General features: G+C 71.6%; 46 protein-coding genes and 2 pseudogenes (2 of these 48 only partly in view). 25 read left to right on the top strand and 23 right to left on the bottom strand.

Translation table 11 applies throughout. The features are described from left to right. From ACZ7LV_RS17180 to ACZ7LV_RS17170, 3 genes are all read right to left on the bottom strand, one after another. Positions 1–1,767 carry the 5' portion of a pentapeptide repeat-containing protein gene (locus ACZ7LV_RS17180; protein WP_471940138.1) on the bottom strand. Its footprint begins 63 nt before the window's first position, so only the first 1,767 of its 1,830 coding nucleotides appear in the window; it begins with the start codon at positions 1,765–1,767; its stop codon lies beyond the left edge, outside the window. 218 nt (positions 1,768–1,985) lie between these two features. Further along, the gene (locus tag ACZ7LV_RS17175; RefSeq protein WP_471940136.1) at positions 1,986–3,395 is read right to left on the bottom strand and encodes an esterase/lipase family protein; all 1,410 of its coding nucleotides are present in this window, start codon (positions 3,393–3,395) and stop codon (positions 1,986–1,988) included. A gap of 33 nt (positions 3,396–3,428) precedes the next feature. Next, positions 3,429–7,991, bottom strand: a complete 4,563-nt coding sequence (locus ACZ7LV_RS17170) for a peptidase C14 caspase catalytic subunit p20 (protein WP_471940134.1) — start codon at positions 7,989–7,991, stop codon at positions 3,429–3,431. Positions 7,992–8,070: 79 nt separating this feature from the next. On the opposite strand from ACZ7LV_RS17170, the gene ACZ7LV_RS17165 reads away from it, so the two are divergent. Next, complete coding sequence (locus tag ACZ7LV_RS17165) at positions 8,071–9,063, top strand: translation initiation factor 2 (RefSeq protein WP_471940132.1); 993 nt, start codon at positions 8,071–8,073, stop codon at positions 9,061–9,063. A gap of 130 nt (positions 9,064–9,193) precedes the next feature. Here ACZ7LV_RS17165 and ACZ7LV_RS17160 read toward each other — a convergent pair whose 3' ends face one another. From ACZ7LV_RS17160 to ACZ7LV_RS17150, 3 genes are all read right to left on the bottom strand, one after another. After that, the gene (locus ACZ7LV_RS17160; protein WP_471940130.1) at positions 9,194–10,009 is read right to left on the bottom strand and encodes a helix-turn-helix transcriptional regulator; all 816 of its coding nucleotides are present in this window, start codon (positions 10,007–10,009) and stop codon (positions 9,194–9,196) included. Positions 10,010–10,019: 10 nt separating this feature from the next. Further along, positions 10,020–11,006 carry an SDR family oxidoreductase gene (locus tag ACZ7LV_RS17155; protein ID WP_471940128.1) on the bottom strand — a complete coding sequence of 329 codons (987 nt, stop codon included), beginning with the start codon at positions 11,004–11,006 and terminating at the stop codon, positions 10,020–10,022. 96 nt (positions 11,007–11,102) lie between these two features. Further along, a complete protein-coding gene (locus ACZ7LV_RS17150; RefSeq protein WP_471940126.1) occupies positions 11,103–11,240 on the bottom strand; it encodes a hypothetical protein in 138 nt (45 codons plus the stop codon). Between ACZ7LV_RS17150 and ACZ7LV_RS17145 the strand changes: the two genes are divergently transcribed. Together ACZ7LV_RS17145 and ACZ7LV_RS17140 are read left to right on the top strand one after the other, a co-directional pair. Next, a complete protein-coding gene (locus ACZ7LV_RS17145; RefSeq protein ID WP_471940124.1) occupies positions 11,239–11,577 on the top strand; it encodes a hypothetical protein in 339 nt (112 codons plus the stop codon). The genes ACZ7LV_RS17150 and ACZ7LV_RS17145 overlap by 2 nt on opposite strands. A 425-nt stretch (positions 11,578–12,002) precedes the next feature. Beyond that, positions 12,003–12,887, top strand: a complete 885-nt coding sequence (locus ACZ7LV_RS17140; protein ID WP_471940122.1) for an MBL fold metallo-hydrolase — start codon at positions 12,003–12,005, stop codon at positions 12,885–12,887. Between the two features lie 34 nt (positions 12,888–12,921). Here the strand turns inward: ACZ7LV_RS17140 and ACZ7LV_RS17135 are convergent, their stop codons facing one another. Beyond that, positions 12,922–13,623 carry an HD domain-containing protein gene (locus tag ACZ7LV_RS17135; protein ID WP_471940120.1) on the bottom strand — a complete coding sequence of 234 codons (702 nt, stop codon included), beginning with the start codon at positions 13,621–13,623 and terminating at the stop codon, positions 12,922–12,924. 300 nt (positions 13,624–13,923) lie between these two features. Here ACZ7LV_RS17135 and ACZ7LV_RS17130 point away from each other — a divergent pair, with 300 nt between their 5' ends. Beyond that, entirely contained in the window at positions 13,924–14,295 is a 372-nt protein-coding gene (locus tag ACZ7LV_RS17130) for a hypothetical protein (protein WP_471940118.1), read from the top strand. A gap of 81 nt (positions 14,296–14,376) precedes the next feature. Next, a complete protein-coding gene (locus ACZ7LV_RS17125) occupies positions 14,377–15,039 on the top strand; it encodes a class I SAM-dependent methyltransferase (RefSeq protein ID WP_471940116.1) in 663 nt (220 codons plus the stop codon). A gap of 45 nt (positions 15,040–15,084) precedes the next feature. On the opposite strand, the gene ACZ7LV_RS17120 is transcribed toward ACZ7LV_RS17125, so the two are convergent. Then, complete coding sequence (locus ACZ7LV_RS17120) at positions 15,085–15,936, bottom strand: maleylpyruvate isomerase family mycothiol-dependent enzyme (protein WP_471940115.1); 852 nt, start codon at positions 15,934–15,936, stop codon at positions 15,085–15,087. 211 nt (positions 15,937–16,147) lie between these two features. Between ACZ7LV_RS17120 and ACZ7LV_RS17115 the strand changes: the two genes are divergently transcribed. The 3 genes from ACZ7LV_RS17115 to ACZ7LV_RS17105 all read left to right on the top strand — a co-directional run bounded on the left by ACZ7LV_RS17115 (position 16,148) and on the right by ACZ7LV_RS17105 (position 20,554). After that, the gene (locus ACZ7LV_RS17115; protein ID WP_471940113.1) at positions 16,148–16,528 is read left to right on the top strand and encodes a VOC family protein; all 381 of its coding nucleotides are present in this window, start codon (positions 16,148–16,150) and stop codon (positions 16,526–16,528) included. Positions 16,529–17,189: 661 nt separating this feature from the next. After that, positions 17,190–18,623: a M20/M25/M40 family metallo-hydrolase gene (locus ACZ7LV_RS17110; RefSeq protein ID WP_471940111.1), complete on the top strand. Its 1,434-nt coding sequence runs from the start codon at positions 17,190–17,192 to the stop codon at positions 18,621–18,623. A 1,445-nt stretch (positions 18,624–20,068) separates the two neighbouring features. Continuing rightward, positions 20,069–20,554 carry a GNAT family N-acetyltransferase gene (locus ACZ7LV_RS17105; protein ID WP_471940482.1) on the top strand — a complete coding sequence of 162 codons (486 nt, stop codon included), beginning with the start codon at positions 20,069–20,071 and terminating at the stop codon, positions 20,552–20,554. A 50-nt stretch (positions 20,555–20,604) separates the two neighbouring features. Here the strand turns inward: ACZ7LV_RS17105 and ACZ7LV_RS17100 are convergent. After that, positions 20,605–20,868: pseudogene (locus ACZ7LV_RS17100) on the bottom strand (IS630 family transposase); the annotation flags it as partial. A 243-nt stretch (positions 20,869–21,111) separates the two neighbouring features. On the opposite strand from ACZ7LV_RS17100, the gene ACZ7LV_RS17095 reads away from it, so the two are divergent. The 6 genes from ACZ7LV_RS17095 to ACZ7LV_RS17070 all read left to right on the top strand — a co-directional run bounded on the left by ACZ7LV_RS17095 (position 21,112) and on the right by ACZ7LV_RS17070 (position 29,529). Beyond that, positions 21,112–22,119, top strand: a complete 1,008-nt coding sequence (locus tag ACZ7LV_RS17095; RefSeq protein WP_471940109.1) for a LacI family DNA-binding transcriptional regulator — start codon at positions 21,112–21,114, stop codon at positions 22,117–22,119. Positions 22,120–22,319: 200 nt separating this feature from the next. Continuing rightward, positions 22,320–23,414: an ABC transporter substrate-binding protein gene (locus ACZ7LV_RS17090; RefSeq protein WP_471940107.1), complete on the top strand. Its 1,095-nt coding sequence runs from the start codon at positions 22,320–22,322 to the stop codon at positions 23,412–23,414. Between the two features lie 61 nt (positions 23,415–23,475). Further along, positions 23,476–25,050, top strand: a complete 1,575-nt coding sequence (locus ACZ7LV_RS17085; protein ID WP_471940105.1) for a sugar ABC transporter ATP-binding protein — start codon at positions 23,476–23,478, stop codon at positions 25,048–25,050. Then, positions 25,043–26,005 carry an ABC transporter permease gene (locus ACZ7LV_RS17080; protein WP_471940103.1) on the top strand — a complete coding sequence of 321 codons (963 nt, stop codon included), beginning with the start codon at positions 25,043–25,045 and terminating at the stop codon, positions 26,003–26,005. The genes ACZ7LV_RS17085 and ACZ7LV_RS17080 overlap by 8 nt, the downstream gene beginning before the upstream one ends. Then, complete coding sequence (locus ACZ7LV_RS17075) at positions 26,002–27,036, top strand: ABC transporter permease (RefSeq protein WP_471940101.1); 1,035 nt, start codon at positions 26,002–26,004, stop codon at positions 27,034–27,036. The genes ACZ7LV_RS17080 and ACZ7LV_RS17075 overlap by 4 nt, the downstream gene beginning before the upstream one ends. A 135-nt stretch (positions 27,037–27,171) precedes the next feature. Then, positions 27,172–29,529 carry an AbfB domain-containing protein gene (locus tag ACZ7LV_RS17070; protein ID WP_471940099.1) on the top strand — a complete coding sequence of 786 codons (2,358 nt, stop codon included), beginning with the start codon at positions 27,172–27,174 and terminating at the stop codon, positions 29,527–29,529. 81 nt (positions 29,530–29,610) lie between these two features. On the opposite strand, the gene ACZ7LV_RS17065 is transcribed toward ACZ7LV_RS17070, so the two are convergent. Together ACZ7LV_RS17065 and ACZ7LV_RS17060 are read right to left on the bottom strand one after the other, a co-directional pair. Continuing rightward, a complete protein-coding gene (locus ACZ7LV_RS17065; protein WP_471940097.1) occupies positions 29,611–29,901 on the bottom strand; it encodes a CbrC family protein in 291 nt (96 codons plus the stop codon). 232 nt (positions 29,902–30,133) lie between these two features. Next, positions 30,134–33,409 carry a LamG-like jellyroll fold domain-containing protein gene (locus tag ACZ7LV_RS17060; protein ID WP_471940096.1) on the bottom strand — a complete coding sequence of 1,092 codons (3,276 nt, stop codon included), beginning with the start codon at positions 33,407–33,409 and terminating at the stop codon, positions 30,134–30,136. Positions 33,410–33,686: 277 nt separating this feature from the next. Between ACZ7LV_RS17060 and ACZ7LV_RS17055 the strand changes: the two are divergent. The 5 genes and pseudogenes from ACZ7LV_RS17055 to ACZ7LV_RS17035 form a co-directional block, all read left to right on the top strand. After that, positions 33,687–34,132, top strand: a pseudogene (locus ACZ7LV_RS17055) (hydrolase); the annotation flags it as partial. 61 nt (positions 34,133–34,193) lie between these two features. After that, a complete protein-coding gene (locus ACZ7LV_RS17050) occupies positions 34,194–34,739 on the top strand; it encodes an RNA polymerase sigma factor (RefSeq protein ID WP_471940094.1) in 546 nt (181 codons plus the stop codon). Beyond that, positions 34,736–35,233: a transmembrane transport protein gene (locus ACZ7LV_RS17045; protein ID WP_471940092.1), complete on the top strand. Its 498-nt coding sequence runs from the start codon at positions 34,736–34,738 to the stop codon at positions 35,231–35,233. The genes ACZ7LV_RS17050 and ACZ7LV_RS17045 overlap by 4 nt, the downstream gene beginning before the upstream one ends. Positions 35,234–35,282: 49 nt before the next feature. After that, a complete protein-coding gene (locus tag ACZ7LV_RS17040; RefSeq protein WP_471940091.1) occupies positions 35,283–35,420 on the top strand; it encodes a hypothetical protein in 138 nt (45 codons plus the stop codon). Between the two features lie 33 nt (positions 35,421–35,453). Then, positions 35,454–35,882 (top strand): VOC family protein, encoded by a 429-nt coding sequence (locus ACZ7LV_RS17035; RefSeq protein ID WP_471940090.1) that lies wholly within the window; start codon positions 35,454–35,456, stop codon positions 35,880–35,882. Between the two features lie 42 nt (positions 35,883–35,924). Here the strand turns inward: ACZ7LV_RS17035 and ACZ7LV_RS17030 are convergent, their stop codons facing one another. Then, the gene (locus ACZ7LV_RS17030; RefSeq protein ID WP_471940089.1) at positions 35,925–36,548 is read right to left on the bottom strand and encodes a LysE family translocator; all 624 of its coding nucleotides are present in this window, start codon (positions 36,546–36,548) and stop codon (positions 35,925–35,927) included. A gap of 291 nt (positions 36,549–36,839) precedes the next feature. Here ACZ7LV_RS17030 and ACZ7LV_RS17025 point away from each other — a divergent pair, with 291 nt between their 5' ends. Continuing rightward, on the top strand, positions 36,840–38,066 hold the full coding sequence (locus ACZ7LV_RS17025; protein WP_471940087.1) for a cytochrome P450: 1,227 nt from the start codon (positions 36,840–36,842) through the stop codon (positions 38,064–38,066). A gap of 75 nt (positions 38,067–38,141) precedes the next feature. Here the strand turns inward: ACZ7LV_RS17025 and ACZ7LV_RS17020 are convergent, their stop codons facing one another. From ACZ7LV_RS17020 to ACZ7LV_RS16995, 6 genes are all read right to left on the bottom strand, one after another. Further along, positions 38,142–39,404: a cytochrome P450 gene (locus ACZ7LV_RS17020; protein WP_471940085.1), complete on the bottom strand. Its 1,263-nt coding sequence runs from the start codon at positions 39,402–39,404 to the stop codon at positions 38,142–38,144. Further along, positions 39,401–40,018, bottom strand: a complete 618-nt coding sequence (locus ACZ7LV_RS17015; protein WP_471940084.1) for a GTP-binding protein — start codon at positions 40,016–40,018, stop codon at positions 39,401–39,403. The genes ACZ7LV_RS17020 and ACZ7LV_RS17015 overlap by 4 nt, the downstream gene beginning before the upstream one ends. Next, positions 39,999–40,355: a DUF742 domain-containing protein gene (locus ACZ7LV_RS17010; RefSeq protein ID WP_401670116.1), complete on the bottom strand. Its 357-nt coding sequence runs from the start codon at positions 40,353–40,355 to the stop codon at positions 39,999–40,001. Before ACZ7LV_RS17010 ends, ACZ7LV_RS17015 begins: the two co-directional genes overlap by 20 nt. Further along, a complete protein-coding gene (locus ACZ7LV_RS17005) occupies positions 40,352–40,771 on the bottom strand; it encodes a roadblock/LC7 domain-containing protein (protein ID WP_471940082.1) in 420 nt (139 codons plus the stop codon). The genes ACZ7LV_RS17010 and ACZ7LV_RS17005 overlap by 4 nt, the downstream gene beginning before the upstream one ends. Positions 40,772–40,896: 125 nt before the next feature. Beyond that, complete coding sequence (locus ACZ7LV_RS17000; protein WP_471940080.1) at positions 40,897–42,630, bottom strand: sensor histidine kinase; 1,734 nt, start codon at positions 42,628–42,630, stop codon at positions 40,897–40,899. Positions 42,631–42,970: 340 nt separating this feature from the next. Beyond that, entirely contained in the window at positions 42,971–43,942 is a 972-nt protein-coding gene (locus tag ACZ7LV_RS16995) for a helix-turn-helix domain-containing protein (protein ID WP_471940078.1), read from the bottom strand. A 71-nt stretch (positions 43,943–44,013) separates the two neighbouring features. Between ACZ7LV_RS16995 and ACZ7LV_RS16990 the strand changes: the two genes are divergently transcribed. Continuing rightward, the gene (locus ACZ7LV_RS16990) at positions 44,014–44,334 is read left to right on the top strand and encodes a cupin domain-containing protein (RefSeq protein ID WP_471940076.1); all 321 of its coding nucleotides are present in this window, start codon (positions 44,014–44,016) and stop codon (positions 44,332–44,334) included. A gap of 336 nt (positions 44,335–44,670) precedes the next feature. Further along, positions 44,671–45,162 carry a lamin tail domain-containing protein gene (locus ACZ7LV_RS16985; protein WP_471940074.1) on the top strand — a complete coding sequence of 164 codons (492 nt, stop codon included), beginning with the start codon at positions 44,671–44,673 and terminating at the stop codon, positions 45,160–45,162. Positions 45,163–45,303: 141 nt separating this feature from the next. Here ACZ7LV_RS16985 and ACZ7LV_RS16980 read toward each other — a convergent pair whose 3' ends face one another. Further along, entirely contained in the window at positions 45,304–47,409 is a 2,106-nt protein-coding gene (locus tag ACZ7LV_RS16980; protein WP_471940072.1) for a SpoIIE family protein phosphatase, read from the bottom strand. Between the two features lie 473 nt (positions 47,410–47,882). Here ACZ7LV_RS16980 and ACZ7LV_RS16975 point away from each other — a divergent pair, with 473 nt between their 5' ends. After that, a complete protein-coding gene (locus ACZ7LV_RS16975) occupies positions 47,883–49,544 on the top strand; it encodes a hypothetical protein (RefSeq protein ID WP_471940071.1) in 1,662 nt (553 codons plus the stop codon). A 62-nt stretch (positions 49,545–49,606) separates the two neighbouring features. Here the strand turns inward: ACZ7LV_RS16975 and ACZ7LV_RS16970 are convergent, their stop codons facing one another. Further along, positions 49,607–50,233 carry a hypothetical protein gene (locus ACZ7LV_RS16970; RefSeq protein ID WP_471940070.1) on the bottom strand — a complete coding sequence of 209 codons (627 nt, stop codon included), beginning with the start codon at positions 50,231–50,233 and terminating at the stop codon, positions 49,607–49,609. 218 nt (positions 50,234–50,451) lie between these two features. Here ACZ7LV_RS16970 and ACZ7LV_RS16965 point away from each other — a divergent pair, with 218 nt between their 5' ends. Beyond that, positions 50,452–50,856 (top strand): PPOX class F420-dependent oxidoreductase, encoded by a 405-nt coding sequence (locus ACZ7LV_RS16965; RefSeq protein ID WP_471940068.1) that lies wholly within the window; start codon positions 50,452–50,454, stop codon positions 50,854–50,856. 105 nt (positions 50,857–50,961) lie between these two features. On the opposite strand, the gene ACZ7LV_RS16960 is transcribed toward ACZ7LV_RS16965, so the two are convergent. From ACZ7LV_RS16960 to ACZ7LV_RS16950, 3 genes are all read right to left on the bottom strand, one after another. After that, positions 50,962–54,711 (bottom strand): S8 family serine peptidase, encoded by a 3,750-nt coding sequence (locus ACZ7LV_RS16960; RefSeq protein WP_471940066.1) that lies wholly within the window; start codon positions 54,709–54,711, stop codon positions 50,962–50,964. 166 nt (positions 54,712–54,877) lie between these two features. Next, a complete protein-coding gene (locus tag ACZ7LV_RS16955; RefSeq protein WP_471940064.1) occupies positions 54,878–55,555 on the bottom strand; it encodes a type 1 glutamine amidotransferase in 678 nt (225 codons plus the stop codon). 164 nt (positions 55,556–55,719) lie between these two features. After that, the gene (locus ACZ7LV_RS16950; protein ID WP_471940062.1) at positions 55,720–56,262 is read right to left on the bottom strand and encodes a carboxymuconolactone decarboxylase family protein; all 543 of its coding nucleotides are present in this window, start codon (positions 56,260–56,262) and stop codon (positions 55,720–55,722) included. A gap of 103 nt (positions 56,263–56,365) precedes the next feature. On the opposite strand from ACZ7LV_RS16950, the gene ACZ7LV_RS16945 reads away from it, so the two are divergent. Next, positions 56,366–56,881, top strand: partial view of a MarR family winged helix-turn-helix transcriptional regulator gene (locus tag ACZ7LV_RS16945; RefSeq protein ID WP_471940060.1) — the 5' portion only. Its footprint extends 96 nt past the window's final position; the window shows 516 of its 612 coding nt (coding positions 1–516); the start codon lies at positions 56,366–56,368; the stop codon falls past the right edge of the window.

Here is a 56,881-nt window from a genome sequence, read left to right as displayed (position 1 = left end):
GCGGGAGGTCATCTCGATGTAGGTGCCGGCGGCCGTCAGGTCCTGGCCGGAGGACCGGAAGACCACGGAGTTGACGACCACCCGTACGGACTTGTCGAACCGCTCGGCCGACAGGCGGCGGCCGTACGGTCCCCGCGGCGCGACCGGATCCCCCTTCTGCGTGGTCAGGGTGATGCTGGTGCCCGTGACCTGCCCGGTGCTCCTCGGCCGGGGGTCGTGCGCCGGCACGCCCCAGAGCGTCATCGCGAGCACGGTGGCCGTCATGGCCAGCAGCAGCCACCCGAGGGCGCGGGTCGCCCGCAGGCCGTACCCGGAGGCCGCCCAGTACAGGAGGAGGAGCACCCGTTCGCCCCGGGGTGTTTCGGGGTCATGGCGCCGCATCTCCATCTCGCCGTAGTAGAAGTCGGCGGCCCCCGGCTCGTTCTTCTCGTCCTCCAGAGCCTTGCGCAGTTGCCGGTACACCGGCGCCAGCACCGCCGGTGTGCGGACGTCCGTCCCTGGCGGCGCGGGCGTCCAGCCGTGCGCACCGGAGCGGGCGGCGCGCCAGTGCTGCTCCTCGGCCAGGGTCCGCCGGCGCGTCCAGCGCACCGGACGCCACCCGTGGCGCCGTATCCCCGACGGGGCCGTCCGCAGGGGGCAGCGCCCTTCGAGCTTCAGTTGGTCCAGGTGCACGGTCTCCGCGAACAGGCAGTCGGTCAGGTCCACGTCGGCGAGCAGCAGATGTGCGGCGTCGGCGCCCCGGAGCGAGGTCACCCGCACCCGGGGGTCGTCGAGACCGTCCTCGTCGAGCTCCGTACCGTCGTCGGCGACGAACGGGCGCGAGCGGCCGGCGACACTCACCGGGAATTCCAGGACGGCGTCACCGAGGTCCACCTCGGCATGACGGAGGCGAAGCGCCGCCGTCGACCCCCATCTCGTCTGCCGGCAGCGCACGACCCGCGCCGCCGCCTCGATCGTCGTCGCGGACTGGAACGCCGCCTCGGACAGGTCCAGCAGTCCCGGGAAGACCAGGGGCCCCAGCCGTGCCGTGCGCAGGAAGGTGGCCTTGCGGAAAGTGACGTCACCCCGTATGCGGGCACGGTGGAATTCGACGTCGCCTCCGAGCACCGCCCCGGTGAACGCCGCGCCCTTCCCGAAGGACGCGTCACCGAAGGACACGTCCTGCCCCGTCGTCACCCCACCGAAGCAGGCCTCCTGCTCGAAGCGCGCCCCGTCGAACCAGGCCGTGCGCGCGACGCTCGCGTCGTCGAACCGGGCGTCCTGCCGGAACGTCGCCCCGTCGAACCAGGCCGCACCCCCGACGGTCACTCCGACGAACCCCGCCACCTCCTTGAACTCGACCCCAGTGAACTCGGCGTCCTTGCCCGTGGCCAGCCCGTCGAACACGGCGCGCCCGCCGACCTCCCCGACGTGGAAACGCAGCGCGGCACCGATCGTGGCCCCGCGCAGCCAGACCCCGGCGTGCATCTCCACACCGTCGAACCAGACGTCGTCGGCGACCTCGGTCCCGCCGAACCGGGCGTCCGCCCCGAACCCGGTCCCGCGGAAGCAGACGCCGGCCGCGAAGCGCGACTTCCCGAAGGAGGCCACGTCCGTGAAGTCCACCTGGTCGAACAGGACGTCGCCGCTGAAGTGCGCCTCGTCGAACTCGGCCCGCCCCACCCGGTGCCGTCCCGTCGCCGGATCCCGCAGGGCGGTGAGCAACTCGGCCAGGAGCGTCGGCGTGAAAGGGGTGCCACGGTGGTCCAGGTCGGCGCCGGGTGCCACACCGGCGAGGTGCGCGGCCCGCTCGGAGGCGTCGAGGTGCGCCAGGCACGCCGCGTACGGTGCGGTTCGGCGGCCCCGGCAGCGGCCCGCGGTGCCGTGGTGCTCGCATCGCGGCCAGGCCGTGGCCCCGGGTGCCGTGGTGTCCGATGGTGAGGTGATGGCCGTACTCCTTCGGCGGGCGCATCTCGCTGGTCACGTGCCGGTCCGGTCCCGGCGGTTCAGGGGGCGACGAGCGTGACGACCTTGCGGTCCGCCCGGTTCGGCCCTTCGGCCACGGCCTCCACCACCCACCTGCCGGGCCCGGCCTGGAGTTCCGCCCGGAACAGGTCCGGTGTCGTGGCGGTGAGGGCGACCGGCTGCCTGGCCGGCCGCCCGACGCGCCACATGAACGCCCGTACGTTCCGCTCCTGGAGGCCCGCTCCCACGACCGACGCCTCGAACGGCCGCCCCGCGGGGGCCACGTCGGGGGCGTAGAGGGCGATCTGTTCGTCACCGGCGAGCATGCCACCCGCCGGGTCGCCCCTGCGGACGGCCGCCAGTGTCTCGCCGACGGCGGCGGCACTCGCCATGTCGCCGTTGCGGTGGTCGCCCCAGAGCATCGCCGCCGCGTCCTGGCCGGCCCACTCCGCGACGGCCGACTCGCGCGGTACGGTCCCGTCGCCGGGTGCCAGGAGGCTGGCGTCGCCGTCACCGACCAGACGCGATCCGTCGGAGGAGAGCCCGACGGTGCGCAGCGTGGCAAAGGCTGTGCTCCCGGTGCAGTACACCTGGTAGGGGAGGCGGCCGTCGGCGTCGGTGTGACGATGCGCCTCGCGAGCCTCCTGGAACCCCCGGTGGAAGGACACCGCCTCGTCGACCAGAGCCGTCGGCAGGTCGGGAACCGGATAGCGGCGGTCGGCGACGGTGCGCAGACGGCTCTTCCCCTCGACCCGCACCGCGTCGTAGACCGGCAGCAACTGGGCCACGGACGGCAGGGTGAGGGCGAAGCCCCGCAGCACCTCGTTCAGTCTTCGGGCGTCCGCGCCCAGATCCTCCCCGCCGCCGATCGCGTGACCGGTCAGGAGCAGCACGGCCTGGGCCAGTCCCTGCTGGGGCGTGCCCAGCATGACCAGCGCCCTCGCGGTCTCCCGCCCGCCCGAGCACTCGAGGTAGTGGCGCCCGATCAGCCCTCCCGTGGAGTGGCAGACGAGGACGACCCTCGGCTCGTCCGGACGGTCCGGGTACCACCTGTGCACCTGCTCGCGCCACCGCGCCAGTTCACGCTGCACGCGTGCGTCCAGCCGGTCGGCGACCAGGCGGTGCGACAGCCGCCAGTCGTACGGGAAGGACACGTACTGGCCCGCGACCGGATCACCGAGGGACGCGCGGATGTCGGGATACCCCATGCAGGAGAGGAGCCCTGGCATGGAGTCGGGCACGGCGAGCAACTCGTCGGCCGTCAGCCGGAAACGCTCGTCGGGCAGCTCGTCGCCAAGACCCGCGGGAAGCGCCAGGTCGCTCAGGGCGACCGACGCGGAAGGCCCCGAACCGAGCAGGGCGTTGCCGCACTCGTCCCAGACGTCCCTGCCGTCTTTGCGCAGCCGGCTGCCCAGGAACCCCGGTACGAAAACCACCAGGTCGTGCTGCACCCGTCCTCCTCCGTCACGCGCGCGTACGCGTCGTCATGCGTAAGTCCCGTCCGGCGGACGGTTCGTGGGCCCGCCGCCCTCGGGCGCGGGCCGGTCCCCGGACGCGAGGACATCCTGTGGCAACCGGATCAGGTCGCATCGGTCGTTCCCCTGGAGCGCCACCACCAGGCCCCACGGATCCAGGGCCGCGTCCACCGCGTGCACGGTGTACCCACGCCACGGCACGCCCCCCTCGTGCAACCAGGTCCTGGCCGCCACGTCCCACGCGCGGGGAGCGGACCCCTCGTCGCACACCAGCAGCACGGGCCGCTCCGCGGAACCGGCGAACGCCAGCGACGTCACCTTCGGGGCCTCGCCCGGAAGACGCCGCGGAGCCAGGCCGAGGCCGGCCGAGCAGTCCTTCACATAGACCCCGCCGTCCACCCATGCCAGTACCGGGAAGGACTCCTCGTCCTCCGGGTCGTACCGTTCCCCCAGTGCCAGATGAGCCGGACGCACCGACGTGATGGGGTGCGCCACCTCGGGGCGCTCCTCGCCGTGCCTCCACAGCCGCAGTTCGTCGCTCAGGTCGGCGGCCAGCCAGTACGACCCGTCCCGCATGACCCTCGCGTCGACCCCGCAGCAGTGCGGCCCGGCCCATGTGGGTCTCTCCACACGCCAGCCGCTGGACGCGTCGACCGGCATGTCCGCGTGGACGATCCGCCCTCCGTCCGGCACGGAGATCCGCAGCCTCGCCGAAGAGGGGTCGACGACCAGGCCGAGGGACGGGACGCGTTCCCCGGCGTCGCCCTCCAGCCCGAGATCGTGCCGGGCCGTGACGGACAGGTCCTCGGACAGCCGCCACATCCGTACGGTGCGCTCCGCCGCGGCGACCACCACCCAGCCGCCCGCCGCGCGCACCGCGCCCACCGCCGTCACCAGGCTCCGGTGGCCGAGCACCGTGACCGGTTCGGCGGCCGCGGATCCCGGGCCCGGCCGGGACACCAGGACGTCATGGCCCCAGGTGCGGCACAGGAGCGGCGGCCCTTGGGGCGCCTCGGCCAGGGCGACCGCCGGTCTCTGGTTGCTCGGCCGCCGTCGTGTCCCGTGTCCCGCCCGCAGCGCGGAAGCCACGTCGAGCATGCGGACGTCCGGGCCGTCGGCGACGGCGAGCAGCCCCTGCCCGCCGGGTGCGAAGGCCATGGCTCCGTCGCGGGGCGCGGCCAGCTGGAACGCCGCCTGCCGCTGCGCCCCTTCGACGACCCAGACGCGGACGGCGACCTCTTCATACCCGGCGACCAGCAGATCGTCGCCGTGGCGGCCGAACGCGAGCCCCCGGGCCGGGGACCGGAGTTGCTGGACCAGCCGCACGGAGGGCGGCGAAAGGGGTGCCGCCGGATCCGTCTCGCAACGCCAGACGCGCACATGGTGTCCGTCGGCGACCGCGATCCAGCCCTGCCGCACCTCATCCGGTGCCTGCCCCGCCGGTGACCCGTGTCCGGCCCCGGAGATCGCCGTGGCCGCCAGGGCCGGCGCGTCGAGCTCACCCAGGTCCGTCCGCGCGTCGAGGAGGCCGTCCGCCCCCCTGACGCCCCGGTCGACCTCGAAGAGCTCGGCGCGTCCCCCGGCGGCGAGCACGAACAGGCGTGACTCCAGCCGCAGTGCGGCGAGCCGCTGGACGTCCATCGCGCGGATGTCCGTCAGATGGGTCCCGTCCCTGGGCATCCCGCCCTTCCAGGACCACATCCACATCCGCCGCCCGTCCGCCGCGAGGACGACCGTCTCCGAGGCCCGTTCGGCCGCGGCCAGGGCGCGCACGGCGCCGCCCCAGCGGTAGACGTGGTCCGGCAGCCGGGATCCGGAGGTCCAGAAGTAGACCGCCCGGTCGTCACGGGCGACGGTGGTCCAGTGCGGACCCGCCCCCACCTCCCTGACCTCGGTCAGGGCACTGCCGCGCTCGTCCGACGCGCCGCGGGTACGGCGGGTGAGCAGCCGGGTGCCCGACTCCGGGTGCAGGACCAGGACCTCGCCGCGTCCGCCGGCGGCGAGCGTGTCACCGGGGACGAGTTCCGCCGCCCCCGTGGGGGCGCGCCAGCTCAGAGCCCTGGCCCCGCCCAGGGGAGCGGCACGACGCCACTCCAGGGGGTCCGGTCTCCGGTCGGTCCAGTACTCCTGCCACGGCAGGAAACCGGCCGTCGCCAGCGCCCGGTAGGCGCCGTCCCGGTGGCTGACGAAAGCGGTGGCTCTCAGCAGTGCCTTGCGGGAGAGCAGGGCCTGGGCGGGCAGCGGGAACGTCGACCTGCCGAAGGAGCCCGCGACCCGACCGTAGAGGGCCGCCTCGTCGCAGTCCCGTGCGAGGGTGGCCGCGAGCGGCAGCATGACGTCCGGGTCGGTCCTCAACAGGAACGTCACGTCCTGGAACAGGTGCCGGAGTTCCTCGGGGCCGGCCTGCGCGGCGTGGGCCCCCAGATAGTGCGAGGTGTACTCGTCCGCCTCGCCCCAGTCGTGACCCGCCCGGGCCCGCAGGGCGTGCACAACCCGCCGATGGGCGGCCTGTTGGTCGAGGCCGGCGCCGGTGAGGAAGTACTCGCCGTAGCTGGGATGGGCCAGTTGATGGGTCGCGAAGCCCGCCCCGGTCCCGCGTGCGCCGCTCTGCGCGGCGACGATCCCCCCGCCGGCGCTGCGGCACACCTGCTGCAGTTCGCCGAGGGTGATCTCCTCGCTGCCGTCGTCGCGCAGCGCGTTGGCCATCGACAGCCACGTTCTTCCCGGCGGCAGACCGGGGCCTTCGAGCACGGCGAGGGCGCGCAGGACCTCGTGCGCGCGCTCGGCCCCTCGCTGCGCCGTGAGGTGGTCCACCTCCTCGGTGAGGCGCCTGTGCAGGTCCATGCTGCCCGACCGCATCCAGGACGACAGCTCCTCCTCGGTCACGGCCCGGGGCCGTCGGGAGAGTTCCGCCGCGGCCAGACGGGCCACCAGGAACGAGCCGTGGCTGCCGGCCGCGATGCGCCGCGCGGTCCAGTCGCGGGCGTCCTCCCCCTCCTGCCCCTGATACGGGGAGCCGTCCGCGTCGAGGACCGACAACGCCATGTCCGTGATGCTTCGCCGGGCCTCCTCGTCGTCCCCGAGGACCACGGGACCCACGCTCTGGTCCAGCGTGTCGAGCAGCGACTCCTCCTCGGCGGGCGTGGCGCCACGTCTGCGGGGCTGTGCCCGGGTACCGACGACGACACGGACGCCCGCGAGGCCGGACAGGGGGTTCAGCAGGTGCCGGGCGATGTCGTGGGCCTGGTCCGGGAGCGCCTCGTCGAGGGCGTCGAAGATCAGGTTCACGGAGCCGGCCCTCGACACCAGGGCGTCGACCGCCCGGTGGCACCGCTCCGGGGTGATCGGCCCGTCCGGCAGCGCCTCCATCTCCTCGAAGTGCGACAGGACCTGCCACAGTCCCGCGACCAGCGAGTGGACCGAGTGGCCCTTGCAACTCAGCGCGGCGTGCACCGTTCCCGTGCGCGGCAGTGTCGACGGGTCGGTCTCGGGGCCGAGCGTCTCCCGCCACTCCGGCACCGAGGTCAGGGCGAGGCGGCCCAGCAGCGCGGTCTTCCCCGCCCCCGCCAGGCCCGTCACCACCAGCAGCCCCATGGGGTGGGTGTCCATCCACCGCACGATCCGGGCCAGGGCGCGCTGCCTGCCCGCGAAGTGACGGCTGAGATGGCTGTCCTTCTCCAGCCCGAACTGCTCGGCCTCGGCCCAGGGCGTGCGCCCCACCAGGGTCGCGGGGGTGTGGATCCGTCGCTCACCGTCCCGGAAGTGAGGGTTCAGCAGGAAGCTGTTGGGCAGCGAGCGGACCTCCGTGCAACCCGGGCGCTGCGCCGGCTCGTCGAAGCCGGAGGCCGCCGCCTCGGCATCGACGGCGTCCCGAAGATAAGGCAGGGGCAGATAGAGGGCCGAGGGATCGAAGGGGCGGGCATGGTCCGGCGCCACGAAGTCCGGCTTCGCCAGCGCCTCCTTGAGCCACTTCACCCAGCGGCCCTCGGGAACCTGTGCGTCGATCCCCGAGGTGCCGATGACGGCGAAGCCGGCCCGCCGGTGCTGACGTGCCCTGTCCACGCTGGTCCGCTCCAGGTCCAGCGCGTGGCGCAGCGCGGCGGCGAGATGACTGTGGGAGGAGCACGCGTCCACGACGAGGAGGGTGTGGCTCTCGCAGTCGGGACGCAGGAGACGGTCCACCAGATCCGTCAGGGCGAGAGCGGACTTCGGAGCGAACCGGCCGGACTCCCAGGAGTCCGCGCAGGCGAGGTAATAGCCCTCACGCGTTCGGTGGAAACCGTGTCCCGTCCAGTAGAGGATCTTCCGCTCGGCGTCATGCGCCAGGAAGTTCTCCAGGCCGTCCAACAGCTGCCGGCGGCCGGCTCCCGACGCGTCGAGGGATCTGCAGTCCCCGAAGCCCAGCTGTTCGCGGGCGATCGCGGTGAAGTCCGCGCGGACGTCGGCCAGGTGCGGCCGCCTCAGTTCCTCCCGCGTGCCCCGGTCGGGGTGCGCGTAGTCGGACACCGCCACGGTGCCCACCAGCGACGAGGACTGCCGAGCGGACCGGACGAGCGACAGGTTGGTGGCCACATCGCTCCGTATCATGGTGGTGTCTGCGGGCTGGGTTCTGTTGTCTGAAGAACAGAGCTTACTGGAGGGGGAGTTGAGGATGAATCGGGACAGGTTCACCGTTCTCGGCCGGGAAACCGGCTGTCACGTCTACGAGGGCGACGGGACCCGTCCCATCCTGGAGGAGAACGTCCACGTCAAGTACCGCCCGCGGCGGGTGGAGTTCCCGGCGGAGATCGGTGAGTGGCGCCACACCATCGAGGCGGAGGAGCAGCGCAAGGCGGCCCGTGGCCTGCCGCACCGCTGGAACAACGACCGCTTCGCCGTCGAGCGGGTCGTCGTGGCCCGCACGCACCTGGCGGAGGAACCCGTCGTCTCCCTCTCCCTGCAGGACGCGGACTACTACGACTTCCTCACCACCTCCCTCAACCTGGAGCGTCGCCAGGAGAACGGCCAGACACTGCGGGAGCAGTATCTGGAGAGCCAGGACCCGGCCCACGCGCCGGCCTGGATGAACTGCAGCTTCGGCATCAACGTGGCGGTCGAGACCGGCAGGGACGGCAAGATGCTGTTCTCACGGCGCAGCGCCCACGTGGCCGGCCCGAACAGCTCACGGTGGAACTCGTCCGCCAACGAGGGCCTGGCCCGCAACCACGACCTCCCCAAGGACGGCGGCCCGGTCAGCCTGCACGCCGTGGCCCGGCGAGCCCTGCACGAAGAGCTGGCCGTCCATGCCACCGACGCACTCGACCTCGAACTGCTCAGCTTCGGTCTGGACCTCGACAACCACCAGTGGGCGGGATTCTTCCGCGCCGTACTGCCCGACCTCGACGAGGAGACCCTGCGGCTTCGCTGGACGCGCGGCATCGCCGACAAATGGGAACACGACCGCTTCGAGTTCGTGCCCGCCACCCCGGCCGCCGTGCTCGGCTTCATCGCCGACCAGCCGAAGGAGAACTGGACGCCCTGCGCGCCGGCCCTCTTCTACCTCGCCCTGGTACGAGGCGCCGTACGGCGTGACGGCGGCGACCCCGCCGCCCGCTTCAAGGTGGAGAAGGCCGAGCAGGAGGTCACCGAGAGCAGGAGCCTGTGAACGGCCCCGAACCCGGACGGGCGGGAAGCGACAGGCCCCTGCGACGACGGCTGCTCGCGGTCGGGTCGGGACGCTGCGGCGAGAGTGCGTGCATGGCGCCGTCCGGCAGACGGGAATTTTCAGACAGGCTCTAGCCCTCGCCGAGCAGGCGCAGGCGTTCCTGGCTGGGCGAGCCCGGGTCGGCGTAGTACACGACGATCAGCTGGCGGGCCTGGGGACGCAGCATCTTCTCGTAGCGCAGTTCCAGCTCGCCGACGACGGGGTGCCGGAGCCGGGTGAGACCCGTGTCGCGGCGGCGCACCTCACGGCGGGCCCACAGCATGCCGAACCGTTCGCTGGCCAGGGTGAGTTCGCCGATGGTCTCCAGCAGCTCGGGATCGGCGTCGTCGACGCCGAGCATGGCACGCAGCCCGGAGACGGCCTTGGCCGTCATGTCGTCCCAGTCCGGATACAGGCTGCGCATCGCGGGTTCCAGGAAGGCGGCGCGCAGCGGGTCGTTGCCCACCGCGAAGAAGGGGCACAACCGCACCGCCTGCTGGTTCGCCGCCTCGACGCGCCCGCTGGGACCCTGGGCGTAGGCGGGGGTGTCCGGCCAGCTGTCCAGCAGGGGTTGCAGGTCGCCCTGGGCCGGGCGGGCGCGAGTGCGGCGCCCGCGGGCGGTCGGTGCGGGGTGGGCCAGCCGGTGCAGATAGGCAACCGCGTCCTCGTCGAGCCGCAGGGCCGCGGCCAGGGAGACCAGGATCTCGTCGGAGGGGCGAAGATTGCGGCCCTGCTCCAGGCGCAGGTAGTACTCGGGGCTGATCCCGGCGAGCTGGGCGACCTCCTCCCGCCGCAGTCCGGGCACCCTGCGCCGGGCGCCGGCGGGCAGCCCCACCTGTTCGGGGCTGAGCCGTTCGCGCCGCGCCCGCAGGAAGGCGCCCAAGGTGTCGGCCGGGTCGTGCACCACGCTCTCGACGCTAACCGCTCACCAGACCGAGGCGCACCAGACTCTCCGCGCTTGCCACGACGCCGTCCTCGTTGGAACGAGGAGACCAGTCCAGCTCCGTGCGGGCCTTGGCGTTCGAGGCGCGTCGCACCACACCCAGCGGCGAGGCGGGGTCGGCAGGCGCCTGGGACGTAGGGGCCTGAGCGGCGGCCTCGCCGAGCCGTGCACGCAGGGTGAGCGCGATCCGGTGAAAGGAGATCGGCTCGCCGGCCAGCGCGAGATAGCGCTGCCCCGCCGCCCGGGGCGCGGTCATGGCGCGCAGCTGCAGGTCCGCGGCGTCGCGCACATCGACGGTGTTGGTCCACGCGTGCGGCGCGACGGGCATGGCGCCGGTCAGCATCCCGTGGATGATGCCGATCGACGCGGAGTAGTCCCGCCCCAGGGCGGGCCCGAAGATCCCGACCGGGTTCACCACGGTCAGCTCCATGTCACCGCCCTCCTCGGCGACGAAGTCCCAGGCGGCCCGTTCGGCGATCGTCTTGGACCTGACGTACGCAGACACGTCCGGGCCGTCGGGGTTCGTCCAGTCGGCCTCGGTGAACACCCGCCCGGTGCGGCCGTGGCCGTAGCCGACAGCCCCGAACGACGAGGTGAGCACGGTGCGCCGGACACCCGCGTCCCGGGCGGCGCGCAGGACCCGCAGCGCGCCGTCACGCGCCGGGACGATCAGCTCGTCCTCGTCCTCCGGCTGGGTCGCGGGGAAGGGCGACGCCACGTGCAGCACGTAGTCGGCGCCCGCCACCGCCCGGTCCCAGCCGGCGTCGGATGTCAGGTCCGCCTCCACGCAGACGACGGTGTCCGGATTCGGTGCCCCGGCCTCGCCGAGCATCCGGACGACGTCGGGCCGGCGCGCCGGCGAGCGGAGGGTGGTCGTGACGGCGTGCCCCGCCGTCAGGAGTCGCGCGATCGTGTGGGAGCCGAGGAAACCGGTTCCACCGGTGACGAGTACATGTGCCATGGCCACAGCTGACCGCATCGCGGTGCCCTGTTCCAGATCTCGCGGATACCGGTACGCGCAGGGACAGCCTCGCCGGCGGTGTTCCCGACAGGCGCGCTACCAGATCAGGCACCAGTAGGCGCCCGCATGGCCGGTTCCCACCGAGGTGAGTCCCGGGGGGAGCAGCGCCGGGTCCGGCCGGCCCACGGCCGCCAGCGAGCAGGCGGGGTCGCCGACGACCCCGGCGTCAGCCATGCGCTGGGCAGCGGCCGTCGCCGCCGCGCTCGTGTACCACCGCGTCGCCGACGGCGCCGGCGTCGGCGGCGTCGGGGAGGGGGTGAGGGTCGACGGGGGCGGGGTGGGCGTGGGGGAGGGGGCGACGGTTGTCGGCGGGCGCGTGGGTGTGGGGGAGGGCGTGAGGGTCGTCGGCGGGCGCGTGGGTGCGGGCGAGGTGGGCCTCGGCACCGTCGTCGACGGCTTCGGGGGCGGTGGTCGTGTCGGGGTCGGCTCCGGCGTCGGCGGAGGCGACGGGACGGCCGTCGTCCGCCGGGGCGTGGGCGGGGGCTCGTCGCTCGGCGTCGCCGGCGGGTGAGGTCGCGTCGTCGACGGCGTCGACCGAGGGGCGCTCGTCGACGTCGACGGCGCCGCGCTGGGCGTCGTGGGGGTGGGCGTCCAGGACGGTGACGGGTGCTCCGTGGGCGGGGAGACCTCACCCGAGGCCGTCGGTCTCGGGCGCGGAGTGCCGTCGTCCTGCGCCACCAGCGCCCAGACGCCGACGCCACCGAGGACGAGCACAGCGGCACCGCCTGCGATCCACGGGGCCCGCCGGGGCGGACGTCGGTGCCGGTTCATACGTCTCACTGTCCGAAGGTCGCGGCGATGCCGCCACTCGGGTGACCGATCGCGCCGGTCAGCGACCGGTGGCCGGGTCGCCGACGCCCTGATGTGATGACGGGAGGCCGACGGACCCGTACGAGTGCCCGGTGCGGGGCCGCGAACCCGTGGAACGGGAGGGACATGCCCACCGGAGCCCTGAACCGGCAGTCCGCCGTCCGCGCCCTCGCCCTGGGCGGCGTACGGCTGACGTATGTCGTGGACGGGGCGATGGCAATGCTGCCCTCGGCCTTCTTCCCGGGCTTCCCCGAGACCTACTGGGACGCTCATCCGGAGGTCCTGGACACGCGGGGCCGCGTGGCCATGTCGGCGGGCGGCCTGCTGATCGAGCGGGACGGCAGGCGGCTGCTGATCGACGCCGGTCTGGGGCCGGTGCGCGGGCCGATCAGGGTGTGCGGCGACCAAGTGGGGCTCGTCGACTCCGGAGCGCTCCCGGCGACGCTCGCCGGGCTCGGGCATGCGCCACAGGACGTCGAGGCGGTCGCCTTCACCCATCTGCACGCGGACCACACCGGCTGGGCGTTCGCGCCGGAGAAGGTCTTCCCGAGGGCCCGGTACCTCGTCGCCGCCGCGGAGTGGGCCCCGCACGCCCGCGGTGCGACGGTCCCCGGAGCCCCGGCCGCGGAGCTCCTCGCCCTCGTGGGCGCGGCCCACACCCCGGTCGAGGACGGCGAGGAGGTCTTCCCGGGGGTACGCGCGCTGGTGACCCCAGGACATTCGCCGGGCCACACCTCGTACGTGGTGTCCGCAGGAAGTGAGCGGGTGATCGTGTTCGGGGACGTGTTCCACACCCCGGCGCAGGTGGCGCACCCGGAGTGGCCCTCGCGACCCGACACGGACCGGGGTGCCGTGATCGCCGCACGCGCGCGCATCGCCGGGGAGCTCGCGCGAGCACGCACCGTCGGCTTCGCCTTCCACTTCGGCGATCAGGCGTTCGGCCGCCTGACCGGCACCGACTGGGTGCCGGTCCCGGCCGCGATCCTGGCTCCCGCTCCGCGGACGCTGTGAGCCCGGGACCTGGCCGCGCCGGGCCGCGGCGGCTTCAGCGATCACCCGCGGGCGGGTCCCGGTCCAGGTCCTGGTTCAGGACCATGTCCTGGTCCAGATCCAACGGGTTGTCCGCCATCCTGGCCTGGAGGCCGGAGCGCACGGCCCCCGCCGCCGAACTGTCGGTCTTGCGCCGCGCCTGGTCCTGGAAGCACGTCAGGAACTCCGCCGCGAGACCGAGTCGGGGATAGCGTCCGAGGACCGCGGTCCTGAACTCCGGGGCGAAGTCGTCCGCGTCCCTGCCGACGATCTCCAGGGCCGTCGCGCGGCAGAGCACGTGTCCTTCGGGATCCAGGGAGACGTCGACCTCGGGCCACATGTGGCGGACGATGACCTCTGCCAGCCGTTCACGGCGCTCCGCCGGCCACCCCGCGCCGGCGCCGAACACCCGCGCCACGTGGCCGCCGGCCACCTCGAACGACAGGGTGTGGTTGTCGAACTCCGTCACCAGCGCCATGTCGTGCAACAGGGCAGCCACGTAGAGGAGCTCGGAGTCGACATCGATGCCCTGCGCCGCGGCGCGGGCGGCCGCCCACACGTAGGCCCGGACGGAGTGGTTCAGGAGCGCGGGGGACTGGTAGGCGGACGCCAGCTCCAGCGCGGCGGCCGAGGCCGCGGTGTCCGGGACCTTCAGGTCGTCGAGGGAGATGCCGGCCGTCGCCGGGTGCGGGCTGGGGGTCGGGGAATTGTCAGGCATGGCGTGGTTCCTTCAGCTGATCGAGACGCGGGGCCGTGGGCGGACGTCCGGTCGGTCCCGGGCCGAGCCGAACCACCGCATAGCCATGCACGGACGCGCCGGCCGGCGGCGGTGGTCACATGGCGACCGTATCCCCGCGGTGACCCGTCCGCCTGGGCCACCGAACGAGGTAGATCTTGGGCCAATGAGCGACCATGGGCGCTGCGCGCACTGGGTACAGCCCGAGGCCGAGCGGGTGACCGGCATGCGATGATCGCCTTGTGCCGAGTGACCTCGCACGGCGGGACATGGGGGATGGGCATGGGGTACGGCGAGACATCGGTGGGGAGTCGGGAGCGCACACGTGCCGAACGTCTGACCGAAGGGCTGGCCGTCGCCGTGGCGTCGGTCCTCTCGCTCGGCCTGCTGGCCGGACCGGCGTTCGTCCTCGGTACGACCGCCTGGCAATCGGTCACCGAGCCCGGCGCCACCGCCTTCAGCCGGTTCGCGGCGCCGCTGGTCTTCCTGCTCCTGATGGCGCTGCCCCTCGTCCTGTCCCGCAAGATGTTCCGCTCGGGCCGACGCAAGGGCAGGGAGCCGCTGACGGCGGCGGTTCCGGCGGCGCTCACGCTGCTCGGCGCGTCCGTCCTGCTGTTCGCGGCGCTGTGTCTGGTAGCCGTGTACGCGGACTGACCTCCGGCTCCGGCGTTCCGCCCCGGGCGGAAGCCGTCATTCCCTCGGTTCGCCGCGGCGTCAGGAACTACCGTCGCGACCATGGTCGAACACGATGCCCTCCGTGCCACCCGCGACGCCTACGACGCCGTCGCCCCCACCTATGCGCGGCTGTTCCGCGACATACTGCGCGACAGCCCTCTGGACCGGGCGATGCTGGGAGTCTTCGCGGAGGTCGTCCGGACGCGGGGGGACCGCCGGGTCGCGGACCTCGGGTGTGGGCCCGGCCATGTCACCGCCCATCTGGACGGGCTGGAGCTGGAGGCGTTCGGTGTGGACGCCTCACCTGCGATGATCGAGCTGGCCCGGCAGACCTATCCGCGGCTGCGGTTCGAGGTGGGCTCGATGGCGGCGCTCGACCTCGCCGAGGGGGTGCTGGACGGCGTACTCTCGCGCTGGTCCATCATCCACACGCCACCCGAGGAACTGCTGGCCGTTTTCGCCGAGTTCGCGCGGGTGCTGGCACCTGGCGGCCATCTCCTCCTCGGCTTCTGGGCGGGCGACGACCCGTCCCGCCCGACGCAGGTCTTCGATCACGCGGTCGCGCCCGCGTACCGGTGGTGGCCCGATCGTCTCGCCGCGATGCTGCGCGCGACCGGGTTGGCGGAGGTGGCTCGGACGGTGCGCGCGCCCCAGCCCACGGACCGACGGCAGTTCCAGGAGATCCACCTGCTCGCCCGCAAGTCCCATACGGACTCCGCCTGACCGCCCAGCTGATCGTTTTCCGTGGACCTCGACGCACAGTGTTCATCAGTAGACGATGGACACGATCTGGCAGGCGGCTTCCGCGAGCTGGCGCTGTCCGCCGATGCGGGCACGGGCAAGGGCAGTGCCGGGATCGATGCCGCGGGTGCAGAGTCGCCACGCGGTCTCCGTGTCCAGCCGCACTGTCGCGGTCGGCCGGCCGCTGGGTGCTTCGGCCAGTGACCAGCGGTCCGCAGTGGCGGTCACGGCCCACATGCCGACGGCCGGCTCACCGATGACCACCTGGAGTTGTGTCCCGGCGGGTGCGGGCGTATGACGCAGTGTGTGGGGCAAGGCCCGCATAAAGGTGTCAAGGACCGCGAACAGGGCGTCGGGCCCCGGGTCGGTGTCCTGGCCGGTGGCGTGCCGGATCTGCTGGCGGTGGGTCCAGTACTCGGTGAACTCCCGGGCGATGTCCAGCCACTTGGGCGCTGGATCGGCCCCTGCCCAGGACACCCCCAGGCCCATTGCGCCGAGGTCGGTGCCCTCGAATTGACGGGCGACCTGGGTTCCGGCCAATTCCAGGGCCTCGATGAGCTCTGCGGGACCGTGATCGGCGTGGAGGTCGATCCATTCCTGGTTGACCCGGTGGATGAACGCTTCCAGGGTCTCTCCAGCCGCCTTGGTGCGCTGGTGGCTCTCCGTGCTCCAGCCGAGACGGCCGTGGTAGTCGCCGAGGATGTGGGCGGCGAGGTCATGGACGGTCCAGCCTGGAACCGCAGCCCTGCTCCATTCATCGCGCCGCAGGCCGCGTAGCACGTCGAGGAGCGACGCCAGTTCGGGCCCGAACAGCGGGCGAACGTCGATCGGCTTGCCCAGCCAGGAGGGGCTGGATACGTCGGTGGGTTGGAGACTCATAGTCAAAGCCTGCCCGCGCGGAGGCTTGGCCTTCCCTCGCATACCCCTTCATCTCACGGGGGCAAGTCGGTCAGCCACTCAAGGGCAGACCGGGTCGGCCAGACAGCCGCCTACTATGACGTTCGGTCGACTCAAGAGCCGTAAAACGATTCGCCACCGCTCGGTTCGCCCGGCACCCTGGTAGTCCCCACACGGAGAGTAGGTCTCGTCCATGGCATGTCGTATCAGTGAACTCGTCCTCGGTTGCCGCGACCCCGAGGTGCTGGCGCGGTTCTGGTGCGAGGTCCTGGACTTCGTGGTGCTCGACCGCGAGGACGACGGAAGCCTGGAGATCGGCCCGCGCGAGGGCTTCGGCGGGCCGCAGCCGACGATCATCCTCAGCCGCAGGGACGAGCCGGAGCCCGGAAAGTCCCGGCTGCACATCGACGTCAACGCCACCGACCGCGATCAGGACGCCGAACTCGAACGCCTCCTGAAGCTCGGTGCGCGCCGCGCCGACATCGGCCAGACCGGCCAGGAGCAGTGGCACGTCCTGGCCGATCCCGAAGGCAACGAGTTCTGCCTCCTCAAGTCCCGCCTGGCTCCCCTCTGACCGTCCTCGAGGCGGCGGCCTTGTCGTTGCGGGTGGCGATGCCTGGGAAGCCTTCAATCTGATGAAACACCGGTCGACGGCATGGAGGCGCCGGTAGGTCTCCCGGTTCGGGCGGCCACCGGCGCTGCCTCGGCGACCACGCTCCCGTTGCACCTGCCACGTGATGCCTGTACGGAGCTTGTGGACCACGCCGTTGATGACCCTGCGGTCATGCACGCGCGGTCTTCCGTTCACGGTGCGTCGTGTCAGCGGATGCAGCAAGTCCCACCAGGGCCTGTCCGGGCGACCATGTGACTGCCTCCAGCGCCACGTCCTCGGTGCGCGGCTCGCCCGGAAGCCGGCGCTGCATCAACTGCACGCGCGGGACATCCCCCATGGTTCCGAGGCGTCGGAAACCGCCGCGCTCGTTGTCGCCGGAGTCGGCGGCCAACGCCTCGACCCACGGACGAGTCCCCGGCCGCGACTCCGAGTTGAGGCTGCGGCTCGCGGCGGCGCCTAGCCGGTGGGAGGTGCTGGACCGGGTGCCGTGCCGGTGGGCAGGACCGTACGCGTGGAGCTGGACCTTTCGCACTGAACGGACGTTCGGTCGCGGGGGCCTTGTGCGGGGTTGGCCTGTCCATGACGATGAAGCGCCGTTCATCGTTTTCGGAAGGGACTTTCCATGCCCGAGCAGTCCGCTGGAATGCCGCGTAGAAGGACCGTTCTCGCCTCGGCCGCCGCGACGGCAGCCGGCGTACCCGTGATCACCTCCGCCGGGCAGGCCGCCGCCGCGCCTCGCGAGGGCGGTCCGGGGCATGGCGGCGGGGCCGCCACCACGCAGGCGCCCGACCGGGAGTTGCGCACGCTGCTCAAGGAGATCGACGCGGACCGCATCGAGGCGACCGTCCGGCGTCTCGCGGCGTTCGGGACCCGGCACACGCTGTCGGTTCAGGACGACCCCAAGCGCGGAATCGGCGCCGCGCGTGACTGGATCCTGGCCGAGATGAGGAAGTACGCGGCGGTGTCCGGGGGCCGGATGACCGCCGAACTCCAGTCGTACATCCAGGAACCCGCCTCGCGTATCCCGGTGGCGACGCGGATCACCAACGTGGTCGCCACGCTGCGCGGTTCGGTCGACCCCGACCGGGTGTACGTCGTCGCCGGGCATTACGACTCGAGGGCCACCGACGTCATGGACGCGACCAGCGACGCGCCCGGCGCCGATGACGACGCGTCAGGTGTGGCGCTCGTCATGGAGCTGGCACGGGTGATGGCCAAGCGGCGCCCGGCGGCGACGATCGTGTTCATGGCGGTCGCCGGTGAGGAACAGGGGCTGTACGGATCTGGTTACGCCGCCGAGCAGTTCAAGGCGGCGGGCGTGGATGTCCAGGGCATGTTCACCAACGACATCATCGGCAGCTCGCGCGCCGACGACGGCACCAAGGATCCGTACACGGTGCGCCTGTTCACGGAGGGGGTGCCGACGTCCGAGACCCCGGCACAGGCCAACACCCGCCGCTCCGTGGGCGGCGAGAACGACTCGGCGACCCGGCAGCTCGCCCGTTTCGTCAGCGACGTCGGGAGCAACGAGGCGACCGGCATGAAGGTCCGCGTGGTCTACCGGCGCGACCGGTATCTGCGGGGCGGCGACCACATCCCGTTCCTCGAACGGGGCTACCCGGCGGCCCGGTTCACCGAACCGGCCGAGGACTTCGCGCACCAGCACCAGGACGTACGCGTGGAGGACGGCAAGCAGTACGGCGACCTGCCCGAGTTCTGCGACTTCGACTACATCGCCCGCGTGACGCGGGTGAACGGCGCGGTGCTGTGGACCCTGGCGCAGGCCCCGGGGACGCCGCGCGAGGTCCGCATCGTCACGAGCAACCTCACCAACGACACCGAGTTGAAATGGGCGCTCGGCACGGAGCCGGACCTGGCTGGCTACGAGGTGGTGTGGCGCGAGACCACCGAGGCCGTGTGGACACATGTGATCAAGGTCGGCCTCACGACCACGCACACGGTGGACCTGTCCAAGGACAACGTCTTCTTCGGCGTACGGGCGGTCAATCGCGACGGCAAGCGGAGCCCCGTCGCCTTCCCGCTGCCGGGGAACTGACGGACCCCGCCGCCCGCTCCGCCGAGACGGGGAGCACGCCGCGCCGGGCGGGCGGCGGGGTCAGGCAGTCGCCGGCTGGAACAGGTCCCAGCGGTGGCCATACAGGTCCTCGAAGACCACCACCGAGCCGGTACGGGTCGTACCGGTGTCGTGGACGAGCGTGACGTCCGGGTGATCATGTGACTGCCTCGTGTCCGGATCGTTCGTCGGTCTGGGTATGGGGCGGGGTGAGATCTCAGTGATGCGGAGTGGGAACGACTGCGGCCGTTCCTGCCGGTTGGTAACGGTCGATGTGGTCGGTGGCGGGATCACCGGCAGGTGAACGACGGGATTCCGCGCCGGTGCGGCCGGGGCGCGACGGCGTGATCTGCCCGAGCGGTTCCGTCCGCGGAAGACCGTCCATGAACGCCACCGGCTCTGGTCGGCTTACGGAACATGGGAGCGTCTGCTTCCGCAGGTCGGGCCGCCGCCGATGCCGCCGGTGAGATCGACTGGGACGTCTCGGCCCACTCCACCATCGTCCGCGCTGACCAACACACGGCTGGCGCGCGCACCGATCCGCCTCCGGCACCCGGCTCAAAGGGAGCCAAAACCCCAGAACAATAGGGCGAAGGTTGTGCTGGAGGTGAGGGCCTGGGCCGCCGGCCGGGGTGGGCTCACCACCAAGCTCCACCTGAGCGCGGACGGCCGCTGCCGCCCGCTGTTCGAGGAAGACCTTCTGCGACACCCTTCAGCCCGGTGGCCGCACCCACGGAGCAAAGCGCTGGCCAGGTGCCGCGTCCTCGCGCCAGTACCTCAAGACCGTCTCCTCGACGATCTCGAGTCGCTCGGCGGCGACAACGCACGAGACACGCTCCGACCCGCCGGCATCCGCGTCGAAGGCCACCATGACCGTTGGTTCCAGGCCCAGTTGACGAGTGACCGTGTGCAACTCGTCAGGTGACGGGGGACGGAACGTCGGATCTTGAAAGCTCGACGGGCAGCTCACGAAGGCCGGATCGGTGAAGGCCAGCTCCAGACCGTGGTGATAGGTCAGATCATGGCCAGCAGCGAGCCGGAACTCCCCGGCGTTCCAGGCGATGACATCCCAGTCCCACTAGGAACCCTCAGGAAGCCGGATTCCGGCATGCCGTTTTTCGACGTCCACCTTCAGCTCCTCACCGGTCCGAACCGATCGCCAGGCTATAAAACGTAGTCTCTGATAGTGGTCGACCCGCCTGTTGGGAAGCTCGAAGCGCCTGCTACTGCTGTGACCGGGAAGGTTCACCGGGTGGGGTCGCAGTGGTGGATGACGTCGCGGGGTGGCTGCGAGGCTGCTTCGAACTCATTGGACGCCCTTTGGGTTAGTGGGCGAGCATCCGCAGGTGACAGATGAAGCCGACTACTGGGGGCCATTCACGCGCAGCCGGAGACATGTCCATCTTGTCGAGCTGCCCGGCGGGGCGATGTCCGCTTTGCTCGACGGAGACCTGTCCGGAGCCAGCAGTGTGGCGGGGGTTTCGCTGACCGAGTACTTCGTGACCGATAGAGCACGGTGGCTGTGGCGGTTCCGGCTCGACCAGACGGCCGCCGATCCCGGCCATGCGCGGTGGATGGTGCGGTGGGCGGTCGTCGGCGACAAGGAACTCGTCGTCGGACATGCCGGGTTCCATGGACCGCCTGATGAGGTCGGCATGGTCGAGATCGGCTATTCCCTTGCTCCCGACTTCCGTCGCCAGGGATATGCCCGATCCGTGCTGATCGAGTTGCTCCGCCGGGCAGCGGCCGAAACCGCAGTCACGACTGTGCGGGCGACGATCAGCCCCGACAACGTGGCATCCCTGGCCACGATCTCGGGCTTCGGCTTCGTTGAGGTCGGAGAGCAGTGGGATGAGGAGGACGGTCTCGAACTCGTCTTCGAGGTTCCTGCCCGCCGGGTTCCACCCGTTTGATGGGGAGGTGCACGGCCAACGCTGAGCAGCCGGGGCATCCGGCGCGATGGTCAGGCTGCGGCAGCAAGTGGGCGCCCGCCCCAGCGGAGGCCCTTCTCGCTGCGGATGCGGGCGCGTTCGCGGCGCTGAGCGGCGAGGACGTCGGGGTGGCGGGCATTGACGTTGCGCCGGCGCAGGTAGGCGTGCACTGCGCGGGTCTGGACGGTGTGGTTCGCATGGTGGGAGTTGGCCATGGTGAACTGCCGCAGCGGCCCGTAGTGTGCCTCGATCGGGTTCGCCCAGGAGGCGTTGGTCGGGGTGAAGCAGGGTTGCACCGGGAAAGGGCCTGACCAGCCCGGCCTCCCGCCGCCGAGCGGCACCCACCGTCGCAGTCGCCCCCGGCGCACTCGTCCACAGCCGTGCCTCCTTCCGTAAGGTGCCGACCGGTGCCTTGTCAGCGCCCCGATCGCGGATATATAACGTTGTAAAGATCACCCACAGGGACTCGGCGCACGGCTCACGGTGACGACACGCACCCGCACCGACCACCCGAGTCGGGCCACTTCGAAGGGAATGCCGTGCGGGTCAGCCTCAAGGACGTCGCCGCGCACGCTGGGGTCTCCATCAAGACCGTCTCCAACGTGGTGAACAACTACCAGCACGTCACACCGGCCATGCGCGAACGCGTCCAGCGATCCATCGACGCTCTCGGCTACCAGCCCAACCTGACCGCCCGGCACCTGCGCAAGGGCCGTACGGGCATCATCGCGCTCGCCCTGCCCGAACTGGGCAACCCGTACTTCGCCGAACTCACCGCCGCCGTCATCAACGCCGCCGCCGCGCACGACTACATCGTGCTGCTGGACCACACCGGCGGCCGCCGCGAGCAGGAGGTCCTGGTCAGTCAGGGCTTCCGGGCCCGCGTCATCGACGGGCTCATCCTCAGCCCCATCGAGCTGGAGACCGACGACCTGCGCGACCGTACGGAGCAGGTGCCGCTGGTGCTGCTCGGCGAGCGGGAGTACGACCTGCCCTACGACCACATCGCCATCGACAACGTCGCGGCAGCCCGCGCCGCCGTCCGGCACCTGGTCGGACTGGGCCGCCGCGAGGTGGCCTTCATCGGCGCCCGGCGCGGCCGCAGCGAGCCGGCCCAACTGCGCGTGCGCGGCTGGCGCGAGGAGTTGACCTCGGCCGGACTCCCCGCCGACGACGGCCTGGTGGCCGAGACCGTCGGCTGGGGGCACGCGGACGGCGCCGCCGCCATGACCCGCATCCTGGACAGCGGGCGCCGCCCCGACGCGGTGTTCGCCTACAACGACCCGATGGCCATCGGCGCCATGCGGGCGCTGCACGAGCGAGGGCTGCGGATTCCCGAGGACATCGCCGTAGTCGGCTTCGACGACGTGGTCGAGGGGCGTTTCGGCGCGGTCACCCTCACCTCGGTGTCACCCGACAAGGAGGCCATCGGCAGGCTCGCCGTCGAGTCGGTGCTCGCGCGGCTCAACGGCGCGGCTCCCGAACCCCGGCGGATCTGGGCCGACTACAGCCTGGTGGAGCGGGAGAGCACCCTGGGGTGCCGGTAACACGGCCGCCCCAGCGGCGGGTTCCGCGTCGTCGCTGTCCAAGTGCCCCCGTGCAGAGGGGGTTTACAGCATCCTTCCAACGATGTAAAAACCTCCTTGCGGCGGACCTGCCAAGACTTTCCGCCGGAGGGGGAGCAGTGTTCGCGCACTGAGCCGCACCCCCTTGTTCCCTTTTCAGCGTCGCCCGGATCGGGGTCACCATGCAGCGCACAACTCACCGTCCTCGCCTCCTCGCCCGACCCACGGTCGTGGCCCTGGCCGCCGCGGTGGCCCTGACCGCCACCGCCTGTGCCAAGTCGGAGGACGACGCGTCGAAGGACACCAAGTCCCCGCCGGCCGCCGGCGCCGAGCAGAAGGTCGCCACGCCCAAGCCGGGCGGCAAGACCTGCACCGTCGACGCCTACGGCGGCGAGAAGCTGGACCTGAAGGACGCGACGGTCGGCTTCTCCCAGTCGGAGAAGGAGGCCAACCCGTTCCGCATCGCCGAGACCCAGTCCATCAAGGACGAGGCCGAGAAGCGGGGCGTCACGTTGCTGACGGCCAACGCCCAGTCGCAGTTCTCCAAGCAGATCAGCGACGTCCAGGACCTGCTCGCCAAGGGCGCCGACCTGCTGGTCATCGCCCCGCTCAACTCCGACGGCTGGGACCCGGTGCTGCAGGCCGCGGCCGCCAAGAAGGTCCCGATCGTCACGATCGACCGCAAGATCAACGCCACCGCCTGCAAGGACTACGTCTCCTTCATCGCCTCGGACTTCGTCGAGCAGGGCCGGCGCGCCGCCGACCAGATGATCGAGGCCACCGGCGGCAAGGGCGAGGTCGCGATCCTGCTCGGCTCGGCCGGCAACAACGTCACCACCGAGCGCACCAAGGGCTTCAAGGACCAGATCGCCGCGAAGGCCCCTGGCCTGAAGGTGGTGTTCGAGCAGACCGGCGACTTCGCCCGGGAGAAGGGCCAGCAGGTCACCGAGCAGCTCATCCAGTCCAAGCCCGGCATCAAGGGCATCTACGCGGAGAACGACGAGATGGGCCTGGGCGCGGTGGCCGCGCTCAAGGGCGCCGGGAAGAAGCCCGGTGACGTCAAGATCGTCACGGTGGACGGTACCCGCAACGCCGTCCAGGGCATCGTCGACGGCTGGATCAGCGGCGTCATCGAGTCCAACCCGCGCTTCGGCCCGCTGGCGTTCCAGACCCTGGACACCTTCACCAAGGGCGAGGAAGTCGCCCAGGACATCGTCATCGAGGACGGCGCCTACACCGGCGACAACGCCAAGGCGGACATCGGCAAGGCCTACTGATCCCTCGTGGGGCCCGGACGCGCCGTCCGGGCCCCCACCGTCCTCCCTCGAACACTTCCTCATGGAGGCACAGGTGGCGGCACCACCCGCCGAAGTCCTCGCCGTCCGCGGCCTGAGCAAGACCTTCCCCGGCGTCCGGGCCCTGGACGACGTGGACCTCACCCTGCACGCGGGCGAGGTCCACGCCCTCATCGGCGAGAACGGCGCCGGCAAGTCGACCCTCATCAAGCTCCTGACCGGCGTGTACCGGCCCGACGCCGGCGAGATCACCTTCCAGGGCCGCCAGGTCGCCTTCGCCACCCCCTTGGAGGCGCAGAAGGCGGGCATCTCGACGATCTACCAAGAGGTCAACCTGATCCCGCTGCTCAGCGTGGCCCGCAACCTCTTCCTGGGCCGGGAGCCGCGCACCCGCCTCGGCGTGCTGGACATCGCCCGCATGAACCGCGAGGCCGAGGAGGCCCTGCGCGCCTACGGGGTCCGGGTGGACGTCCGGCGGCCGCTGCGCACCCTCGGCGTCGGCGCCCAGCAGATGGTGGCGCTGGCCCGCGCCGTGGCCACCGACGCGCGGATCGTCGTCATGGACGAGCCGACCTCCTCCCTCGAACCGCGCGAGGTGGAGACCCTGTTCTCGGTGATCCGGCGGCTGCGCGACGCGGGCATCGCGGTCGTCTACGTCAGCCACCGCCTGGACGAGCTCTACGCCGTGTGCAGCACCGTCACCGTGCTGCGCGACGGGCGCCGGGTCCACCACGGGCGGCTGGCCGACCTCGACCGGCTCACCCTGGTGTCCACCATGCTCGGCCGGGACCTGGGCGAGGTCCGCAAGGAGGGCCTGACGAAGTTCACCGGCGACCACGGCGCGACCGGCGGTCGACCGGTGCTGGAGGCACAGGAACTGGCGGTGCCGCACCAGCTGCACGGTGTCTCCCTGAGCATCCGGCCGGGCGAGGTCGTCGGACTGGGCGGCCTGCTCGGCTCCGGCCGGACCGAGACGGCGAAGGCCGTCTCCGGTGCGCTGCCGGTGCGTTCGGGCCGGGTGACCGTGGCCGGTGTGCCGCTGCGCGGCGGTTCGACACCGGCCGCCATCCGGGCCGGCGTCAGCCTGCTGCCGGAGGACCGCAAGAGCGAGGGCATCGTCCCCGGCCTGTCGGTCCGCGAGAACATCGCGCTCGCCGTCCTGCCCCGCCTGTCCCGTTTCGGCCTGGTCTCCGAGTCCCGTGTCGACGGCATCGTGGACACCTTCATGAAGCGGCTGCGCATCAAGGCGTCCTCGCCGCAGCAGAAGGTCGGCGAACTGTCCGGCGGCAACCAGCAGAAGGTGCTGCTCGCCCGCTGGCTGGCGATGAACCCCAAGGTGCTGCTCCTGGACGAGCCCACCCGCGGCATCGACGTCGGCGCGAAGGCCGAGGTGCAAAAGCTCGTCGACGAACTGGCCGCCGACGGCCTGGGCGTCCTGCTCATCTCCTCCGACCTGGAGGAACTGATCGAAGGGTCCGACCGCGTGGTCGTACTGAAGGACGGTGCCGTCGTCGGAGAGCTGACCGGCGACGACGTCACCGAGGACAAGCTGATGCGGACCATCGCCGGGGACGCCCCCGCGCCGCACCTGACCGAGGAGGCGGCGAGCGATGGCTGAAGCCGCCCTGCGCTCCGCTCCCTTGGACAAGGCCCGCGCCCTGCAGTGGCTGCAGACCTACGGCGTCTACGCCGGAGTCGCCGTCCTGCTCGTCGTCAACGTCGTCATCACCCCGCACTTCCTGTCCGCGGAGAACTTCCGCACCCAGGCCGTGCAGGTCGCGCCCGTGATCATCGTCGCCCTCGGCATGGCCCTGGTCATCGGCACCGAGGGCGTGGACCTGTCGGTGGGCGCCGTGATGGCGCTGGCGGCCTCCGTCACCGCCCTCTACCTCGGCTACGGCCTGCTGCCCGCCTTGCTGGTGGTGGCGGTGTTCGCGGCCGCCGTCGGCCTCGCCAACGGCGCACTGGTGGCGTTCGTCGGGGTGCAGCCGATCGTCGCGACCCTGGCCCTCATGGTCGGCGGCCGCGGCTTGGCCCTGGTCCTGCTGCCTCAGCTGGAGGACCTGCGCAATCCGGCGCTGGCCTCCCTCGGCTCGGGCGACCTCCTCGGCATCCCGTACCTGATCCTGATCGCCGCCGGACTGGCGCTGCTGCTGGCCTTCGTGGTCCGCCGCACCACCTTCGGCCGCCAACTGCTGGCGATCGGCGACAGCCGCCCCGCCGCACAGCTCGCCGGGCTGCCCGTGCGCCGCGTGCTGATCATCGTGTACGTCGTCTGCGCCCTGCTCGCCGCCGTCGCCGGCGTCCTCGCGACCGCCCGCCTCCAGGCGAGCGACCCCACCTCCCTCGGCAACCTGATGGAACTCTCCGCCATCACCGCGGTCGTCGTCGGCGGCACCCCGCTGACCGGCGGCCGGGTCAACATCGCCGGCACCGTCGCGGGAGCCGTCCTGATCCAGCTGCTGACGGCCACCCTCATCAAGCACGATCTGCCGCCCTCCTGGACCCAGATCGCCCAGGCCATAGTGATCGTCGCCGCCGTGTACGCGGCTCGGGGACGGGGGAAGCGATGAGCGCCACGAGGACGGACGCACCCGTGACCACCGCGAGCAAGCAGCCGTCGCCGGGGACCGAACCGGTCGGCTCCGCGCGCTCCGAGCGGCTGAGCGCCGTGATCCAGCAGCACGGCGCGCTGGCCGTGCTGGTGCTCGTCTGCCTGGTGGCGTCGTTCAGCTTCGACTCCTTCGCCACCGGCGACAACATCGGCAACATGGCGACCAGTTCGGCGTTCCTGGCGATCGTCGCCCTCGGCATGACCTTCGTGATCATCACCGGCGGCATCGACCTGTCGGTCGGCTCCCTCTTCGCGCTCGGCGGGGTCCTCGCCGCCTGGGGGTCACGCCACGGCACCCTGGTGGCGCTGCTGCTGCCGCTGGTGGTGTGCGGACTGATCGGCGTGGTCAACGGGCTGCTCGTGGCGCGCTCCCGGCTCGCCCCGTTCATCGTCACGCTGGCCGCCATGCTCGGCGCGCGCGGTCTGATGCTGGCCATCACCGACGAGGGCGCGGACACCTTCCTGATCGGCAAGGGCTCGTTCCTCGCCGAACTGGGCCAGGGCAGCACCCTCGGCATCGGCAACCCGGTGTGGATCACGCTGGGCCTGTTCGCCGCCGGAGCGGTGGTGCTGCGCCGCACCCGCTTCGGCCAGCACGTCTATGCGGTCGGCGGCAACGAGGACGCCGCCGCCCTGATGGGCGCTCCGGTCGCCCGGACCAAGATCCTGGTCTACACCCTGTCCGGAGTGCTGGCCGGGCTCGCCGGAGCGCTCAACGCCGCCTGGCTCGCCTCCGGCGTGACGATCCTCGGCAACGGCATGGAGCTGGAGGCCATCTCCGCCGTCGTCATCGGCGGCACCCTGCTCACCGGCGGTCTCGGGTACGTCAGCGGCTCGCTGGTCGGCGTCCTGCTGCTCAAGGTCATCCAGAACGTCATCAACCAGATCGGCTCCCTCGACTCGTCGTACCAGCAGGTCGTCAGCGGCGCCTTCCTGGCCGTGGTCGTCGTCGCCCAGACCTGGCTGGGCCGCCGACGGCAACTGATGTGAGCCCCGGACGTGGCAGCCGTGACGTGCGATCCGGCTGCCGCGTCCGGACCCCGGCGGCCGGTACCCCTGTCCCGGCCGCCGTTCGCACACGCACGTCTCCGCACCCCCACTAGTGAAGGAGTCACGATGCGTTCCATGTCACCCGCACCGCGCCGACCGGGCGCCTGGCTCAGACGGGCGGCGCGGTGGGCCACCACCGCGCTGGCCGCGCTGACCCTCGTCGGCGGTACGGCCCTCTCGGCCACCGGCACCGCCACCGCCGCGCCCCAGGCGTGGACCCCCAAACCGTCCCCCATGACCACCCCGTGGACCAACCAGGTGCCCACCGACACCCCCCTCCCGGAGTACCCGCGCCCCCAGCTCACCCGGCCCGACTGGGCCAACCTCAACGGCATCTGGGACTTCGCCGTGACCTCCGCGGACTCCGGCCAGCCCGCGTCCTTCACCGAGCAGATCCGCGTCCCGTTCGCCGCCGAGTCCGCCCTCTCCGGCATCCAGCGCCGCATCACCCAGAACGACAAGCTCTGGTACAAGCGCACCTTCACGGTCCCGGCCGGATGGAACGGCCGCCGGGTCCAGCTCCACTTCGGTGCCAGCGACTGGCGTACCACCGTGTGGGTCAACGGCCGCCAGGCGGGCGCCGTGCACAGCGGGGGATTCGACGCCTTCTCCCACGACATCACCGACCTTCTGAACGGCGGCACCAACACGCTCGTCGTGTCCGTGTGGGACCCCACCGAGACCGGAGGCCAGGCCGTCGGCAAACAGCGGATCCGCGACGTGGCCCCGCATCCCGGCGGCGGCATCTTCTACACGGCCGCGTCCGGGATCTGGCAGACGGTGTGGCTCGAACCCACGGCGCCCGCGCACATCGCGCGCCTCGACATGGTCCCGGACCTCGCGAACAACCGCCTGAAGGTCACCGTCCGCGGCGCCGGTACGAACGGTCATCAGGCCCGCGTCACCGTCTCCGCCGGCGGCACCACGGTCGGCACGGCCACCGGCACGGTCGGCACGGAGTTCACCGTCCCGGTCCCCGGACCCCGCCTGTGGACGCCCGAGGACCCGTTCCTCTACGACGTGAGGGCCGACCTGCTCTCCGGCGGCACGACCGTCGACTCCGTGGGCAGCTACACCGGCATGCGCTCCGTCGGCCTGGCCCGCGTCGACGGCGTGCTGCGGCCGGTGCTCAACGGGAAGTTCGTCTTCCAGACCGGCACGCTCGACCAGGGCTACTGGCCGGACGGCATCTACACCGCGCCCAGCGACGCGGCCCTGCGCCACGACCTCCAGAAACACAAGGATCTCGGCTTCAACATGGTCCGCAAGCACATCAAGGTCGAGCCGCAGCGCTGGTTCTACCACGCCGACCGGCTCGGCCTGCTGGTCTGGCAGGACATGCCCTCCATGGACCTGCGTACCCCCGACGCCGCCGCCCGCACCCAGTGGGAGGTGGAGTACGACCGCGTCATCGACCAGCACCGCAGCTCACCCTCGCTGATCATGTGGGTCAACCAGAACGAGGGCTGGGGCCAGTACGACCAGGCCCGCGTCGCCACCGAGGTCAAGGCGTACGACCCCTCCCGCCTGGTGAACAACATGAGCGGCGTCAACTGCTGCGGTGCCGTCGACGGCGGCAACGGCGACGTCGTCGACCACCATGTCTACGTCGGGCCGGGCACCACCGTGCCCAGCGCCACCCGGGCCGCCGTCCTCGGCGAGTTCGGCGGCCTCGGCTTCAAGGTCGCCGGCCACGAGTGGTACCCCGGCGGCGGCTTCAGCTACGAGGACCAGCCGAGTCCGGCCCATCTCGACAACCGTCTGGTCGGCCTGCTGGACGCGATCCGCGAGGTCCGCATGCCACGCGGTCTGTCCGCCTCGGTCTACACCGAGATCACCGACGTCGAGAACGAGGCCAACGGACTGCTCACCTACGACCGTCAGGTCGTCAAGGTCGACGAGGCCAGGGTCAGGGCGGCCAACCGCGCACTCATCGAGGCCTCCCGGGGAGCCACGGCCCCCCTCACCCTGCCCGCCGGCCAGTACAGGTCGCTGCGCGTGACCACACCCGGCTACACCGACCGCTACCTGCGCCACCGGGACGGCGCGGCCTACACGGACGTCGTCGGCTCCGGCAGTGACGCCCTGCTGAAGAACGACGCCACCTGGAAGATCGTCCCCGGCCTCGCCGACAGCTCCTGCTACAGCTTCGCATCACGCAACTACCCCGGCGAGTACCTGCGTCACCGCGAGCACCGCGTCTACAAGGAGGGGGGCAGCGGCGACCTTTTCCGGGCCGACGCCACCTTCTGCCCGGTCCGGGGCGCGAACGGCGGGGTGCGGCTGTCCGCGTACAACTTCCCCGAGCAGTACCTGCGCCACTACGACGCCCAGCTGTGGCTCGCCACCCCGGGCGGCACACACACCTGGGACAACCCCGCCCTGTTCACGGAGGACACCACATGGACCGTGGAGGCTCCGTGGGCCCCGTGACCCGGACGTAACGCCCCCGAGCGAACACCCGGCGGCGCGCCATCTGACGCGCCGCCGCTTCGGTTTGGCACTCTCGTGGAATCAGCCGATGTCCCAGGACGCCAGCGCCGTGCCGCAGTGCAAGCAGCGGAACAGGTAGGCGGTCGGCTCTCCGGCCCGGTCCAGGCCCCGCAGGAACTCTTCGCTGTCCGCCGCCTCCCAGCCGTAGCGCCGATGGTCCCGGCGGAGCATGGCCGCGCCGTCGCCGCAGTGGTACAGCCACGACTCCTGCTGCCAGCCGGCGAAGCCTGGCGTACGTCGGGTGACCTCCTCGACGACGGACAGAGGCACGTCGTCCGGGACGTCGAGGGCATCGCTGAAGACCGCATGCATCCCGAAGCCCTCGTCGCCTCCGACGGGGACGCCGAGGGCAACGACGCCCCCGCCCTGCAGACCACCGCCGAACTCGATGGGACCAACGGCGAGTTCATCCTGAACACGCCCACTGCCCTGCCCATAAGTTCATGCCGGTCACCAGCCTCACCGGCAGCCCCCAAAGCGCCGTCGACAGGCCGAAGGGCCCCGGCGCGGAGCTTGCCGCCGGGGCCCTTCCCTCACCGCTCCGCTACGGCTGCTCCTCCGTGTGGAGCGCGCTCACCTCCTCGGCGGTGAGTGCCTTGTCGAAGGCGTGCACCTCGTCCACCGAGCCGTCCCAGAAGTCGGTGGCGTTCCCCTCCCACTGGGCGCGCCCCACGGTGAGCGGACCGGTGCTGGGATAGGCCGCACCGCCGATGGCGGTCGCCGCCGGCTTCCCGTCGACGTACAGCGTGATCGTGTTGTCCGTGCCGTCGCGGACGCCGACGAGGTGGTACCAGCGTCCCTTCTCCGGGGTGGTCTCCAGCCGGGCGCGATTCCCGCCCGGCGTGCTGAAGGCGAACGCGCCCTGCCCGTACTGGAGGTAGAACGGGCTGGCCTGGCGCCGGGTTTCCTGGCTGACCGCGGTGGCGTAGTTGCCGGGAAGCTCGTCCAGCCGCACCCACGCGGACACGGAGTAGCTGCCCGTCGTGTCGAGCACCGGGCCGTCGGTCTCGGCGTACTGCCCCTGCCCGTCGAACGTCAGCGCGCTGCCGCTGACGCCCGGTGTCCAGGTGGTGCCCTCGGTGAGCGTCAGGGGCCTGGCGTTCGGGCCGTCGTCCTTCGCGGTGGTGCCCGTGCCCTCGTCGAGAGCCCAGTGCCCGCCGCCCTTGAGCGGCTGCCGCTCGCCCGCCGCGGCACCCGCGGCGAGGACCCTGCGGTTGATCTCACGCACCCTGACCGGGTCGACCTTGATCTCCCTGCGGTCGTACGTGTACAGGCCGTTGAGCTCGTTCTCCAGGTCGGTGATCTGGGTGTAGACCGAACCGGACAGTTCCGCCCCGGCCTGGTCGAGGTAGAACTCCTCCGTGTTCTCCACGTACTTGCGGGTCAGCGCCTCCTTGTCGGCGACCCCGCTGTAGATCACCGTCGGCGCGCCCGGCCACATGTGGCCCGGCGTGCGCAGGACGAAGCCGCCGTGCTCGCCGTCCATCGCGGCCCGGTGGTCGGGGAACGGCGGGTCCTCGTTGTTGTAGTCGTGGTGGTCGATGATGTCGCCCTTGCCCGAATCACCCTTCGAGTTGCAGCAGTTGACACCGCTGTGGGCGTTGACGACACGGGACGGGTCGGCCTGCTTCACGGACTCGGCGATCCGGCCGGTCTCCGCGCGGTCCCACTCGCCCCAGCCCTCGTTGAAGACGATCCAGCTGATCACGGAGGGCGAGTTGTGGTGCTCCCGCATCACTTCCCGGCCCTGGTCGACGAAGGCGCGCCGCCCGGTCTCGTTCGTGATGTTCCCGGAGACGAAGTCCTGCCAGACCAGCAGGCCGAGCCGGTCCGCGTGGTAGAACCAGCGCGGCGACTCCACCTTGATGTGCTTGCGGACGGCGTTGAAGCCCAGTTGCTTGTGCGCCTTGAGGTCGAACGCGAGGGCCTCGTCGCTCGGCGCGGTGTACAGGCCGTCGGGCCAGAAACCCTGGTCGAGCGTGGCCAGGGAGAAGACCGGCTTCCCGTTCAGTACCAGCTTCTGGAAACCGCCGACCTTCTCGATGCCTATGTCGCGCATGCCGAAGTAGCTGCCGACCCTGTCGCTCGACCTGCCGTCGGTGAGCCTGACGTCGAGGTCGTAGAGGTAGGGGTCGTCCGGGCTCCACAGATGCTGGTCCGCCACCGGCAGCCGCAGCTGCGCGTTGGCCGGCCCGCTGACCCTGCCGACGATCTTGCCCCGCTTGTCGCGGGCAACGGCCTCGACGCGGGCACCGGCGGACGCCCCCTCGGACTCCACCTTCACGGCGAGACTGCTCGTGTCGATGTCCGGAGTGGTGACAACGTTATCGACGGCAGTGGTGGCCACCGGCTCCATCCACACGGTCTGCCAGATGCCCGAAGACTGGGTGTAGAAGATGCCGCCGGGGTTGACCGACTGCTTGCCCATCGGCTGGTCGGCGCCGCCGGTGTCGGTGACGGCGACGACGACCTCCTGCGGGCCGGTGCCCTTCAGCGCGTCGGTGATGTCGGCGCTGAACGCGTCGTAGCCGCCGGTGTGTTCGGCCACCTGCGTGCCGTTGACCCAGACCCGTGCCTGGTAGTCGACGGCACCGAAGTTGAGCTTCAGGCGGTTGCTCCTGCTGTCCTTGCCGACCCTCCAGTCCTTCGGCACGTTCACCAGCTTGCGGTAGAACATGTGGTCCTCGTGCCGCTCCAGCCCGGACAGCTGCGACTCGACCGGGAACGGCACGACGATCTTCTCGTCGAGGTCCTTGCCGAACACGGGCTGCTCGCCGGCCGCGGCGCCGCTGAACTGCCAGGGGCCGTTCAGGTTCTTCCACCGGGCGCGCACCTGCTGCGGGCGCGGATACTCCGGCAGCGGGTTCTTCTCGTCGAGCCGGTCGCCCCATGGGGTGGTGAGCCGGTGGGTGGAGGCGTTCTCGGCGTAGCGGATGACCTTGGGTACGGTCTCGCCGCCCGAGGTCAGGCCGCCCTCGCCGTCGTAGGTGACCCGCACCTGCTGGTTCTTCTGGACGGGCTCGGCGAGCGTCACTTGCAGCGCGTCGCGGTCGCCGGGGACGGTGGTCACCGACTTCAGGGGCATGGCCGTGGTGTCGACCTCGACCTTCAAGTGCTCCTTCACCGCCCGCAGATCACCGACCCGGCCCTCGAACCGGGCCCGCAGCCGGCGTCCGTCCGCGGCGACGGACATCTCCACCGGGTAGACCTCGAAGCCCTCCGGCGGGGTGAACGCGGACATCGGCACGAGCTGCTTCGGCTGGTCGGGCGTGGACCAGCGCAGGAACATGTTGGCGCCGCCGTAGTCCTGGAACATCTCCAGGCGGAAGTCGTGCTTCTCACCTGCGGCCAGTCTGATCGGCGCGCTGGTCTGCTCCCGGTCCCAGTCCGGTTCCCAGTGGTCGATGACCGGCTCGCCGTCGATGAACAGGCGGAAGCCGTTGTCGCCGATGGCGTGGAAGGTGTAGTCACCGGTGGCCGGCGCCTCGATCTGCCCCGTCCAGCGGGCCGTCGTGTGCTCCGTCCTGCCGTTGAGCTCCTGGAACGTGCTCGTGAGGCCGGAGAAGTTGATCTGTGGCTCCAGCAGCGTGCCACCGAGCTGGGCGAAGTCCCGGGCGCCGGGCGCCGACATGCTGAAGTACTCGCCCTTGAGGCCGTGCACCTCGACGTCGGAGCGTCCGGCGGCGGGGAGCGCCGACGCGTGGCCCGCCGGCTCGGCGGCGGAGGCGGTGGCGGCCAGGCCGCCGGGAGGCAGCACCAGGACCGCCGCGGTCAGCAGCGCCCACCCTCTGACACGGGGGCGGATGTGTTGTCTTGTCATCGAACCTTTCCTCGCACGAAGACCCTCGACCGGGACCCGTCACAGGCGAACGCCGGTACGGGTGCGGTCAGGCGGCTCTTTCAACGTTGGAAATCCTGCGACAGCGGAATGACAACACGCCCTCGGGTGCGTGTCCAGACCTCGCGCACCACGGGGCCGACGCGACGTCACGGACGCCTGCCGTGCCCCCAGTTGGTCGCGGCCCGCCCACTCGATGGCCGTACCCCACCCGCTCGTGGACGGGTCCCGCCCGGCTCCCACCCATTGACAGGGTCGGCGCCGCTCAAGATGCTGGGCCCCGGCCGGCGGGCGCCACATCATCTCGCAGCCCCGGGAGAGCTGGGAGCGGGTGGTGGGCGACCCGTTCATCAACGAGGCACCCGGGGCCGTCAAGGACCCAGCGGGCAATTGCACGTCGTGTACTCCGCCAACGGCAGCTGGAGCGACCAGTACTGCCTGGCCGACCTGCGACTGAGGGTCGGCGGCGACCCGACGTACGGGCACCGCGACATCGCCACCAGTCCGCCCGCCGGGCCGAAGTTCCCGTCGATGTTCCACGCGGTGCCGAAGGGGGCGCCGTACTCCTGGGCGAACCGCTACTGGTGCACCGGCACGTTCTGCTGGTGGGGCGACACCACCTACTGCCGCGCCGACGTCCCTGGCCCGAACTCCGACATCGGCTGGAGCCTGAAGTCCTTCGAGCAGAGCGGAGCGTTCCCGTGAACCTTTCCGCCTCGTAGACCGACTGTCTCGGTGAGACATGGCACGACGCGGAGGAGGTGTGGTGAGCGGCGACGGGCGGCGCGACGGGCTGCTGGTGGTGCGCTGCCAGCTCGGGGAGCGGGAGGCGTTCCGCGAACTGGTGCGCGTCTGGCATGCCCCGCTGTGGCGGTATCTCCGCGGCATGGTCGGCTCGCCGCACCTCGCGGACGATCTCGCCCAGGAGGCATGGGTCGCCGTGGTGCGCGGACTGCCACGGCTGCGGCAGCCGGAGCGCTTCGCCCCGTGGCTGTTCACCATCGCCCGGCGCGCGGTCGCCGAGCACCTGCGGCAGGCCTACAAGGCCGCGGAGACGCCCGTCGAGGAGGCGGGCGCCGTGGCCGCCGATGACTTGCTCGGTGACGTGCTGACCGCGATGCAGGTGGAGGCCGGCCTGGGCGGGCTGCCGCCCCTGGAGCGTGAGGTACTGATCCTGTTCCACCTTCAGGATCTGCCGCTGGCCGCCTGCGCCGAGGTGCTCGGGGTCCCGCCCGGCACGGTCAAGAGCAGACTCCACCGCGCGCGCCGGATGTTGCGGAGCGTCCTTGCCGAGAGGGGATACGGGGCATGAGTGAACGGAACCCCGCTGAGTGGCGGGACGTGTCCGAGGACCTCGCACGCGCGCTGGCGGCGGAGGTCTCGCTGGGCTCCCGCATGCGCCTGCTCGCCCTGGGCCTGGTGGGAGGGTGCGGCGCGGCACTGATCGCGGTGCTCTGGGCCACCGAGCCGCAACCGCTGCCCGCGCGGACCCGGGCCGCCTTCGGCGGTCTGATCGCCGTCGGACTCGCCTGGAGCGCCTTCGCCGCGTGGGTGTTGAGCAGGCGGCGACCTCTCTTCGCCCGCGACCGGGTGCTGGGTGCCCGGCTCGCCCTCGGGGTCACCGTGGTGACCGCGGTGGCCGGCACGGCACTGGCCGCGGCCCGCGCCACCCCGGCAGGGGCACTGACAACCGCCCTGGCCGGGGCGGCCCTTGTGGCCCTGGCGGGACTCGTCCTGGTCCGGGCGCAGGCCCGCCGCCGCGCACTGCTGCGGCTGCGCGACGCCCTCGGACGACCTGCTCCCTGACGCCCGAACCCGTCCGTTCTGGATTCCTCCACGACATCGAGGAGACGTCATGCGTGACAAGAACGCCCCCGTCGGCCTGCCGGCCATCGCCCTGCGCCTGCGCGGCGCCCCCAGACGGACCGTCCTCGTGATCGCCGCGCTGGCGTGCACCGCCCTGCTCGTCGGCATCGGCCTGCTCCTGACGTGAACCCGCACACCGGCCGACTGTTATGGTGCGCCGGTGTCCACGGTCAAGCAGTTCCAAGTCACCTTCGACTGCGCGGAACCTGAGCGCGTCGCTCGCTTCTGGTGCGAGGTGCTGGGGTACGCCCCGGCGAAGCCGCCGGGGGAGTTCGCCTCCTGGGCGGAGTTCGACAACTCCCGGCCTCCGGAGGAGCGGGGTGCGTGGTTCGCCTGCACGGACCCCACAGGTGTGGGCCCCCGACTGTTCTTCCAGCGCGTCCCCGAAGGCAAGGTCGTCAAGAACCGGGTGCACCTCGACGTGCGGGTCGGTACGGGACTGGTGGGCGAGGAGCGCCTGGCGAAGCTCGAAGCCGAGTGCACCCGCCTGGTCGCCCTGGGGGCGGTACGCGTGGAACTGCTCTACGACGGCACCGATTCGTGCATCGTGATGCAGGACATCGAGGGCAACGAGTTCTGCGTCGACTGAGCGTTCGGCGGCCTTCGGGCGAGGCGCCCGCTGTCACCGGGCCTATGACTCGGTGGCCAGACGGGCGCCCAGACCGACGAGCAGCGCCCCGGAGATCTGTTCCATCCGGCGTCGGACGGACTGCCGCTGGAGCACGCCCGCGACCCTTCCGGCCAGCCAGACGAGCGGCAGGTACCAGATCAGGTCGACCACGGCCCAGATGACGGAGAGGGCGAGCAACGTCGGAAGGACCGGCGCTCCCTGCGGCACGAACTGCGGCAGGAAGGACAGGGCGAACACACCGGCCTTCGGATTGGCGAAGTTGGTGACCAGGCCCTGCCGGCAGGCCCGCCGCAGCGACACCGCTTCCGCTCCCGCCGGTGCTTCCCCCACCGGGGCGGTGCGCCTGGCCTGCCACAACGCACGCGCTCCCATCCACACCAGCACCGCGGCACCGGCGATCCGGATGATGTCGTAGGCGACCTGCGAGGCCAGCAGGAGGGCGGAGAGGCCGAAGGCGGCCGCCAGGCCCCACAGCAGCACCCCGCACTCGTTGCCCACGACCGTGGCGATCCCGGTCCTGCGGCCGTCGACGACCGTCCTGCGAAGGATCACGACCGTACTCGGCCCCGGGACCATGGCGATCAGGAGCGCGGCACCGACGAACGCCACGACGGTAGTTGTCATCCGTGCAGCATCGCCAAGCCCGCCGGTGTCCCACAAGGGTGCGGATGCGCACGGACAGGGCTCGTTGTGATGGTCAAGGGTCCTCGCCAAGACCCGAGCCGCCGCGGTGGACGACGTCACCGAGATCCGGGCGATGATCCGAAAAGCCGGGGCGGCTCCGTGGGCTTCGTCCCGCACGGTCACGACCAAAGATCGGTAACAGATTCAACTACGGCCAGGAGTAGCCTGTTTGAGCCAAGGAAAGATCAATAATCTGCTGTGCGACGGCATGCATCTACTTCGAGGAGTTCCATGTCCACGGCCCAGCACCCACTCGACATCCTCTCGCCCGAGTTCGCCGCGGATCCCTACCCCGTGTACGCGGTCATGCGGGAGAAAGAACCGTTGATCTGGCACGAAGCCACCCAGAGCTGGATCATCTCCCGCTACGACGACGTCGAACGCGTCTTCAAGGACAAGGCGTCCGAGTTCACGACCGACAACTACAACTGGCAGCTTGAGCCGGTCCACGGCAAGACGATCCTCCAGCTCAGTGGCCGGGAACATGCGGTGCGGCGCGCCCTCGTCGCACCGGCGTTCCGCGGCAGCGACCTCCAGGAGAAGTTCCTGCCGGTCATCGAGCGGAACTCCCGTGAGCTGATCGACGCCTTCCGGCGGTCCGGCTCCGCGGACATCGTCAGCGACTACGCGACCCGGTTCCCGGTCAACGTGATCGCGGACATGCTCGGCCTGGACAAGGCCGACCACGCCCGCTTCCACCGCTGGTACACCGCGGTGATCGCGTTCCTCGGCAACCTGTCCGGCGACGCCGAGGTGACCGCCGCCGGCGAGCGCACCCGGGTGGAGTTCGCCGAGTACATGATTCCGATCATCCAGGAGCGGCGCGAGAACCTCGGCGACGACCTGCTGTCCGCGCTGTGCGCCGCCGAGGTCGACGGCGTACGGATGAGCGACGAGGACATCAAGGCCTTCTGCAGCCTCCTGCTCGCCGCCGGAGGCGAGACCACCGACAAGGCCATCGCCAGCATCCTGGCCAACCTGCTCATGCACCCGGACCAGTTGGCCGCCGTCCGCGAGGACCGCGGCCTCATATCGGCCGCCTTCGCGGAGACGCTGCGCTTCACCCCGCCGGTGCACATGATCATGCGGCAGGCCGCCACCGACGTCGAGGTCTCCGGGGGCACCATCCCGCAGGGCTCCACGGTGACGTGTCTGATCGGTGCGGCCAACCGGGACGAGCGTCGCTTCCGCGAGCCCGACCGGTTCGACATCTTCCGTGACGACCTCACGACCACGTCCGCGTTCTCGGCCGCGGCCGACCACCTCGCCTTCGCCCTCGGGCGGCACTTCTGCGTCGGTGCGCTGCTGGCCAAGGCGGAGGTCGAGACCGGCCTGAACCACCTGCTGGACGCCATGCCCGACCTCCGTCTCGCCGACGGGTTCGACCCGTCCGAGCAGGGGGTGTTCACCCGCGGACCGCAGTCGCTGCCGGTCCGCTTCACCCCGGTCGAGGGCTGACCGCGGGCCCGGCGGCACCAGCGCCCTCCGCGGGCCGGAGATCCTCCCAGGATCCACCGGCCCGCGGAGGGGCTGTCACAGCGCCGGCGTGAACTGCACCGGCAGGGACGTCAGCCCGCGCATCCAGATCGACGGCCGCCACGTCAACTGCTCCGGGTCGACGGCGAGTACGAGATCGGGCAGGCGCTCCAGCAGCGTCTCCACCGCCGTACGGGCCATCACGTCCGCCAGGAGCGGCGCCGGATAGGGGCAGCGGTGCTCGCCGTTGCTGAAGGACAGGTGCGCGGAGTTCTCCGCGCCGACATGCGCCTCCGGCCAGATCTGCGGGTCCGTGTTGGCCGCCGCGAGCCCGAGGACGAGGCAGTCGCCCTCCCGGATGAGCCGACCGCCGAGCTGCGTGTCGCGTACCGCCCAGCGGCCGATGAAGTTCTGCGTCGGAGTGTCCAGCCACAGCACCTCGTTGAGCGCGTCACCGACGCTGACCCGGCCTCCGGAGACGTTCACCGCGAACCGCTCGTCGGTCAGCAGCAGCCGCAGGGTGTTGCAGATCCAGTTGGCCGTCGGCTGCTGCGCCGCCGCGATGACGGAGATCAGGTCCTGGACGATCTCCTCGTCGGTGAGACCCGCCGGGTCGAGGATCATCCGCGAGGTGACGTCGGGACCGGGGCTCTCCCGCTTCTCCTTGACCAGCTGTGCGATGCGCGCCCCGACGCGCATGTACGCGGCGACCGGGTCGTCGCCCTCACCGGCGTCGAGGGAGATCCGCAGGTCGTCGACGAGCTGCTCGGTGTCCGCCCCGCCCTGCGGCATTCCGCACATCCACAGCACCGCGCGGGCGGGCAGGGCGTGTGCGTACGCGCCCATCAGCTCGGCCTGGCCGCTGCCGGCGAACGCCGTGATCAACTGCTCGGCGATCGCCTGGCATTCACGGGCCAGTTCGAACTGGTCGATGCCCTCCAGCGCCTGCGTGATCACACCGGCCCGGCGCTGGTGCTCCTGGGCCTCGGTGAACAGCACCGACGGCTGGTAGCCGACGAAGGGCAGCAGGGGCCAGTCGTCGGGGATGTGCGGCCACTGGTTCCAGCGCCGGGAGTCGCGGGCGAACAACTCGTCGTGGCTGGTGACGTAGCTGACCTCGGGGTACCCCAGCACGAGCCAGGCGGGGATGCCGCCGTCCAGGAGCACCGGCGCGACCGCCCCGTGTTCCTTGCGCATGGCGCGATACAGCTGGGAGGGCGTCTGCTGGTACTCCAGACCGCCCAGCTGGACGGCGGAGGCGTGCGCGGGGCAGCCCGATGGCGGTGTGCTCGTGGACGGGGCGCCGGTGTCGTCGCTCACGATGTCCCCTCACGGGAGAGTGCGAGTGTGTAGAGGTGGTCGACGAGGGTGATCAGCACTTCCTTGCCCGAGGATCTGACCCGTGCGTCGCAGTCGACCATGGGCACGTGGTCACCGAGGGCGAGCGCCTGGCGTATCTCGTCGAGCGAGAACCGGCTGGCGTCGCTGTCGAACCGGTTGACGGCGACCACGAAGGGCGTCTTGTGGTGCTCCAGGCGGTCGATGGCGTACCAGGAGTCCGCCATGCGCCGGGTGTCGACCAGGACCACCGCGCCCAGCGTGCCGGAGAACAGCCGGTCCCACAGGAACCAGAAGCGCTCCTGGCCCGGCGCGCCGAACAGGTACAGCACCATCCGCTCGTTGAGGGTGATGCGCCCGAAGTCGAACGCGACCGTCGTCGTGGTCTTGCGCTCCACCCCGGCGATCTCGTCCACGCCCTGCCCCGCCTGCGTCATCACCTCCTCGGTGTTCAGCGGCCGGATCTCGCTCACCGAGCGGACCAGGGTCGTCTTCCCGACGCCGAAACCCCCCACGACGACGATCTTCAATCCGGTCTCGGCCGCATCGGCCAGCGGCGTGCGCTGCGAGGGCAGCTCAGAGGTTGCGGAGCCCATGGAGCACCTCCTGGAGCAGGGCGGTTTCGGGGAGAGCCGCGACGGACTCGGCCGCGCGGGGGTGACGAGCACTCACCTTGCCCATGTCATGCAGGTCACCGAGGAGGATCCGTACGACGGTGATGGGCAGCTTCAGCTCGGCCGCGAGCTCGACGAGCGCCGTCGGGTGCCGGCACAGCTCGAGGATCCGCGCGTGCTCGGACTGCATTCCCGGCGTGGGCTCGCACTCACTGACGATCAGCGTCACCAGGTCGAACGAGTCGTCGGCCTCGCTGCGACCGCCCGTGACCGTGTGGAGCCGGTCGGGGACGCCGATGTCCACGGGCTTGCGGGTCACGCGGAGGCACTCCGTGTGACGGTCGTGCGCGGCTCGGCCCGCAGGTGGTCGCCGATCTGGTCCACGAGCTCCGTCATCTGGTGGCCGACCACACCCGGGTCCGCGCTGTCGTCGGCGAGGACGGCGAGGTGCGCGCCCTCACCGGCGTCGACGATGAAGAGCAGGCCTCCGTGGAACTCGGTCATGGAGTGCCGTACGCCGCCGGACCCGTCGCCGAACTCCACGGAGGCGCCTTGCGCGAGGGCCTGCATGCCGGAGCAGATGGCCGCCAGTTGGTCGGCCTGGTCCATGGTCAGATGTTCCGTCCAGCACAGTTTCAGGCCGTCCCGGGACAGCACGAGGGCGTGACGGGTGCCCGGCGTGCGCTCCAAGAGGTTCATCAAGAGCCAGGTGAGGCTGTTGTCTGTGGTCTCCATGACGGGCGGGGCGGGACTTGACCGCTGGTACGGTCACCCGACCCGTTCCTCCAATCAAACGGGGTGCGGCGAATCAGTGCGGGGAAGGCGGGCAGTGGTGCCCCGGGCGGTGCGAAGGACCGGGACTAGTCATCCGCCTCGGCAAGCGGGTCGGGGCCGGAGGAGGCGGCGGGGTCGTCCCCGGAGCCTCCCGCCTGGCGGCCGCGGTGGAAGGCGCCGAACCGGCTCCCGGCGTCGCGCGCCGGACCGGAGTCCGCGGTGTGCGCGCGGTCCTGGCCGGCCGGCGTCTGCGGTCGCGCGCGGTCCGCCTCGGCCATGGTGCGGCCGGGGGCGCGTACGGGCAGCCCGTTCGGGGTGGCGGTGTCCCGGCTGTGCGGGATTTCCGCCTCCGGCGCCACGTCCGCCGGCGCGACCACCTGGGGGCGCTGGGCCGGCACCTCCACGGGCGGGGCGGACGGGGCGGCCTCGGCAGGGCCGGCCTCGCGACGCGGCTGATCCGTGGTGACCGGCTCGCGCTGCTGGGCCACCAGCTGGGGCGGCAGCAGGACCACGACACCCGTGCCCCCGCGGGAGGACGGCCGGTAGTTGACGCTTATGCCGTACTTGGCGGCGAGCCGGCCCACGACACCCAGTCCGAGCCGGGTGCCCTGGAGCGAGGCGAGGTCGGTGATCCGGCCCGAGACCGACTCCTCCGCGCGGCGCATGGCGGCGTCGGACATCTTCAGACCGCTGTCCTCGATGGTGACGACGAGACCGGCGCTGCGTTCCTCCACGTACACGTGGACCTCGTCGATCGGCGGCGAGAAGTTGGCAGCGTTGTCAATCAGTTCGGCGAGCAGGTGCATCACCCCCTCCGCCGCGAAGCCCGCGAGGGCGGCCCTGCTGGAGTTGTGCAGTCGCACCCGCTGGTAGGCCGCGATCCGTCCGACCGCTCCGCGCAGGATGCTCTCCATGACGATCGGCTTGTTCCAGACGCGGCTGGGACGGCCTCCCATCAGCAGTGCCAGCCGGTCGGTCATCAGACCGAGCTGGGAGGTGCTGTGGTCCAGGCGCAGCAGGTCGCCGAAGACGTCCGCGCCGTGCCGCTCCTGCATGTCGCGCAGGTCGGCGAGCATGCTGACGGTCTTGGCCTGGACCCGGCTGAGCGCCTTGGCCGAGGCGGCCTGGGCGGCGGCGGAACGGCGTTCGCTGTAGGCGAGTTCGCGGACGAACGATTCGGCGGGCGCCTTCAGCAGGGGGTCGGTGGGCCATTCGAGCTTGGCGAGGACGGTCTCGGCGGAGCTGCCCTCCCGCAGCAGGGCCACCGCGGCGGGCAGGGTCTTTCCGGTGACGTGTCGGAGTTCCCGCGTCCACGCGGCCACTTCGCGCCGCAGTCCTTCGAGGTCGGACCGCGCGTCCTCGGCCCGGCCCACCGCCTCGGAGAGCTCGGTGGCGTAGACGTGCAGCATCCGCCGCATGTAGGGGTCGGACGGCGTGGGCGATCCGGAGAGCACGTCGTCGACGCTCGCGCCGCTCTTCAGCTGCCGGGCGATCGTCGGCAGGGTCGTGTTGACCAGCTGATCCGTTTCGGCGCCGTCCCGCATCCAGGTGCTCCTGGCGGTCTCCAGCTCGCTGCCGAGAGCGTCGGCCCGTCGCTGGGCCCGGCGCATGCCCAGGGAGTTGGTGACGCCGACGACCGCGAGACAGACCCAGGCGACGACCGCGGTCCCCGCCACCCATGTGCGCGCTCTCTCGGGAGCCAGGACGGCGGCCGCGGCGGCCCCCGCGGCCGTGACGACCAGGACCGCGGGGATCACGGCTCCTGAGGAGCGCTTCGCCGGCGCGGAACGGCGCTGGCGGGGGCGAGCAGGCACTGACATTCCGCGGTCCCTCGGTCTGTGAGAGCAGGAGTACGTCCACGACTGGCGCATCACCGAGAACATGGGAGGCGGTAGATCGCCCTCCGGTTCAAGCGCGCGCCTCATGCTAGCCACCGCATCTGGTGTGTTGGCCCCGGCAAGGGGACCAGCCCAAGGGCAAGTTCACTTCGTCGAGAAATGAACACCGTGCCTCGCGGGTGTGATATCTGTGCGCCCACGGCGCGCAACCCGCTCTCCCTGTCGAGCGGTTGACCGTTTCACAGGATTTGCGCCCCGCTCGCCGTTACGGAATCTGTGCCGACCGGTAAGCGAGGGTCCATTTCAAGCCAACTACCGACCGTCAAGGCCGGCTGGCACCACCTGTCCGAGGGCGGAAGGACCGGCGGTAGGCGGCGGGTGTCGTGTGCACCAGGGAGTGAAAACGACGCCGGAGGTTGGCGGCCGAGGACAGCCCGGTCCTGGCCGCGATCGCCTCGACGGGAAGATCCGTCTCCTCCAGGAGGGCGCGGGCCGCCATCACCCGCTGCCGAAGCAGCCAGTGACCGGGGCTGGTGCCGAGCTGCTCGGCGAACCTGCGGGCGAGTGTGCGGGTGGAGACGGCCGCCCGGGAGGCCAGGTCGTCGACGGTCAGCGACTGGTGCAGGCGCTCGACGGCCCAGTCGAGGAGGGGCGCCAGGGTGTCCGGCGCGCGGTCGGGGACCGGGGGCGTGGCGTACTGGAGCTGCCCGCCCTCGCGGTGCGGGGGCATCACCATGTGCCGGGCGACCTGGGCCGCGTAGGCGGCGCCCTGGTCCTCGCGGACCAGGTGCAGACAGAGGTCGACGCCCGCGGCCGTGCCCGCGCTGGTGGCGACGTCGCCCAGGTCGACGTAGAGGACGTCCGGTTCCACCTGGATCTCCGGGTGCCGGGCGGCGAGTTCGCCGGCCATGCGCCAATGGGTGGTCGCCCGGCGGCCGCTCAGGAGTCCGGCCTGCGCGAGGAGGAAGGCCGCCGAGCAGATCGCGACGATGCGGGCCCCGCGGCGATGTGCCTGCCGTAGCGCGTCGACGACGGCCGGCGGGGCGGTGTCGGCACGCCGCTGCCAGCCGGGGACGATCACGGTCTGCGCACGCTCCAGTGCCGCCAGCCCGTGGGGGACGGCCATGTCGTAGCCGGCCTGCGTGGGCAGCGTGCCGGGGTGTTCGGCGCAGACCTCGAACGTGTAACGGGCGGGCAGGCCCGGCCGGTTCACGCCGAAGACCTCGGCGGCGCACGCCAGCTCGAACGTCGACTGCGGTGGCAGCACAAGAGCGACCACCCGGTGAAGACCCATGGCAGGAAAGTACCCCTGGGCGTCATTTCTGACTCTGGGGGCGGGACGCCTCGTCCGCGACCATGATCTCCATGCCTCATGACTCCGATGACATGCGGATCGTCCACGTCGACGAGATCGACCCGACCGAGGTCGCTCCCGGGATCGTCCGCAGACGGCTGCCGGCCACGGCACGGGCGCGGGGGTGGATGTACGACTTCGCTCCGGGCACGGAGTGGCCCGAGGTGGACGTGCACGACAGCGAGGAGCGCTACTACGTGGTGTCGGGGGAGTTCATCGACCGTGGCCGGCGTCTCGGGGCGGGCAGTTACGTGGTGTTCGCGCCGGGCAGTGCGCATCGCCCGCGCACGGAGACCGGCGCGCGCATGATCGGGATCACGCTCCTCGGCTGACCCGCCGGAACCGTGCCGGGCTGTTGCTCACTTTCGGGTGAACGCCCACGGGCAGGGCCAGGGAGTGTGGGGCACCCCGCGGGCCTCCGGCCCGGTCGGCGCAAGCTTCGGTGCAGGGGCCATGAGTGCACGGACAAGATTCGTGCAGATCCGTGTAGCAAACAGCCGACTGTTGCTGAAATGTCCGTATTTGGCAACACGGGTCGGCGCTTCGTCGGCGGGACAGGTGCGCGCGGCAAGGTGTGGGTCCTCGGCCGACGCCGGCCGAGAAGCCCGCACCCTGGTCTCTCCCGGATCACCGGAGAAGGCCACGGGTCCTGATCCGAAGGGGATCTTGTGTCTGCTTCCCTGACCGCTCGCCGTCTGACGGCCGCCGCACTCGCCGCCGGGGCCCTCGCGGCGGTGACCGCGCTGCCGGCCTCCGCCGACCACGGCGACCGCCGCGGCGACCGCCACGGCGACCGGAACCAGGTCGTCATCAGCGCCGTGCAGTACGACCCGCCGGGACGTGACGACCGCTCCAACCGTTCCCTGAACAGGGAGTGGGTGGAGATCACCAACACCGGTCGGCGCAGCGTGGACCTGGACGGCTGGACGCTGTCCGACCGGGACGGTCAGACCTACGAGTTCGACCGCTTCCGTCTCGACGGCCGGTCCTCGGTCCGCGTCCACACCGGCACCGGCCGCGACAGCCGCACCGACGTCTTCCAGGACCGTCGCCACTACGTGTGGGACGACCGCTTCGACACGGTGATCCTGTCCAACGAGCGTGGCCGTGAGATCGACAGCGAGTCCTGGGGTGGTCGCGGATACCACCACCGCCGCTGACGCCCGACCCGCGCGAGGGGCGACCGCACCATGACCGGGTGTCCTGCCACGGCGCCGTGGCAGGACACCCGCGTTGCACCGCATGCCAGGCGGACGGCCCGTCCACGGCGGCGGCCACGGAAGGGCTCCTCCCCGGGCCGCCTACAGCGGGCGGAGGGAACCCGGCCTGCAGTCGTCGGCCAGCGCCTGGGTGCGGGCGATGAGCAGGGCCACGTCGTCGTGGCTGGCGGGAGCCCGGAGCCGTTGGAGCAGTTCGTCGCAGGTCTCCTCGATCGAGTGGTGCGGTGACGACAGGAGGCTTACGAGATCGTTCAGGCGCTCGTCGATCGGGTCGAAACGGGTCTCGACCAGTCCGTCGGTGTACAGGACCAGCTGATCGCCGGGTCGCAGGTCGAGTGTGGTGGTCTCGAACGGGACGCCGCCGACCCCCAGCGGCGTGCCCGTGGGCAGGTCGAGCAGCTCGGGCGGCCGGCCGGCGCGCATCAGGACCGGGGGCAGATGGCCCGCGGAGGCCACGTGCAGGCGGCAGTCGTGCGGGTCGTAGACCGCGTAGACACACGTGGCGAGGTACGGGTCCAGCCCTTGGGTGATCTTGTCGAGGTGGGTGAGGATCCGGGCCGGCTCCAGGTCCAGGTCCGCGAGCGTCGAGGTGGCGGTGCGTAGCCGGCCCATGGTGGTGGCCGCCGGGATGCCGCTGCCCATGACATCACCCACCGCCAGGGCGGTGCGGTCGCCGTCGAGGGGGATGACGTCGAACCAGTCGCCGCCCACCTCGCTGAAGGCCAGTGCGGGCCGGTACCGGGCGGCCACCTCCAGCCCGGGATGGCGCGGCGAGAGCTGGGGCAGCAGGCTGCGCTGCAGTGTCTCGGCGGCGCTGCGGATGTGCTGGTGCAGGACGGCGTTGTCGATGCTGAGCGCGGCGGACGAGGCGAGTTCGCAGGCGAGGGTGAGGTCGTCCTTGTCGAAGGGTTGCGGGTTGCGCGCGCGGGCCATCCCCATGACGCCGATGATCTGTCCGCGGGCGATCAGGGGGACCGCCATGTCGGTGTGCACACCCGCCTGGGCGAGCAGCTGGGCGGCGTGGTCGTTCTCGGCGATGCGCGTGACGTCCTCGCTGTTCAGATGCGTGATCAGGACCGGCTTGCGGGTGCGGACGCAGTGCGCCGCCGGGTGTTCGGTGTGGTACGTCGTGAGGCGCCCGGGAGCGACGACCGCTTCGGCGGCGCCCGTGGGGTAGGCGGTCTTCACCGCCAGCGCGCGGAACAGGGCCGGGCCGTCGCCGGAGTCCGTCCGCCCCGTCTGCAGGACGGAATCCAGCAGGTCCACCGCGACCAGGTCGGCCAGGTCGGGGACGACGACGTCGGCCAGTTCCCGGGCCGTCCGCTCCACCTCCAGGGTCGTGCCGATGCGGGCCGACCCGTCGGCCATCAGGCGAAGGCGCTGCTGCGCCCGGTCCGCCTGCCTGGCCGCCTGGTACCGGTCGGTGATGTCCACCACCACGTTGGCGATGCCCAGCACGTGCCCGCGGTGGTCCTCCAGCCGGTACAGCGACATGGTCCAGGCGTGCTCCTGCTGCGGGTCCGCCCCGATGCGGCCCACGAGCTGCCGGTCGACCACCGGGACGCCGGTGTCGAGGACCTCGCGCATGCAGGACTCCGCGCTCAGGAATGCCTCACCGGGCAGGACCTCCCGGAACCTCCGGCCGATGTGGTCGGCCTCGGACAAGCCGTGCATCGACGCGAGGGCGGGGTTGACGGCCAGGTACCGCAGGTCGGTGTCCAGGACGGACAACCCGATCGGCGCCTGCGCGACCAGCCGGTCGGACAGCGCCAGCTTGCGCTCCACCTGCAGCAGCGTGGACCGGTCCGTGGCCAGCCCCAGCGCGTAGTGCTCGCCCTGGTTGTCCGTCAGCCGCATGTTGCGGAACTCCACCACCCGGGTGCTGCCGTCCTTGTGCCGGATGGGGAACGGTCCGGCCCAGGCCTGGCCCGTCACCATCACCTCGGCGAACAGCCCGATGGCCGCCTCCCGGTGCTCGGGGTGCAGGAGCAGCTGCGCCGCGTACTGTCCGACCGCCTCACCACGGGTGTAACCGAACAGTTCGTCGGCCTGCGGGCTCCACATGTCGATCCGGCCGTCGGCCTCCACCAGCACCGCGGCGACACCCAGCAGGTCCATCAGCGCACTCGGGTCCGACGCGCCGTCCTCCGGACGATCGGCGTGGTCCAGGCGCCGCGCTGGGCTCATCGCACTCATTCCTTCCGCCCGCCGACCCGTACCGGCGTATCCAGCCATACTGTGCCCACCGGGCTGGTCTGGCCATCGTTGCAGCCCACGCCGCCCACCCCCCTCGCGTGGACCGTCGCGCTCGGACGCGACCAGGACATGATCGACACCCCGGTGCCGTGACCGGACAGGTGCACCGCGTCGCCGCGTCGGCGGCCTCCATGACGCCTCGCGGCCGCCCGTGAACCGGACGGGCCCCGCGAGGCGGGCGGCGGGGTGCTGATCGTGCACGCGTTCATCTCGCGTCAGGCCACCGACTCCGGACGCACACGACGAAACGTCAGGCGGCGAACGGGGGGCGGTCGGTGAGGGCTGTCGTGACGGGTCCGTGATGCGCATGGGGGCAACGAAGGGTGTCCGTCGGATGTCGGACAGGTGAGTGCTCGGTGAAGAGCATCCCCTCTGGGTGTCCTACGTGCGACTAGGAGGCGTTGATGAGACGTCCCGTCCGCAGATCCGTCGTCCGGACGATGCTGGGGCTGGTGACGGCCGCCGTGGTGGCGGCCGGCTCCGGTTCCGGCGCGCCCGTGCTGGCCGCAGACCGCGAGCCGTCCCCCCTGCCGGTGCGGATCACCGGCGAGACCCGCGTGGATCTCTCGCTCCAGGGCGACAACGGTGATCCGGCCGAGCCGCAGATCATGCTGCGGCTCGCGGCTCCCGGCAGTGACGAGCCCGGCGAGGACGGTGAGGTGCCCGTCGTCCACCAGGGCGACTACAAGATCGAGATCGAGGTGGGGGGTCTCGCGCAGGTCGCGGAGGCGAAGCTCCCCTGCGACCCGGGCCCCTGGGGTGCCACCTGCGAGGGCGACCGGATCCGCGCGGGCGAGAAGGCCAACGTGATCGGCGGTATCCGCCTCGACGTCCCCGCGAACGGGTCACCACGGCGGCTGGGTGAGATCACGGTCAGGGGCGAGGGGGAGGGCGTCGAGTTCACGCCCCTGCGCATCGAGGTCGTGGTGAGCGACTCGCGGATCGTCAGCCGCCGGCTCTCACCGCCCGGGGTGGGTGTGGGGCACACCTGGAACGCGCCGCTGGGCCTGCGCAACGCCGGCGGCGCACCCGCCGACGGCGCGGTGCTGCGCTTCCGCGGCACCCGCGGGCTGAGCTTCCTGGACCGTCACGGCAACTGCGTCTACCGCGACACCACGGACGGCGACCTGCAGGAACAGGGCACCGACGCGATCTGCGCCTTCACCGACGTCGTCGAGGCGGGCACGGCCTACGCGGTGGCCGAGCCCCTCAAGGTGAAGCCCCTCCCGTTCGCGTTGAACGACAGGTTCACCTACAGCTTCGCTCCGGCCGATGCCGAGAAGGCCAAGGCCCTGCTGGCGACGGACGGTTACACGCCGGGCACCGGCGCACCGCTGACCCTGGAGAAGGTCCCCGGCGCTCCTCCGTCCTCCTACTGGACCGAGGGCTCGGCGTGGCTGCCGTTCGACAACTCCTACGACATCCTGATCACCGGTGACTCCGCGCGCGGCGCCGTCGGGGAGACGGTGACGGTGGACGTCGGCTTCCGCAACCTCGGCCCGGCCTGGGTGCGCGGGCTCGAACCGCCGGACGACGACCCGATGCTCACGTATGTCACCGTGCCGCCGGGCGCCACGGCGACGAGGATTCCCGAGGACTGCTGGCCCGACCCCCACACCGAGGGGCTCTACGGATGCTGGGCGCACGCGCCGGTCCGGGAGGACGCGAACCTGACCTGGCCGTTCGAGCTGCGGATCGACAAGGTCGTGCAGGACGCCAAGGGCAGGATCCAGATGCAGCCCTTCGACTACCCGGACGAGCCCCACCACGAGAACAACGCGGCATGGATCGTCCTGAACCCCACCGATGGCGGCGGGAGCACGCAGGGGTCCTCCGGCGGCCCCTCGTCCGGTCCGAGCCCCAGTTCCTCCGGCAGCGGCGGCGCGACGGGCTCGACCGGGACGACCGGCGGTGGCGGCTCGACCTCCTCCTCCGGTGGTTCCTCCGGCGGCGGACTCGCGTCGACGGGCGTCGGCGGCACGCTCCTCGTCGGGGGCGGCGCCCTCCTGGCGCTGGGGCTGGGCGCGGCGGTCGTGGTCGTCCTGCGGCGCCGGTCCGCCCTCTGACGCCGCTCCGCATCGCCCGCAGGGGTGCGGCCGCCCCGCCCGACGGCCGCACCCCTGCCGTGTCACGGGATGCGCAGGCTGTCCACGGCCTGCTCGTGCGTCCTGGTCACGGCCTTCTCGTCCGCCTGGGAGCCGACGGTGACGACCTGGACGACGTGGTCGTCGGTCAGGGTCTGCGTGGTCTCGACCGAGAGGTGGTTCCGGGCGTTGGTCAGATGCGCGTCAAGGCTGGGGCGGCCGTCCCTCGTGCCGGGCTTCTGACCGGTGAAGGTGGTGTCGCCGTACTCCTCGGCGAGTCCCTCTCGGGTCCCCTCGACAACCGCCTCCAGTTCGGCGGGCCCGGCTCCCTTCACGTCGATGACGAGGAAGTACACGAAGCCGTCGGAGGTCGGCGCCGTGTGAACACGTCCGTGCAGACCGCCGGCTTCCAGTTGCTTCGGCGTGGACTTCCCGGGCAGTGCGAAGGAGATGCCACTGGAGGAGTCGACGGCCCGCACCCAGTTCACGGCGGCGGGCGTGGTGCCGCGGTGCCCGTGGTCGCTGAGCGGGGCCACGGCCGCGGTCGCTCCGTCGAGGTGTGGTGGCGCCGGAGCGGCGAGAGCGCTGGACGGCATCAGCACGCCTCCCGCCGCGAGGGCGGTCGGAGCCAGCAGCAGGACGAGGCGCTGTGTCAGGGAACGGCGAGCCATGAAGATCAGATCCTTCGTGAGGGGGTGGAGTCTTTCCGGGGACGTTCGCGTGACCCGTGTTTCGATTAGGCCCGGCGGGCAGCGGTACGTCATGCCCCTGCTTGACGTGACACGAGAGGTCGGGACTTGACGCGCCGCGACCGCCGTGAGCCGTCGACGGCTCCGGTCGTCTCAGCGGGTCCCCCCCCCGCCGAACCGCCCGCCAGGAGGAGTGACCGGTGCCCGTATCCCTCGGTGAGGACGTCGTCGCGCTGCTGCGCCGCCCCAGTACCTGCTACCTCGCCACGACGATGCCCGACGGCTCGCCCCAGCTCACCCAGACCTGGGTCGACACCGACGGCGAGCACGTCCTGATCAACAGCGTCGCGTCGCACCAGAAGACGCGGAACGTCGCGCGCGACCCGCGCGTGGCGGTCGCGGTCGCCGACCCGACCCGGCCGAACGCCTACGTCCAGATCCGTGGCCGCGTGGTGCGCGTGACCACCGAAGGGGCGGTCGAGCACATCGAGTCACTCGCGCGGAAGTACCTCGGCGGGCCGTACCCCTGGTTCGGCGGCCGCGACCAGGTCCGGGTGATGCTCGTCATCGAACCGGAACGCATCAGCAGCCCCCGCCTCGGGTGACGCGGCCCCCCGTCGTGCCGCACGGTGCGGCCACCTCGCGCGACGGCCGCGTGCCGCCCGGCGAACCCTGTTCGGTTCGCCGGGCGGCCGCTCGCGTCCCCGGGACTACCGGAGGCCGGCAGCGCGAACGATCGTCTGCGTGACGGTGTTGCCCCGGCTGTCACCCGCGTGGACCCGCAGGGTCAGGAACCGGGCCGCGGTGGGGGCACGCAGCGTCACGCTCACCCTGCCGTCGCCCTTGCCGCTGAGGCGCGCCGTCGTCCAGTGGGCGCCGTCGTCGTAGGACACCTCCACCTTCTTGGTGTGCACGGCCGCGTGCGGTCCGCCTTGCAGATGGACGGGGGTGACGAGCAGTGCGGAGTCGCGGGCCGCCGTGCCGTCGTCGGACGTCGGCACGGCGTAGTCCAGCTGCATTAGGGGAAGTTGCGCGGTGCCCTCCGTGCTCCTCGGCGGCGCGGACGTGAAGGTCCACTCGGTGCGGGTGGCGGTCGAGTACGGGAAGGCCTCCGTCGCCGCGCGGTCCGCGGTGTGCAGCAGCCGGTACGTGGCCTTCTTGGCCGGCAGGGTTCCCCAGATCCCGCCGGCTCCCTGGGCGATCACCGTGTCGCCCTGGTAGAGGGTGGTCTCCTGCTGGGTCTCGGTGCTGCCGAAGGGCACGTGGTTGGCGTGATCGCCGCCGGAGTCCCCCCAGGAGGGCACGGCGATGTCGACCTCGTTCCCGGTACGCACCGGCAGTTGGCCACCGCTGGTGATGCGGGGACGCACCACGGGCCCGAACCACGCGACGTCCGTCGTCCTGCCCGCCGGGTAGGTGACCGGACCTGACGCGCTGTAGGCGAGGGACTGGAGTTCGGCCTCCTCGGTCCAGGAGAAGTCGCCGCCGGTGCTGACGTAGTCGGTGCGGTGCGCTCCGGCGGTGCTCAGCCTGTTCGAGCCGACACGGTAGGTGGTCCAGGGGTGGACGTCGTAACGGTTCTCGTAGACCTCGCGTCCGCCGGGGTTGCGGAAGGAGGTCTCGACGCGGGCCAACTGGTGGGAGCCCGGGGCGTAGACGAGGTCCGCCGGGATGCGGCCGGTCCACGTGCGGACCAGGTCGTAGAGGTACGACGTGTCAGGGCGCGAGACGGCCCGCAGGGGCACGCTCCCCTTGGTGGCGGCGTCCACCCGCGCGATGAGCTTCTCGCCCTCCGTGCGGGAGAGCCCGGCCACCGCGAGGGACGACTTGACGACGGGCACGCGCAGCCGGCCGTCGAGGTCGTTGACGAACAGCAGAAGCCGGACGCCCGCGGCCTGCGCGGCCCTGATCCGGTCGTCCGCGAGGTCCTCGTCGTCGGAGTTCCAGCGCACCACGGCCGCCTTGCCCGCGGCGTCGACGCCCTCGTAGTCCTCGCCGAGGCCGGCGCCGGGGTGGACGACGTCGAGGTCGTGGTCACCCCTGGGGAGTTTCGTGGAACCGGGCAGGAGCCAGAGGTCGTCGAACTCCTGGCTGCCGGAGGTGACGGACAGCAGCGGCTCCTGATTGCGCCAGCGCGTGGTGAGGTACTGCTTCCCGTCACCGCCGGGTGCGGTGGGTGCGGTCCACACGCTGTCGTAGCCGTCGCCGATCAGGGTGCTGTCGGTGACCGAGGAGTCGTCCTGGAAGCTGCGGTGGTAGTCCAGGCGCTGCGTGAAGGTCTCCGTCCGCCGGGGGGTGACCGGCGTGATCCGGCGGAGCCGGGTGCCGTCCAGCACGAGGTCGGTGGGACCGGTCACCTCGACCTGAGGGATGATCATGCGCGCGTAGCCCGCGGACGCCGCACCGTGCGTGCCCTCCACGCGGAAGTCGGCGTAGACGGTGTAGCGGCCCGGGGGCAGGATCTCGTCGGACTCGCCGCCGCCGTAGAGGTAGGTGCCCGCGTACTCGTCGCCCTTGCGGTAGAAGGTCAGCGTTCCGTCCGTGGGCTCGCCGGAACGGCCGGTGATCTTCGTGCGCACATGGAAGTGCCGTTGCCCCGTGCTGACACCGAGCAGGGTGCGGGTCAGCGCGGTCCCGCCGCTGGACGCCGTCAGGTGCCCCGTCCAGCGCCGACCGGTGCCGGCCTTGGCGAGGTCCGTGGTGACCGTCGCGGTGGCGGTGGAGCCGGCGGGCACCTCGACCCGGCCGGGAGCGACGGTGAAGACGCCTGCGGGCACGCCCGCCGCGTCCACGGTGAGGTCCAGCGTGACGGGTTCGGTGCCGGTGTTGGTGAAGGTGGCCGTGGACTCCACCGTGCGCTCGCCGGTTCCCGCCGGGTGGATGCCCGCGTCGAGCTTCCCGGTCGCGGTGAGCCGCGCCGTCGCCGAGGCGGCCCTCACCCGGCCGTTGCCGCCGTCGTCGGCGCCGATGGCCGGTGTCGGTTTCGCGGTGCTGATGAGCGCGTCCTTGATCTGCCGGCCGGTCCAGTCGGGGTGGGCGGCGGCGACGAGCGCGGCGACGCCGGCCACGTGCGGGGTGGCCATGGACGTGCCGCTGGCGCTCATGTAGGAGCCGGAGCCCGAGCCGATGTAGTGCGATCTCGCCGCCAGGATGTCGACGCCGGGGGCGGTGATCTCGGGCTTGAGGGCGTCGTCGCCGTAGCGGGGGCCCCGGCTGGAGAAGTCGGCGATGGCGTCGGCGGAGTCCACCGCGCCGACGGTAAGCGCCGCGTCGGCGGTGCCCGGTGATCTGACGGTCCGGGCGCCGGGACCGTCGTTGCCTGCCGCGATGGTGAACAGGGCGCCGGTCTCGGCGCTCAACTCGTTCACGGCCCGGGCGAGCACCGTCTCGCCGTCGGCGTTCTCGCTGCTGCCCAGGCTCATGCTGACGACCCGGGCGTGGGCGTCCCTGGCGGCCCATTCCATGCCGGCCACGATCCAGGAGTCGTAGCCGAAGCCCTGGTCGGACAGGACCTTGCCGACGTGCAGGTCCACGCCGGGCGCGACACCCTTCTCCTTGCCGCCGGAGGCGGCGCCGCTGCCGGCGATCGTGGAGGCGACGTGCGTGCCGTGGCCGTGGCGGTCGAGGACCGTCTCGCCGGGGACGAAGCTGACGGAGTCGACCACGGCGTCCCGCAGGTCGGGGTGCTCCGGGTCGTAACCGGAGTCGAGGACGGCGACGTCGGTCCCGGTACCGGTGTTCCCGCCGGCCCACACCTCGGGTGCGCCGATCTGCGCGACCGAGTCGCTGAGGGTGGCCTCGGCGCGGCCGTCGAGCCACACCTTGGCCACGCCCCCGCGCAGCGCGCCGCCGACGCCGGGAGTCGTGGCGTCGAGGCCCGCCTCGGCACCGGCGAGCGCCTTCCACAGGCCGTCGGTGTCGTCGCGGTCAGCGGCGAGAGCCACACCGTTGACGCTGGTGAGGGGCCGGACGCCGGTGACATCGGCGGGGAGGGAGCGGGCGCGCCCGCGCAGAGCCGAGGCGGATACGTCCGCGCCCCCGTAGGTGATGATCAGCGGCAGTCGGGGGAGGGAGTCGTCGTCGTAGCCCTCGTCCATCAGGCGGGTGACGTTGAAGAGTTGGTCGTCGAGCGCCCCCGACGCCAGATAGGCGCGCGCGGAGTCGGGATAGACGTAGGTGTCACCCCCCACCGTCAGCACGCGGGCGCCGACGGGCTCGCCGTCCGGGCCCTGGACGCCGAGGGTGCCGGGGCCGCTGCCGGCGCCCGGGGTGACGGTGACCTCGTCACCGGTCAGCAGAGTGATGGTGGCAACGTTGTCAGAAGGGACGGAGGGACCGGCCGGGTGTGCGGCCGACGGGATGTCCGCGGAAGCGGGCACGAGCGGGGTCGCCGCTGTGGCCAGGAGGACGGCCGCGACGACGAGCAGGCGGCGCCCTCTTCCGGACGAGTGGTGTGCCAACGGAGTCCTTCGACTTGAATGGGTGTACAGGTCGACGGGAATCTATGCCTTCGTACGGCACCTCGGGAAGACCCGGGAAGGGTCGGTAGCCTCACGGCAATGGCGTGGCAACACAAGGGAGTTGAGAAAGCCCGGAGATCGGGCGCCGCCCGGCCGGGGCGATGCTTCAGGAGGGCCTGGCGGAGCGGAACAGCCGGGGCAGGACGGCGCGGCCGACGGCGGCGACCGCGGCGATGTCCTCTTCGCGGGGGCGGGTGCCTTCCGGCAGCAGATGGGCGAAGCCCTCGACGGCCGCCGCGTCGACCTCGATGTGGAACTGCAGGCCCCACGCCCGGGGGCCGAGCCGGAACGCCTGATGCCGGTACCGGTCGCTGGAGGCGAGGAGCACGGCGTCCTCGGGAAGCGTGAAGGTGTCCTCGTGCCAGTGGAAGACCGGCGCCCGCCGGCCGAGGCCGTGGAGCAGGGGGTCGTCCTCGGCGGCCGCGTCGAGCGTGACCGTTCCGGCGCCGATCTCCGGCTCGGGCCCCGGGGACACGCGCCCGCCCGCCGCCGCGGCCAGCAGTTGTGCCCCGAGGCACACCCCGAGCACCGGCAGCTCCTCGCGCAGGGCCCGGCGGAGCAGGTGGCGTTCGGCGGCGAGGTGCGGGTGGCGGCGGTCGTCCAGGGCGTTCATCGGCCCCCCGAGGACCACGAGTCCGCCGGCCCCGCGCAGGCCGGGCACGGGATCGCCGTCCCACAGGTGATGCACCTTCAGCTCCGCACCGGCCTCGGCGGCGGCGCCGGTGAGCAGGGCGGGGCCCTCGAACGGGACGTGCTGCAGGACGTGCCACGGACGGTCGGACATGCGGGTCACCTCGGGGTGGGGTGGCGGGCCGGGTCGGGCGGGTGGGGCCGGGGGAGCGGCGCCCGGCCGGTACGGGGTGAGGGGGCCGGGTGCCGCTCGGATCGGGGTCGCCGGACCGCCCGCGCTGTTCTACGGGCAGGGGGACTGCTCGACGGGCCGGACGGCTACTTGACGGGCAGCGGGACCGGCGGGAAGTCGACCTCCGTGCGGCCGACGGAGTTGAAGTAGTTGGTGAACACGTTCAGGGCCACGTTGGCGACGATCTCGCCGATCTCGCCGTCGCCGTGACCCGCGGCGCGCACCGCTTCGAGGTCCTCGTCGCCGACGAAACCGCGGGTCTCCAGCACCGTACGGGCGAACTTCAGCGCCGCCGCGGTCTTCGGGTCGGACGCCTCGGCCTCGCCCGCGGTCCGCAGGTCCGTGGCGCTCACGCCTGCCCGCTCGCCGAGCACGTGGTGCGCCGCGTAGCAGTACTCGCAGGAGTTCTCGGTGGCGGCGACCAGCGCGATCTGCTCGCGGGCCGCACTCGACAGGGAGCCCTTGGACAGCGATCCGCTGAAGGACAGGTACGCGTCGAGCACGGCGGGGGAGACGGCCATCGCGCGCATCATGTTCGGCGTCAGGCCGAGTGCCCGGTCGACCTTGGCGAGCAGTGCCTTGGCCTCGGGGCCGGCGGTGGCGGGATCGACGACGGAGAGTCGGGGCATGGGGGTGTCCTTTCACGGAGTGTGCGGCACACGCGTTTATTTGGCACTGCCAACTTAGATTGGCAGTGCCTACAATTGCAAGGACCGATTTCCAGGAGGGTCCATGACGGACGTGCCGGGCATGCCGCCCCACGAGCAGCTGATGGTGGGCCTCGCGCGGCTCGGCCAGGCGCTGCGCATCAGCAGCTATCGCAACGCCGGCCCGTACCGGCTCTCGCCGCTGCAGGCGGACATCCTCACGTTGCTCGCCGGGGACCCCAGGCCGCGCCGTCCCGGTGAACTGACCCACGCCCTGGCCTCCACCGCCCCCACCGTCAGCGACGCCGTCAAGACGCTCACCGCGAAGGAGCTCGTGGAGCGACAGCGGGACCCGGCCGACGCCCGGGCCGTCTTCCTGACCCTCACCGACGCGGGGCGCGCCGAGGCCGAGCGGCTGGTCCGCCTGCCCGAGGAGTTCGCCACGGCCATGGACACCCTGACCCCGGACGACCTCGCGGCCATGCTGCGCGGCGCCGGCAGCATGATCAGGTCGCTCCAGGACCACAAGGCGATCCCTGTGTCACGGATGTGTCTGACCTGCGACCACTTCCGGCCAGACGCGCATCCGGGCACGGACCGG

This window comes from Streptomyces sp. NPDC107562, from assembly GCF_055657325.1.
Note: the sequence above shows the minus strand (reverse complement) of the source record. Positions and strands in the feature narration are given on the sequence as shown.

Coding starts and splice junctions, on each gene's coding strand:
- ACZ7LV_RS17005 (WP_471940082.1), bottom strand. CDS start 40,771: ATGGAGACCACAGACAACAGCCTCACCTGGCTCTTGATGAACCTCTTG.
- ACZ7LV_RS17080 (WP_471940103.1), top strand. CDS start 25,043: ATGGCTGAAGCCGCCCTGCGCTCCGCTCCCTTGGACAAGGCCCGCGCC.
- ACZ7LV_RS17025 (WP_471940087.1), top strand. CDS start 36,840: ATGTCCACGGCCCAGCACCCACTCGACATCCTCTCGCCCGAGTTCGCC.
- ACZ7LV_RS17135 (WP_471940120.1), bottom strand. CDS start 13,623: ATGCCTGACAATTCCCCGACCCCCAGCCCGCACCCGGCGACGGCCGGC.
- ACZ7LV_RS17120 (WP_471940115.1), bottom strand. CDS start 15,936: ATGAGTCTCCAACCCACCGACGTATCCAGCCCCTCCTGGCTGGGCAAG.
- ACZ7LV_RS17115 (WP_471940113.1), top strand. CDS start 16,148: ATGGCATGTCGTATCAGTGAACTCGTCCTCGGTTGCCGCGACCCCGAG.
- ACZ7LV_RS16995 (WP_471940078.1), bottom strand. CDS start 43,942: ATGGGTCTTCACCGGGTGGTCGCTCTTGTGCTGCCACCGCAGTCGACG.
- ACZ7LV_RS16975 (WP_471940071.1), top strand. CDS start 47,883: ATGAGACGTCCCGTCCGCAGATCCGTCGTCCGGACGATGCTGGGGCTG.
- ACZ7LV_RS17060 (WP_471940096.1), bottom strand. CDS start 33,409: ATGACAAGACAACACATCCGCCCCCGTGTCAGAGGGTGGGCGCTGCTG.
- ACZ7LV_RS17110 (WP_471940111.1), top strand. CDS start 17,190: ATGCCCGAGCAGTCCGCTGGAATGCCGCGTAGAAGGACCGTTCTCGCC.
- ACZ7LV_RS17145 (WP_471940124.1), top strand. CDS start 11,239: ATGCGCTGGGCAGCGGCCGTCGCCGCCGCGCTCGTGTACCACCGCGTC.
- ACZ7LV_RS17125 (WP_471940116.1), top strand. CDS start 14,377: ATGGTCGAACACGATGCCCTCCGTGCCACCCGCGACGCCTACGACGCC.
- ACZ7LV_RS17105 (WP_471940482.1), top strand. CDS start 20,069: ATGTCCGCTTTGCTCGACGGAGACCTGTCCGGAGCCAGCAGTGTGGCG.
- ACZ7LV_RS16950 (WP_471940062.1), bottom strand. CDS start 56,262: ATGCCCCGACTCTCCGTCGTCGATCCCGCCACCGCCGGCCCCGAGGCC.
- ACZ7LV_RS17090 (WP_471940107.1), top strand. CDS start 22,320: ATGCAGCGCACAACTCACCGTCCTCGCCTCCTCGCCCGACCCACGGTC.
- ACZ7LV_RS17165 (WP_471940132.1), top strand. CDS start 8,071: ATGAATCGGGACAGGTTCACCGTTCTCGGCCGGGAAACCGGCTGTCAC.
- ACZ7LV_RS16955 (WP_471940064.1), bottom strand. CDS start 55,555: ATGTCCGACCGTCCGTGGCACGTCCTGCAGCACGTCCCGTTCGAGGGC.
- ACZ7LV_RS17000 (WP_471940080.1), bottom strand. CDS start 42,630: ATGTCAGTGCCTGCTCGCCCCCGCCAGCGCCGTTCCGCGCCGGCGAAG.
- ACZ7LV_RS17070 (WP_471940099.1), top strand. CDS start 27,172: ATGTCACCCGCACCGCGCCGACCGGGCGCCTGGCTCAGACGGGCGGCG.
- ACZ7LV_RS17140 (WP_471940122.1), top strand. CDS start 12,003: ATGCCCACCGGAGCCCTGAACCGGCAGTCCGCCGTCCGCGCCCTCGCC.
- ACZ7LV_RS17085 (WP_471940105.1), top strand. CDS start 23,476: ATGGAGGCACAGGTGGCGGCACCACCCGCCGAAGTCCTCGCCGTCCGC.
- ACZ7LV_RS16980 (WP_471940072.1), bottom strand. CDS start 47,409: ATGAGCCCAGCGCGGCGCCTGGACCACGCCGATCGTCCGGAGGACGGC.
- ACZ7LV_RS17065 (WP_471940097.1), bottom strand. CDS start 29,901: ATGCATGCGGTCTTCAGCGATGCCCTCGACGTCCCGGACGACGTGCCT.
- ACZ7LV_RS17045 (WP_471940092.1), top strand. CDS start 34,736: ATGAGTGAACGGAACCCCGCTGAGTGGCGGGACGTGTCCGAGGACCTC.
- ACZ7LV_RS17155 (WP_471940128.1), bottom strand. CDS start 11,006: ATGGCACATGTACTCGTCACCGGTGGAACCGGTTTCCTCGGCTCCCAC.
- ACZ7LV_RS17040 (WP_471940091.1), top strand. CDS start 35,283: ATGCGTGACAAGAACGCCCCCGTCGGCCTGCCGGCCATCGCCCTGCGC.
- ACZ7LV_RS17150 (WP_471940126.1), bottom strand. CDS start 11,240: ATGGCTGACGCCGGGGTCGTCGGCGACCCCGCCTGCTCGCTGGCGGCC.
- ACZ7LV_RS17130 (WP_471940118.1), top strand. CDS start 13,924: ATGGGGTACGGCGAGACATCGGTGGGGAGTCGGGAGCGCACACGTGCC.
- ACZ7LV_RS16990 (WP_471940076.1), top strand. CDS start 44,014: ATGCCTCATGACTCCGATGACATGCGGATCGTCCACGTCGACGAGATC.
- ACZ7LV_RS16970 (WP_471940070.1), bottom strand. CDS start 50,233: ATGGCTCGCCGTTCCCTGACACAGCGCCTCGTCCTGCTGCTGGCTCCG.
- ACZ7LV_RS17030 (WP_471940089.1), bottom strand. CDS start 36,548: ATGACAACTACCGTCGTGGCGTTCGTCGGTGCCGCGCTCCTGATCGCC.
- ACZ7LV_RS17015 (WP_471940084.1), bottom strand. CDS start 40,018: ATGGGCTCCGCAACCTCTGAGCTGCCCTCGCAGCGCACGCCGCTGGCC.
- ACZ7LV_RS17075 (WP_471940101.1), top strand. CDS start 26,002: ATGAGCGCCACGAGGACGGACGCACCCGTGACCACCGCGAGCAAGCAG.